52 protein-coding genes and 2 tRNA genes (1 of these 54 only partly in view) are annotated in these 55,283 nt (G+C 68.3%); 24 read left to right on the forward strand and 30 right to left on the reverse strand.

From position 1 onward, the window contains the following. The 4 genes from nagZ to ACQY76_RS19595 all read right to left on the reverse strand — a co-directional run. Positions 1–60 carry the 5' end (the start) of a beta-N-acetylhexosaminidase gene (gene nagZ / locus ACQY76_RS19580; protein WP_428030359.1) on the reverse strand. The gene continues 969 nt to the left of window position 1, outside the view, so 60 of the gene's 1,029 nt are visible here — the first part of the coding sequence; its start codon is at positions 58–60; its stop codon lies beyond the left edge, outside the window. Positions 61–68: 8 nt separating this feature from the next. Beyond that, a complete protein-coding gene (locus ACQY76_RS19585; protein ID WP_428030360.1) occupies positions 69–2,087 on the reverse strand; it encodes an SPOR domain-containing protein in 2,019 nt (672 codons plus the stop codon). 90 nt (positions 2,088–2,177) lie between these two features. Next, entirely contained in the window at positions 2,178–3,944 is a 1,767-nt protein-coding gene (gene argS, locus ACQY76_RS19590; RefSeq protein ID WP_428030361.1) for an arginine--tRNA ligase, read from the reverse strand. Positions 3,945–3,990: 46 nt separating this feature from the next. Next, positions 3,991–5,163: a deoxyguanosinetriphosphate triphosphohydrolase gene (locus ACQY76_RS19595; RefSeq protein ID WP_428030362.1), complete on the reverse strand. Its 1,173-nt coding sequence runs from the start codon at positions 5,161–5,163 to the stop codon at positions 3,991–3,993. Positions 5,164–5,261: 98 nt separating this feature from the next. Between ACQY76_RS19595 and ACQY76_RS19600 the strand changes: the two genes are divergently transcribed. Genes ACQY76_RS19600 through xth form a run of 3 tightly spaced genes read left to right on the forward strand, consistent with a single transcriptional unit; the run spans position 5,262 to position 7,206 of the window. Further along, on the forward strand, positions 5,262–5,621 hold the full coding sequence (locus ACQY76_RS19600) for a HesB/IscA family protein (protein WP_428030363.1): 360 nt from the start codon (positions 5,262–5,264) through the stop codon (positions 5,619–5,621). Beyond that, positions 5,621–6,373, forward strand: coding sequence for a 5'-methylthioadenosine/adenosylhomocysteine nucleosidase (locus ACQY76_RS19605; protein WP_428030364.1), 753 nt, complete (start codon positions 5,621–5,623; stop codon positions 6,371–6,373). The genes ACQY76_RS19600 and ACQY76_RS19605 overlap by 1 nt, the downstream gene beginning before the upstream one ends. Before the next feature lie 50 nt (positions 6,374–6,423). After that, complete coding sequence (gene xth, locus ACQY76_RS19610; RefSeq protein ID WP_428030365.1) at positions 6,424–7,206, forward strand: exodeoxyribonuclease III; 783 nt, start codon at positions 6,424–6,426, stop codon at positions 7,204–7,206. Between the two features lie 138 nt (positions 7,207–7,344). Here xth and ACQY76_RS19615 read toward each other — a convergent pair whose 3' ends face one another. Continuing rightward, on the reverse strand, positions 7,345–8,181 hold the full coding sequence (locus tag ACQY76_RS19615; RefSeq protein WP_428030366.1) for a tetratricopeptide repeat protein: 837 nt from the start codon (positions 8,179–8,181) through the stop codon (positions 7,345–7,347). After that, positions 8,174–9,901 (reverse strand): dihydroxy-acid dehydratase, encoded by a 1,728-nt coding sequence (gene ilvD, locus ACQY76_RS19620; protein ID WP_428030367.1) that lies wholly within the window; start codon positions 9,899–9,901, stop codon positions 8,174–8,176. The genes ACQY76_RS19615 and ilvD overlap by 8 nt, the downstream gene beginning before the upstream one ends. 245 nt (positions 9,902–10,146) lie before the next feature. Between ilvD and ACQY76_RS19625 the strand changes: the two genes are divergently transcribed. After that, positions 10,147–10,344: a hypothetical protein gene (locus ACQY76_RS19625; protein ID WP_428030368.1), complete on the forward strand. Its 198-nt coding sequence runs from the start codon at positions 10,147–10,149 to the stop codon at positions 10,342–10,344. 8 nt (positions 10,345–10,352) lie between these two features. Here ACQY76_RS19625 and ACQY76_RS19630 read toward each other — a convergent pair whose 3' ends face one another. From ACQY76_RS19630 to ACQY76_RS19650, 5 genes are all read right to left on the reverse strand, one after another. Beyond that, entirely contained in the window at positions 10,353–11,069 is a 717-nt protein-coding gene (locus ACQY76_RS19630; RefSeq protein ID WP_428030369.1) for an MgtC/SapB family protein, read from the reverse strand. A 63-nt stretch (positions 11,070–11,132) separates the two neighbouring features. Beyond that, positions 11,133–13,964 (reverse strand): valine--tRNA ligase, encoded by a 2,832-nt coding sequence (locus ACQY76_RS19635; protein WP_428030370.1) that lies wholly within the window; start codon positions 13,962–13,964, stop codon positions 11,133–11,135. 137 nt (positions 13,965–14,101) lie between these two features. Next, positions 14,102–15,676, reverse strand: coding sequence for a DUF2497 domain-containing protein (locus ACQY76_RS19640; RefSeq protein ID WP_428030371.1), 1,575 nt, complete (start codon positions 15,674–15,676; stop codon positions 14,102–14,104). Positions 15,677–15,957: 281 nt separating this feature from the next. Further along, the gene (locus ACQY76_RS19645; RefSeq protein WP_428030372.1) at positions 15,958–17,367 is read right to left on the reverse strand and encodes a TolC family outer membrane protein; all 1,410 of its coding nucleotides are present in this window, start codon (positions 17,365–17,367) and stop codon (positions 15,958–15,960) included. Between the two features lie 180 nt (positions 17,368–17,547). Beyond that, positions 17,548–18,210, reverse strand: a complete 663-nt coding sequence (locus ACQY76_RS19650; protein WP_428030373.1) for a protein-L-isoaspartate O-methyltransferase family protein — start codon at positions 18,208–18,210, stop codon at positions 17,548–17,550. A gap of 397 nt (positions 18,211–18,607) precedes the next feature. On the opposite strand from ACQY76_RS19650, the gene ACQY76_RS19655 reads away from it, so the two are divergent. From ACQY76_RS19655 to ACQY76_RS19675, 5 genes are all read left to right on the forward strand, one after another. Further along, positions 18,608–18,681 (forward strand) — tRNA-Cys (locus tag ACQY76_RS19655). 203 nt (positions 18,682–18,884) lie between these two features. Beyond that, positions 18,885–20,684 carry an ABC transporter ATP-binding protein gene (locus ACQY76_RS19660; protein WP_428030374.1) on the forward strand — a complete coding sequence of 600 codons (1,800 nt, stop codon included), beginning with the start codon at positions 18,885–18,887 and terminating at the stop codon, positions 20,682–20,684. A gap of 88 nt (positions 20,685–20,772) precedes the next feature. Next, positions 20,773–20,848, forward strand: a tRNA-Asn gene (locus ACQY76_RS19665). Positions 20,849–21,255: 407 nt separating this feature from the next. Next, positions 21,256–21,486 carry a hypothetical protein gene (locus ACQY76_RS19670; RefSeq protein ID WP_428030375.1) on the forward strand — a complete coding sequence of 77 codons (231 nt, stop codon included), beginning with the start codon at positions 21,256–21,258 and terminating at the stop codon, positions 21,484–21,486. A gap of 57 nt (positions 21,487–21,543) precedes the next feature. Further along, the gene (locus ACQY76_RS19675) at positions 21,544–21,873 is read left to right on the forward strand and encodes a hypothetical protein (RefSeq protein WP_428030376.1); all 330 of its coding nucleotides are present in this window, start codon (positions 21,544–21,546) and stop codon (positions 21,871–21,873) included. A 151-nt stretch (positions 21,874–22,024) separates the two neighbouring features. Here the strand turns inward: ACQY76_RS19675 and ACQY76_RS19680 are convergent, their stop codons facing one another. The 10 genes from ACQY76_RS19680 to ACQY76_RS19725 are packed head-to-tail and all read right to left on the reverse strand — an operon-like array spanning position 22,025 to position 31,368. After that, the gene (locus ACQY76_RS19680) at positions 22,025–22,837 is read right to left on the reverse strand and encodes an alpha/beta fold hydrolase (RefSeq protein ID WP_428030377.1); all 813 of its coding nucleotides are present in this window, start codon (positions 22,835–22,837) and stop codon (positions 22,025–22,027) included. Positions 22,838–22,846: 9 nt separating this feature from the next. Then, positions 22,847–23,896, reverse strand: a complete 1,050-nt coding sequence (locus ACQY76_RS19685) for a proline racemase family protein (protein ID WP_428030378.1) — start codon at positions 23,894–23,896, stop codon at positions 22,847–22,849. Between the two features lie 10 nt (positions 23,897–23,906). Continuing rightward, complete coding sequence (locus ACQY76_RS19690; protein ID WP_428030379.1) at positions 23,907–24,833, reverse strand: dihydrodipicolinate synthase family protein; 927 nt, start codon at positions 24,831–24,833, stop codon at positions 23,907–23,909. After that, the gene (locus ACQY76_RS19695) at positions 24,830–26,617 is read right to left on the reverse strand and encodes a cobalamin-dependent protein (RefSeq protein ID WP_428030380.1); all 1,788 of its coding nucleotides are present in this window, start codon (positions 26,615–26,617) and stop codon (positions 24,830–24,832) included. Before ACQY76_RS19695 ends, ACQY76_RS19690 begins: the two co-directional genes overlap by 4 nt. Positions 26,618–26,629: 12 nt before the next feature. Next, a complete protein-coding gene (locus ACQY76_RS19700; RefSeq protein ID WP_428030381.1) occupies positions 26,630–26,944 on the reverse strand; it encodes an NIPSNAP family protein in 315 nt (104 codons plus the stop codon). Between the two features lie 33 nt (positions 26,945–26,977). Next, a complete protein-coding gene (locus ACQY76_RS19705) occupies positions 26,978–27,979 on the reverse strand; it encodes a 4-hydroxyproline epimerase (RefSeq protein WP_428030382.1) in 1,002 nt (333 codons plus the stop codon). A gap of 16 nt (positions 27,980–27,995) precedes the next feature. Beyond that, positions 27,996–29,222, reverse strand: a complete 1,227-nt coding sequence (locus ACQY76_RS19710; protein ID WP_428030383.1) for an NAD(P)/FAD-dependent oxidoreductase — start codon at positions 29,220–29,222, stop codon at positions 27,996–27,998. A gap of 14 nt (positions 29,223–29,236) precedes the next feature. Then, entirely contained in the window at positions 29,237–30,022 is a 786-nt protein-coding gene (locus tag ACQY76_RS19715) for an aspartate dehydrogenase (protein WP_428030384.1), read from the reverse strand. Between the two features lie 4 nt (positions 30,023–30,026). After that, complete coding sequence (locus tag ACQY76_RS19720; protein ID WP_428030385.1) at positions 30,027–30,779, reverse strand: SDR family oxidoreductase; 753 nt, start codon at positions 30,777–30,779, stop codon at positions 30,027–30,029. Positions 30,780–30,825: 46 nt separating this feature from the next. Continuing rightward, entirely contained in the window at positions 30,826–31,368 is a 543-nt protein-coding gene (locus ACQY76_RS19725) for a cupin domain-containing protein (protein WP_428030386.1), read from the reverse strand. A 168-nt stretch (positions 31,369–31,536) separates the two neighbouring features. Between ACQY76_RS19725 and ACQY76_RS19730 the strand changes: the two genes are divergently transcribed. The 7 genes from ACQY76_RS19730 to ACQY76_RS19760 all read left to right on the forward strand — a co-directional run bounded on the left by ACQY76_RS19730 (position 31,537) and on the right by ACQY76_RS19760 (position 37,771). Next, positions 31,537–32,211 carry a GntR family transcriptional regulator gene (locus ACQY76_RS19730; protein ID WP_428030387.1) on the forward strand — a complete coding sequence of 225 codons (675 nt, stop codon included), beginning with the start codon at positions 31,537–31,539 and terminating at the stop codon, positions 32,209–32,211. A gap of 73 nt (positions 32,212–32,284) precedes the next feature. Continuing rightward, entirely contained in the window at positions 32,285–33,391 is a 1,107-nt protein-coding gene (locus ACQY76_RS19735) for a branched-chain amino acid ABC transporter substrate-binding protein (protein WP_428030388.1), read from the forward strand. A gap of 146 nt (positions 33,392–33,537) precedes the next feature. Further along, positions 33,538–34,479 carry a branched-chain amino acid ABC transporter permease gene (locus ACQY76_RS19740; protein WP_428030389.1) on the forward strand — a complete coding sequence of 314 codons (942 nt, stop codon included), beginning with the start codon at positions 33,538–33,540 and terminating at the stop codon, positions 34,477–34,479. A gap of 85 nt (positions 34,480–34,564) precedes the next feature. Then, positions 34,565–35,503 carry a branched-chain amino acid ABC transporter permease gene (locus ACQY76_RS19745; RefSeq protein WP_428030390.1) on the forward strand — a complete coding sequence of 313 codons (939 nt, stop codon included), beginning with the start codon at positions 34,565–34,567 and terminating at the stop codon, positions 35,501–35,503. Continuing rightward, a complete protein-coding gene (locus tag ACQY76_RS19750; protein ID WP_428030391.1) occupies positions 35,497–36,336 on the forward strand; it encodes an ABC transporter ATP-binding protein in 840 nt (279 codons plus the stop codon). Before ACQY76_RS19745 ends, ACQY76_RS19750 begins: the two co-directional genes overlap by 7 nt. Next, complete coding sequence (locus tag ACQY76_RS19755) at positions 36,308–36,988, forward strand: ABC transporter ATP-binding protein (RefSeq protein WP_428030392.1); 681 nt, start codon at positions 36,308–36,310, stop codon at positions 36,986–36,988. Before ACQY76_RS19750 ends, ACQY76_RS19755 begins: the two co-directional genes overlap by 29 nt. 12 nt (positions 36,989–37,000) lie before the next feature. Further along, on the forward strand, positions 37,001–37,771 hold the full coding sequence (locus tag ACQY76_RS19760; protein WP_428030393.1) for an SDR family NAD(P)-dependent oxidoreductase: 771 nt from the start codon (positions 37,001–37,003) through the stop codon (positions 37,769–37,771). A 6-nt stretch (positions 37,772–37,777) separates the two neighbouring features. On the opposite strand, the gene ACQY76_RS19765 is transcribed toward ACQY76_RS19760, so the two are convergent. Then, entirely contained in the window at positions 37,778–38,437 is a 660-nt protein-coding gene (locus ACQY76_RS19765) for an HAD family hydrolase (protein WP_428030394.1), read from the reverse strand. A 33-nt stretch (positions 38,438–38,470) separates the two neighbouring features. Continuing rightward, positions 38,471–38,728, reverse strand: coding sequence for a hypothetical protein (locus ACQY76_RS19770; protein ID WP_428030395.1), 258 nt, complete (start codon positions 38,726–38,728; stop codon positions 38,471–38,473). Between the two features lie 306 nt (positions 38,729–39,034). On the opposite strand from ACQY76_RS19770, the gene ACQY76_RS19775 reads away from it, so the two are divergent. The 4 genes from ACQY76_RS19775 (at position 39,035) to ACQY76_RS19790 (ending at position 43,684) form a co-directional block, all read left to right on the forward strand. Further along, positions 39,035–40,837 carry a methanol/ethanol family PQQ-dependent dehydrogenase gene (locus tag ACQY76_RS19775; RefSeq protein ID WP_428033066.1) on the forward strand — a complete coding sequence of 601 codons (1,803 nt, stop codon included), beginning with the start codon at positions 39,035–39,037 and terminating at the stop codon, positions 40,835–40,837. Between the two features lie 180 nt (positions 40,838–41,017). Next, positions 41,018–42,724, forward strand: coding sequence for a uracil-xanthine permease family protein (locus tag ACQY76_RS19780; RefSeq protein WP_428030396.1), 1,707 nt, complete (start codon positions 41,018–41,020; stop codon positions 42,722–42,724). Positions 42,725–42,881: 157 nt separating this feature from the next. Next, positions 42,882–43,214, forward strand: a complete 333-nt coding sequence (locus ACQY76_RS19785; RefSeq protein ID WP_428030397.1) for an STAS domain-containing protein — start codon at positions 42,882–42,884, stop codon at positions 43,212–43,214. 29 nt (positions 43,215–43,243) lie between these two features. Beyond that, positions 43,244–43,684, forward strand: coding sequence for an ATP-binding protein (locus ACQY76_RS19790; protein WP_428030398.1), 441 nt, complete (start codon positions 43,244–43,246; stop codon positions 43,682–43,684). Here the strand turns inward: ACQY76_RS19790 and ACQY76_RS19795 are convergent. The 4 genes from ACQY76_RS19795 to ACQY76_RS19810 form a co-directional block, all read right to left on the reverse strand. After that, positions 43,681–45,276, reverse strand: a complete 1,596-nt coding sequence (locus ACQY76_RS19795; protein ID WP_428030399.1) for a Na+/Picotransporter — start codon at positions 45,274–45,276, stop codon at positions 43,681–43,683. The two genes, ACQY76_RS19790 and ACQY76_RS19795, sit on opposite strands and share 4 nt — an antisense overlap. A 144-nt stretch (positions 45,277–45,420) precedes the next feature. After that, complete coding sequence (locus ACQY76_RS19800; protein ID WP_428030400.1) at positions 45,421–45,792, reverse strand: response regulator; 372 nt, start codon at positions 45,790–45,792, stop codon at positions 45,421–45,423. Between the two features lie 9 nt (positions 45,793–45,801). Next, entirely contained in the window at positions 45,802–48,093 is a 2,292-nt protein-coding gene (locus tag ACQY76_RS19805; RefSeq protein WP_428030401.1) for a response regulator, read from the reverse strand. Positions 48,094–48,109: 16 nt separating this feature from the next. Further along, entirely contained in the window at positions 48,110–49,288 is a 1,179-nt protein-coding gene (locus tag ACQY76_RS19810) for a PP2C family protein-serine/threonine phosphatase (protein ID WP_428030402.1), read from the reverse strand. A gap of 351 nt (positions 49,289–49,639) precedes the next feature. Between ACQY76_RS19810 and ACQY76_RS19815 the strand changes: the two genes are divergently transcribed. Then, positions 49,640–49,834 (forward strand): hypothetical protein, encoded by a 195-nt coding sequence (locus ACQY76_RS19815; protein ID WP_428030403.1) that lies wholly within the window; start codon positions 49,640–49,642, stop codon positions 49,832–49,834. 434 nt (positions 49,835–50,268) lie between these two features. Here ACQY76_RS19815 and thrS read toward each other — a convergent pair whose 3' ends face one another. Together thrS and yidD are read right to left on the reverse strand one after the other, a co-directional pair. Continuing rightward, entirely contained in the window at positions 50,269–52,230 is a 1,962-nt protein-coding gene (gene thrS / locus ACQY76_RS19820; protein ID WP_428030404.1) for a threonine--tRNA ligase, read from the reverse strand. A gap of 51 nt (positions 52,231–52,281) precedes the next feature. Then, on the reverse strand, positions 52,282–52,623 hold the full coding sequence (gene yidD, locus ACQY76_RS19825) for a membrane protein insertion efficiency factor YidD (RefSeq protein WP_428030405.1): 342 nt from the start codon (positions 52,621–52,623) through the stop codon (positions 52,282–52,284). 92 nt (positions 52,624–52,715) lie between these two features. Between yidD and ACQY76_RS19830 the strand changes: the two genes are divergently transcribed. Beyond that, positions 52,716–53,186 (forward strand): hypothetical protein, encoded by a 471-nt coding sequence (locus tag ACQY76_RS19830; protein ID WP_428030406.1) that lies wholly within the window; start codon positions 52,716–52,718, stop codon positions 53,184–53,186. A gap of 118 nt (positions 53,187–53,304) precedes the next feature. On the opposite strand, the gene ACQY76_RS19835 is transcribed toward ACQY76_RS19830, so the two are convergent. After that, positions 53,305–53,751 carry an iron-sulfur cluster assembly scaffold protein gene (locus tag ACQY76_RS19835; protein ID WP_428030407.1) on the reverse strand — a complete coding sequence of 149 codons (447 nt, stop codon included), beginning with the start codon at positions 53,749–53,751 and terminating at the stop codon, positions 53,305–53,307. Positions 53,752–54,005: 254 nt separating this feature from the next. Here ACQY76_RS19835 and folE point away from each other — a divergent pair, with 254 nt between their 5' ends. After that, positions 54,006–54,644 carry a GTP cyclohydrolase I FolE gene (gene folE / locus ACQY76_RS19840; RefSeq protein ID WP_428030408.1) on the forward strand — a complete coding sequence of 213 codons (639 nt, stop codon included), beginning with the start codon at positions 54,006–54,008 and terminating at the stop codon, positions 54,642–54,644. A gap of 25 nt (positions 54,645–54,669) precedes the next feature. After that, the gene (gene hisI / locus ACQY76_RS19845) at positions 54,670–55,170 is read left to right on the forward strand and encodes a phosphoribosyl-AMP cyclohydrolase (protein ID WP_428030409.1); all 501 of its coding nucleotides are present in this window, start codon (positions 54,670–54,672) and stop codon (positions 55,168–55,170) included. Positions 55,171–55,283: the final 113 nt, after the last annotated feature.

Consider the following 55,283-nt stretch of genomic DNA (forward strand, 5'->3'; position numbering starts at 1 on the left):
CGCGAGCGTTGGGCCGGCGCAGCCGGTGATGAAGGCGCGCGGCGCCGTGGCAAGGGTCATGATCGACGTCAGTTCCGGGCGACCATGCAGCTTCCGCCCTGGGCACGCATCGCCTCGCACAGGCCGACGGCGCCATCCCGCGACGAGAACGACCCGACCTGTGCCCGGTAATAGACGCCGCGATCCCCGAGATCCGCCCGCTTCACGCTGAAGGGCTGGTTGCCGAGCAGGGAGGCGAACTTGGACTGGGTGGCCCGCCACGTCGCCTGTGCTTCCGCCTCCGAACGAACCGACGCGATCTGCACCACATAGGCCCCCGCCGGCACCGAAGCCCCGCTCGACTGGGTTGCGGGTGCCGCCGCGACGCGGGCGGGGGCCGGGGTCTGTGCCGGAGCCTGTGCGGGCGCCGGGGCCGGGACGTTGGCCATGTTGTCGACGATGGACGGGGTGGCGGACAGGGGCGCCGGGTCGGTGGGAACCGATCCCCCGGAGCCGAGATTCAACGCGACCGGATTGCCCGCGCCATTCGCCGCGCCGGGCGGCAGCGGCGTGGCCGGAGGCGACGTGTCCTCCACCACCGTGCCGTCGGCGCGCACGGTCAAGGTGCGCACGCGCTTGGGCTCGCCGGAATTCGCCTGCGGCGCTCCCGAGGCTGTAGTGCTGCCGGAAGGAGTCGTCTGGATGACGCGCGGCTGCGGCTGGGCCGCCTGCGAGACGTCGACCGGCTGCTCCTCGCTGGAAACCACCTGCTCATTGCCCGTCGTGGCGCTGCCGCCGACGCGGTCATAGATCAGCTTCTGGCCATCGGCGGCCTGTTCCTGCGTCGGCTGGCTGGGCACGACCTTGTTCGGCCCCTGATCGGCCCGAATGACGGGTGGCTCGCCCGACAGGCTCGACCCCGACGGCCTGGACATGACGACATAGCCGGCAGCGGCGGCGCCGATGAAGATCAGCAGGGCGCCGCCGATCATCAGCAGGCGCTTGCGACCGCGGGCGGGAGCTTCCTCCTCGACCTCGTACTCCTCATAAGCCTGCGCATCGGCCTGAGTATCGGCGGCCGAACGCCCGTAATCATAGGCATCCTCGTCGACATCGAAGGCCGGGGCGACCGGCGGGCTGGGCTGCCGGAGCGGCGGCGCAGCGGGGGCCGGAGCCTGCGCCCGAACGGGAGCGGGGGCCGGAGCGGTAGGGGCCTCCGTGCCGGAGGCTTGCGCGGCCACGGCGGCACGGGTCATCCATGCTGGTATGGCGGCATCGGAGCGCCCTTCCACCGGACGGGAGGTCGGCGGAGCCGGGGGGCGCACCGCCTCACGGCCGGCAGCCTCGCGGCGAACAGCCTCCTGGCGAACCGCTTCCTGACGCAGCGCCTCGCGACGCCCCGCCTCCTGGCGGGCGGCGTGCTGGCGGGCAGCTTCCTGACGCGCCGCCTCCTGCCGAGCGGCCTCCTGACGGGCAGCGTCCTGCCGAGCGGCCTCCTGACGGGCAGCGTCCTGGCGGAGAGCATCCTGACGAAGGGCGTCCTGGCGGGCGAGTTCCTGATGCGCCGCCTCTGGCGACGGTACGGCAGGGCGCGCGGCGGGAGCCCGCGGCGGTTCGGCGCGAAGGGCGTCGGCACGGGGCGGCTCCACGCGGGAAGCGGCCGGCGTGGCGGGTACGGGAGAGGAGGACGGCGCCTCCGGACGGGTCAGCGGTGCCCGGCGCGCGGGCTCGGTGGCCTGCGGGCGCGGCGGCACATAGGGCGCGCGCGGGTCGGGGCGCTCTCCACGGGCCGGCTCGCGATGGGCATCGCGCGCCGCTTCCTCGGCACCGGAACGCGCCATTGGCGCGGCGCGGGGAACGCCCTCGCCATAGACTTCCTGCGCCAGCGCGGCAAAGGAACCGGGGGCCGGCCGCCCCTCTTCCACCGGGCGGCGAGCAGCAACCGGGGACGGCGCGGCCGGGCGCGGTGCCGGGGCTGCCGGGCGCGGCGCGGGTGCGGGCCGTGCCAGCTCGGCGAAATCGTCTTCCATGGCCATCAGGCGAGCAAGTTCGGCAAGCGGATCCTCGGCAGGGTTTTCCGGCCGATCACGCATGTTCTCATTGCCCATCTTCAGTATCCGTTCGACACGATCACAATAGGGGCCACCCGACGGGCGGCATCACGGGAACGCAGGGCCGAAGGAACCGTCGCGACGCGCTCACCGCATTTCTTCGGGAGCATCGACTCCAAGAATGGAAAGTCCTGAAGCGATGATCAACGCGACCGCGTGCACCAAAGCCAGCCGCGCATAAGTCAATTCTCGATCATCTTCGATAATGAAGCGTAAATGAGGCGAATCCTTCCCGCGACTCCACTGTCCGTGCAACGCACTGGCAAGATCGTAGAGATAGAACGTCACCCGGTGGGGCTCGCGCGCCGACGCCGCCTGCTCGACCATGCGCGGATAGTTGGCGATCAGCCGGGCGAGGCCGATTTCCCCTTCGTCGTCCAGCCGCGTCAGCGCGCCATCAGCGAAATCGGCCTGCGTCTGCGGCAGCCCCGGGAAGGCCTCCCGCGCGTTACGCAGGATAGAGCACGCCCGGGCATGGGCGTACTGCACATAGAACACCGGGTTGTCGCGCGACTGCTCGATCACCTTGGCGAGGTCGAAATCGAGCACCGCGTCGTTCTTGCGGTTGATCATCATGAACCGCACCGCGTCGCGGCCGACCTCGTCGACCACGTCGCGTAGCGTGACGAAATCGCCGGCGCGCTTCGACATCTTCACCGGCTCGCCATTGCGCAGCAGCCGCACCAGCTGGCACAGCTCGACATCGAGGCTTGCCTCGCCGCCCGACGCCGCCTTCACCGCCGCCTGCATGCGCTTGACATAGCCGCCATGGTCGGCGCCCCAGACGTCGATCATCCGCTTGAAGCCGCGGTCGAATTTGTCCTTGTGATAGGCGATGTCGGCGGCGAAATAAGTGTAGGCGCCGTCCGACTTCATCAGCGGCCGGTCCACGTCGTCGCCGAACTGGGTGGCGCGGAACAGCGTCTGCTCGCGGTCCTCCCAGTCCTCCACCGGCTGCCCCTTGGGCGGCGGCAGGCGGCCCTCATAGATGAGATCGCGGGCGCGCAGGCTCTCCATCAGCCGGTCGATGATGCTCGGCGCGCCATCGGTCCGTGCGTGCAGCGTGCGCTCGGAGAAGAAGGTGTCGTGACGGATGTTGAGCGCGGCAAGGTCGGTGCGGATCATCGCCATCATCGCGTCGATGGAGACCTCGCGTACCGCCGGCAGCCATTCTTCGTCGGTCTTGTCGAGCAGCGTGCGGCCGTACTTGGTCACCAGCGCCTTACCGACGGGGACGAGATAGTCGCCGGGATAGAGCCCCTCGGGGATGGTGATGGCCTCGCCCAGCGCCTCGCGGTAGCGCAGATAGGCGGAGCGGGCGAGCACGTCGACCTGCGCCCCGGCGTCGTTGATGTAGTATTCGCGCGTCACCTTCCAGCCGGCGAAGTCCAGCAGGCTGGCCAGCGCGTCGCCGAACACCGCGCCACGGCAATGGCCGACATGCATGGGGCCCGTAGGATTGGCGGAAACGTATTCGACATTGATCGGCCGGCCCGCGCCGCTGTCCGAACGTCCGAAGTCGCGCCCTGCCTGCAGCACGGCGGCGATGACGCGCGGCCAGTAGGAGCCGTCCAGCGCCAGGTTGATGAAGCCGGGGCCGGCGACGTCCACCTTCGCCACGCCCGGAATCGCGGCGAGCTTGGCCGCCAGCTTCTCGGCAAGGTCGCGCGGCTTCAGCCCGGCTTCCTTCGCCAGCACCATCGCCGCATTGGTGGCGAGGTCGCCATGGCTGGAATCGCGCGGCGGCTCCACCACCACCCGCGCGGTATCGACGCCGGCGGGCACGACCCCGTCGGCCACGAGCTGGGCGACGGCGTCGCGGAGGTGATCGGCAAAGAGGGCGAAGAGGTTCATGAGGATCAGCTCCCGGCACGGCCAGACCCAGAAGGGGCCGCTGCCGCTACCGCAGTTCAGGTGCCCTGTCAAAGAGCCGGGCGTGCTCGGCCAAGGCGTAGCGATCTGTCTGGCCGGCGAGGAAATCGGCGATGCGCCGCGCCCGCGCCGCTTCCGCCCGTCCCTCCACGCTGGCCCGCCATTCCTCGGGAAGCGCGTGGGTGTCGGCCATGTAGCGCTCGAACAGGTCGCGCACCACCGCCCCGGCCGCTTCCATGGTCTCCATCACCCGGGGATGGCGGTACATGCGCGGAAACAGAAAGGCCTTGATCGCCTTTTCCGCCGCCGCCGTCTCGGCGGAAAAGCCGACCACCGCGTGGCCGAGCCGGCGGATCGCGTCGGCATCCCCGGGCCCGGCCAGCGCGATGCGCCGGCGGCTCTCTTCCACCACATCGCCGATCAGCGCGGTAATCATGCGGCGGCCCAGTTCGTGGAAGACGCGGGCGCGGTCGAGGTCCGGCCACTGCGCGCGGATATCGGCGAGAATGGTGTCGACGAGCGGCAGGCCGGCCAGTTCGTTGAGGTCGAACAGGCCGGCACGCAGGCCGTCGTCGAGGTCATGCACGTCATAGGCGATGTCGTCGGCGATGGCGGCAACCTGCGCCTCGGCGGAGGGCCAGCTCCACAGCCACAGATCCTGCCGCTCGGCATGCACCGCGATAGCGTGGGCCAGCGGGCCGTTCGGCGGCCCATTATGCTTCACGATACCCTCATGCGCCTCCCAGGAGAGGTTCAGCCCATCAAAGGCGGGATAGCGGTTCTCCAGCCGCGTCACCACGCGCAGCGACTGCGCATTGTGATCGAACCCGCCATAGCCGGCCATGCAGGCATCGAGCACCCGTTCGCCGGCATGGGCGAAGGGCGGGTGCCCGAGATCATGCGCCAGCGCCAGCGCCTCGCTCAGATCCTCGTCCAGCCCCAGCGCCCGGGCGACGGAGCGCGCCACCTGCACCACTTCCAGCGTATGGGTCAGCCGCGTGCGGTAATGGTCGCCCTCGTGATAGGCGAAGACCTGCGTCTTGTAGGCGAGGCGGCGGAAGGCGCTGGAATGGATGATGCGGTCGGCGTCGCGGCGAAAGCTGCTGCGCGCATCCCCTTCCGCCTCGGGATGCACCCTTCCCCGGCTCTCTTCGGCCCTCGACGCCCATCGCGCCAGCGGCTGTGCCCCGGCGACCGCCATGCGCGTTCCTCCTGCCAGTCTTTCGTCAAGCCCCTTTGACTCGGGGGCGGCAGCACTTAACTATCCGTACAGGTCATATTCAACGGTAAGTGTGCGACATGAGCGCAGGTCTTTCGCCTGACACGGCCGCTACCCCCTCCGTCGGCGTCACTGCCAGCGCGGTGCGGCGGATTGCGGAGATCCTCAGCGGGGAGCCGCCGCAGACCATGCTGCGCGTCAGCGTGGAGGGCGGCGGCTGCTCCGGGTTCCAGTACAAGTTCGACATCACCCGCGAGCGTGAGGCGGACGACATCGTCATCGCCGAGGGCGGGGCAAGCGTCGTCATCGATCCGGTATCGCTGGAATATATGTCCGGCTCGCATATCGACTTCGTCGACGACCTGATCGGCGCCTCGTTCCGCATCGCCAATCCGCACGCCACCGCGTCCTGCGGCTGCGGCACCAGCTTCGCCCTCTGATGCGGCCGGTCGGCGTGCTCTGCGCCATTCCGCAGGAATTCGCCTTCCTCGCCGACAATCTCACCGGCACCGAGGTCACCGAGCGGGCCGGCATGGTTTTCCATGTCGGCCGCCTCGACGGGCACCGGGTCGTGCTGGCGCGCGCCGGCATGGGCAAGGTCAATGCCAGCATCGCCGCGACGCTGCTGCTGGAGCGGTTCGGCTGCCGCGTCCTGCTGTTTTCCGGCATTGCCGGCGGGCTGGACCCGGAACTGTCGGTGGGCGACGTCGTCATCGCCGACCATGTCGTCCAGCACGACGCCGGCTACTATTCGGCCGACGATCAGTTCATGGTCTATCAGGCGGGGCACCTGCCCTTCTTCAGCCCGCATGAGGGCCTCGGCCATGCCGCCGATGGCGACCTGCTGGAGCGGGCGCGTGCCGCGCTGGCGGATCTGTCGCTGGCGCCGCTTTCCGCAGCCGGGGGCGAGCGCGCGCCCCGCCTGCATTATGGCCGCATCCTCACCGGCGACCAGTTCGTGAATTCGGAGACGCTGCGTGAGCGGCTGTTTCGCGAACTGGGGGGCGCGGCGGTGGAGATGGAAGGGGCCGCCATGGCGCAGGCCGCCAGCGCCTATGACGTACCCTGGCTGGTGGTGCGCACCCTGTCCGATCTCGCCGGCCGCGAGTCGCATTTCGACTTCCGTCTGTTCATCGACGAGGTGGCGCTGTCCTCCGCCCTCATCGTGCGCCGCCTGCTGCCGGTGCTGTAGAGTGGCGGCCTGATTCATCGCCCCGATTATCCGCCTGCCGTGAGAGCCCGATGCGCATCGCCACCTGGAACGTCAACTCGATCAAGCAGCGTCAGGAGCACGCTGTCGCCTGGCTGCAGGAGACGAAGCCGGATGTCGTCTGCCTGCAGGAGCTGAAATGCGTCGACGAGGCCTTTCCGCGCGAGGCGTTCGAGGCGATCGGCTACAATGTCGCGGTGCACGGCCAGAAGGCGTTCAACGGCGTGGCGGTGCTCTCCCGCCTGCCCTTCGACGAGGTGACGCTCGGCCTGCCGGGCGATGAGGCGGACGTGCAGTCGCGCTTCATCGAGGTAATCGTCTCAACGCCGGAAGGCGCGCTGCGCGTGTGCGGCATCTATCTGCCGAACGGCAACCCGGTCGGCACCGAAAAATATCCCTACAAGCTCGGCTGGATGAAGCGGCTGAAGGCCCATATGCAGAACCGGCTGGCCTATGAGGAGCCGCTCGTCGTCTGCGGGGACTACAACGTCATCCCCGAACCGGAGGATGCCGCGCATCCGCAGGCGTGGACCGAGGACGCGCTGTTCCTGCCGCAGACCCGGGCGGCCTTCCGCGAACTGCTCACTCTCGGCATGACCGACGCGCTGCGCGCCACCACCAGCGAGGCCGGGCTGTACACCTTCTGGGACTATCAGGCCGGCGCCTGGCAGCGGAACAACGGCATCCGCATCGATCATCTGCTGCTCTCGCCGCAGGCCACCGACCGGCTGAAGGCGGTGGGCATCGACAAGCATGTGCGCGGCTGGGAAAAGCCGTCGGACCATGTGCCGGTGTGGGCGGAGCTGGCGCTTTAAGAGCTGGCGGATTTAGAATTCCGTCATCCCGGCCGAGGGACGAGAGCCGGGATCGGCTCCACCACCGAGCGATCCCGGATCGGCCTGCGACCGTCCGGGATGATGTTTGCCGATCGGCCGGGCGGCAGCAGCGCCCGCTCAGCGCGCCGCCTTCATGTATTGTTCGAGATAGACTAGGGCCATCGCACGCTCGTCGGAGCTGGCATTGGCGAAGGCGTCCTCATAGAGGTCGACCACCCATTTGTCCTGCGGGCCGGCCGCCCCGTCGCGGGCAAGGGTGAGCCACATCAGCCCGCGCGCGCCCTGCCGCGGAATGCCGTCATCGCCCTTGAACAGCATGCCGCCCAGTGCCGCCTGCGCCAGATACTGGCCCTTATGGGCGGCAAGGCCGAGCCAGCGCGCCGCGAAGCGCGGATCGCGGTCGACACCGTCGCCGTCGATATAGAGGCGTGCCAGATGGTACTGCGCGTCCGGATCGCCGAAATACGAGGCGGCATAAGCGAACATGTCGCGCGCCCGCGTAGCGTCGCGGCGGATCTTGCTGTTGGGAATGCCGACCAGATAATAGGCCCCCAGCGCCACGAAGGCGTCCGCCGCGAAGCGGGCCTCCGGCGTCGCCGGGTTGTCGTCGGCGTGCATGTTGGCGATCTGGCTGAAATATTCGAACGCCTTGATGTCGTTGCGCTCGACCCCCTCGCCTTCCGCATACATGCGGCCGAGCTTCCACTGCGCCCCGGCATGGCCCTGGTCGGCGGCGTAGCGCAGCGAATCGATGCCCTGCTCGGTCTGGCCGGAACGAAGCGCCTGCGCGCCGAAGCGCACGGATTCCTCGATGGTGCGCGGCTTGCCGGCCGGGACGGCGGCGCCGGGCGGCGCATCGGCACCGGGCGTGCCGTCAAAGGCCGAGGCCAGCGACGGCGCCAGCACGAAGGCACATAGCAGGAGGAGCGGGCTCAGGCCCGAACGATTAAACATCCGCATAGCACGCCGTCTCGGCCGCGCCGCCGGGATGGGTGACCGCGCCATCACGGGCGGGACCCACGGCCTGCGCGAACTTCCAGATGGCCCCCGAGCCGACGGGCGACGGACGCGGCTTCCACTCCGCCCGGCGGGCGGCGAGTTCCTCGTCCGAAAGCGCCACGTCAAGCGTGCCCTCGATCGCGTCGATGGTGATGATGTCGCCGTCGCGGATAAGCCCGATCGGGCCGCCGACCGCCGCCTCCGGCCCGACATGGCCGATGCAGAAGCCGCGCGTCGCGCCCGAAAAGCGCCCATCGGTGATCAGCGCCACCTTGTCGCCCGCCCCCTGCCCATAAAGGGCGGCGGTGGTGGACAGCATTTCCCGCATGCCGGGGCCACCCTTGGGGCCCTCATAGCGGATGACCAGCACGTCGCCCTCTTCATAGGCGCGGTGGGTCACCGCTTCGAAGCAGGCTTCCTCGCCATCGAAGCAGCGCGCCGGGCCGGTGAACTTCTGGTTCTTGAGGCCCGCCACCTTCACGATGGCGCCATCGGGCGCGAGATTGCCCTGCAGGCCGACCACGCCACCCGTGACGGTGATCGGGTCATTGGCCGGGCGCACCACGTCCTGGTGCGGGTTCCACTTCACCGAGGCGAGGTTCTCCGCGATGGTGCGGCCGGTCACGGTGAGGCAGTCGCCATGCAGGAAGCCGTGCTCCAGCAGCGTCTTCATCAGCAGCGGAATGCCGCCGGCCTCGAACATGTCCTTGGCGACATAGCGCCCGCCGGGCTTGAGATCGGCGATATAGGGCGTGCGCTTGAAGATCTCGGCGACGTCGAACAGGTCGAACTTGATGCCGACCTCATGCGCCATGGCCGGCAGGTGCAGCGCCGCATTGGTGGAACCGCCGGAAGCGGCGACCACGGTCGCGGCATTTTCCAGCGCCTTCAGGGTGACGATGTCGCGCGGGCGGATGTTGCGGGCGACGAGGTCCATGATCTGCTCGCCGGCCGCCATGCAGAAGCGGTCGCGAATCTCGTAGGGCGCCGGCGCGCCGGCCGAATAAGGCAGCGCGAGGCCGATCGCCTCGGAGACGGTGGCCATGGTGTTGGCGGTGAACTGCGCGCCGCAGGCACCGGCGGAAGGGCATGCCACCTGCTCAAGTTCGTCGAGGTCGTCATCCGACATCAAGCCGACCGAGTGCTTGCCGACCGCTTCGAACATGTCCTGCACCGTCACCGGCTGGCCCCGGAAGGAGCCCGGCAGGATGGAGCCGCCATAGATGAAGATCGACGGCACGTTGAGCCGCAGCATCGCCATCATCATGCCCGGCAGCGACTTGTCGCAGCCGGCAAGGCCGACCAGCGCGTCATAGGCATGGCCGCGAATGGTGAGCTCGACCGAATCGGCGATGACCTCGCGCGAGGCCAGCGATGCCTTCATGCCGTCATGGCCCATGGCGATGCCATCGGTGACCGTGATGGTGCAGAATTCGCGCGGCGTGCCGGCGGCGGCCGAGACGCCCTTCTTCACCGCCTGCGCCTGGCGCATCAGCGAGATGTTGCAGGGCGCGGCCTCGTTCCAGCACGAGGCGACACCCACCAGCGGCTGGTGGATCTGCTCGCGGGTGAGGCCCATCGCATAGAGGTAGGAACGGTGCGGCGCGCGCGACGGGCCTTCCGTCACATGGCGGCTCGGCAGGTTCCGCTTGTCGATGATCGTCCTGACGTCCATTTTATTCACGCATCCCGGTGCGGAGGCTCTTATCGGCGCCGCATCCAGCGCCTTTATCCCCCGTCTATCCGTCGGATTTCGTGCCGGTTTGTGGCGGCATCGCGGCGTCTGCGCGACTGCCTCCGGATATGGTTGCGAATGCGTGACACTGTTGCCGGCCAGTCACAAAAACGCGATAGGCATCAAGGCTCAAAAAGGCGTGGGAAGCGGACCGTCGTCGACGCCGCAAAACGAGGGAGATCAACGTGTCGAGCGGCAATATCGTGGAGCGCCTGCGGGCAATGGCGGCCGGGCTTGACCAGTTCCGCCGCGACAAGATCGAGGACGAGCTGTCGGAAGCCGCCGACGTCATCGAGCGCCTGCGCGCCGAGCTCGACCGGTTGGACAAAGTCCTGGAAACCGCGCGCGCGGCGACGCCCGCCGCACCCCACCAAGAAGGCTGAGCCGCGCCTCAATCCGCCGCCGAGCGTGTCCAGTCCGCCGAGGTCACGCCCGGCAGGTGGCGCAGCCGCGCCACGGCGGCATTGAGCTCGGCTATCCGCACCGAGGTGTTCACCAGCGTCGCGCGCAGCTCCTGCGTTCCATCCGGCCGGTCGTTGATCTCGACCTCCTCGATAGGGAACTTAGCGGCCTCCAGCACGCTGGAAATCTTGCTGCGCAGCTCCGCCGCCGCCGAGGCGCCGGTCAGCACGCTGACGCCATAGGTCGCCTCGGTCGATTCCTCGTCGCGCGGCAGCCGCTCCAGCGCGCCCACCAGCGGGCGCAGCATGGTGTTGCCGGCCAGCACGAAGCCGGTGAGCAGCACCGCCTGGGCGATGAGGTCGGCCCCTGCGCAGGCCCCCACCGCTGCCGAGCACCACAGCGTCGCCGCCGTGTTGAGGCCGCGAATATTGGTGCCCTCCTTCATGATGACGCCGGCCCCGAGGAAGCCGATGCCCGAGACCACATAGGCGACCACCCGCACCGCGCCGTCAGGGCCGGAAAGGTGCATCGCCATGTCGACGAACTGGCACGCGCCGATCGCCACCAGCACGTTCGTGCGCAGGCCGGCGGTACGCTGGCGGTATTGCCGCTCGGCGCCGATCAGCGTCCCCATGGCGAAGGCGACCAGCAGGCTGATGACCGTCGAGACGAAATCAGCCGCCTCGAACGATTCAATGAATGGCATGCCGATCCCCTGCCCCGCCGATCCCCTGCGCCACCGTCGCCCGCCGGCCGACGGCGCGGCCGGTCAGCCCGTCCGGCCCAGCCGCACCAGCGCCTCGCCGATCTTGGCGGCACGCTCGGAAGCCGCCTCGCGGCGCTCGCGCTGCTCCTCGATAACTTCCTCAGGTGCACGTTTGATGAAATCGGCATTGCCGAGCTTGGCGTCGACCTTGGCGATGTCGTCTCGGGCCTTGCCGAGTTCCTTGGCGAGGCGCGCGCCTTCCGCCTCCATGTCGATGACGCCGGCCAGCGGCAGCGCCGCGGTCTCGCCGCGCACGACGATCTGCACCGAGCCCGCCGGGGCCTCCGCCTCGAAGGAGATGGCCGAGAGGCGGGCAAGGCGTGTCAGCGTGTCGAGCCACACCACCACGCGCTCGCGCACCTCTTCCGCCACGCCCACCAGCACGAGCGGGATCTGTGCCCCTGCCGGCACGTTCATCTCGGCGCGGACGGAACGGATTTCGGTGATGAGATCGACCAGCCAGCCGATCTCCGCCTCGGCGTCCGGCGCCTCCAGGCCTTCCAGAGCCGGCCACTCCGCCAGCACCAGCAACGTCTCGCGCGGCGCGCCGGTCTCGGCGGTGCGGGCCCATAGCTCTTCCGTCAGGAAGGGCATGAAGGGGTGCAGCATCTTCAGGATTTCGTCGAGCACGAAGGCGGTGGTCGCCCGCGTCTCGTCCTTCCAACCGCCATTGCCGTTGAAGACCGGCTTGGCGAGTTCGAGATACCAGTCGCAGAAGATGTTCCACACGAAGCGATAGGCCGCGCCGGCCGCCTCGTTGAACTTGTAGGCTTCCAGCGCCTGGGTGATCTCAGCGCCGGCCTTCTGCGTCTCGGAGAGGATCCAGCGGTTGAGGCGGGACTCGGCGTTGCGCGGCACGAAGGCGGGGTCACGCCCGCAGCCATTCATCTCGGCGAAGCGGGCGGCGTTCCACAGCTTGGTGGAGAAGTTGCGATAACCCTCGACGCGCGATGTCGCCAGCTTGATATCGCGCCCCTGCGCCGCCATCGCCGCCAGGGTGAAGCGCAGCGCGTCGGCGCCATACTTCGACACGAGGTCGAGCGGGTCGATGACGTTGCCCTTGGACTTCGACATCTTGGCGCCCTTCTCGTCGCGAACGAGGGCGTGGATGTAAACGTCCTTGAACGGCACCTCGGGCATGAAGTGCAGCCCCATCATCATCATCCGGGCGACCCAGAAGAAGATGATGTCGAAGCCGGTGATCAGCACCGAGGTCGGGTAGAAGCGCGCCACCTCGGCCGTGTCGTCCGGCCAGCCCAGCGTCGAGAACGGCCACAGGGCGGAGGAGAACCAGGTGTCGAGAACGTCCTCGTCGCGGGTGATCAGCGCCGCGCGCTTCTCGGGATCGGCGGCAAGCTCCTGCGCCTCGGCGTCGGTGATGATGCCGTTCTGCACGCAATGGGCGAGCGCGGCCGCGACCGCCGCCTCTTCCGTCTCCTCGACGAAGATCGTGCCGTCCGGCCCGTACCAGGCCGGGATCTGGTGCCCCCACCAGAGCTGGCGCGAGACGCACCAGGGCTGGATGTTCTCCAGCCACTCGAAATAGGTCTTCTCCCAGTTCTTCGGCACGAAGTTCGTCCGCCCCTCGCGCACGGCGGCGAGTGCCGGCTGGGCGAGGGTGTGGGCGTCGACATACCACTGGTCGGTCAGCCAGGGCTCGATCACCACGTTGGAGCGGTCGCCATGCGGCACCATGTGGGTGTGCGGCTCGATCTTATCGAGCACGCCGCGCTCCTCCAGCAGCGCCACGATGGCCTTGCGCGCCGCCTCGCGCGAGAGGCCATCCAGCGCCAGAGCGGCGTCGAGATCGGCGCCCGCCTGCGTGCCGGCGACGAATTCCTCATTGCCGGCCAGCGTGATCCGCGCCTCGGCGTCGAGCACGTTGATCATCGGCACATTGTGCCGGCGGCCGACCTCGAAATCGTTGAAGTCGTGCGCCGGGGTAATCTTCACCGCGCCGGTGCCCTTGGTCGGGTCGGAATACGCGTCCGGGACGATGGGGATCAGCCGGCCGACCAGCGGCAGGCGCACCTTCGCATTGGCCGCGACGAGGCCCTGGTAGCGCGGATCTTCCGGGTGCACCGCGACCGCCGTGTCGCCCAGCATGGTCTCCGGGCGGGTGGTGGCGACGACGATGTAGTCGCGGGTCTCGAACTCGAAAGGAAGGCCATTCTCGTCGAAGGCGATCGGGTGCTCATAAGTCACGCCGTCGGCGAGCGGGTAGCGCAGGTGCCAGAGATGGCCCTTCACCTCCACCTGCAGCACTTCGAGATCGGAAATGGCAGACTGGAACTTCGGGTCCCAGTTGACCAGCCGCTTGTCCTTGTAGATCAGCCCTTCCTTGTAGAGCCGGACGAACACCTTGAGCACGGCCCGGGACAGGCCCTCGTCCATGGTGAAGCGCTCGCGCGACCAGTCGCAGGAAGCGCCCAGCTTCTTGAGCTGGTTGATGATGGTGCCGCCGGATTCCTCCTTCCACTCCCAGATGCGCTCGACGAAGGCGGCGCGGCCCATGTCGCGGCGGCCGGGAAGCTGGCGCTCGGCGAGCTGGCGCTCCACCACCATCTGCGTCGCGATGCCGGCATGGTCGGTGCCGACCTGCCAGAGCACATCCTTGCCGCGCATGCGCTCGAAGCGGCAGAGAATGTCCTGCAGCGTGTTGTTGAGCGCGTGCCCCATATGGAGCGAGCCGGTGACGTTGGGCGGCGGGATGACGATGCAATAGGGCTCGGCCCCTGCCCGCTCGGGACGTCCGCCCTTGAAGGCGCCCGCCTCCACCCAGCTCTGGTAGATGCGGTCTTCGACGGCGGCGGGATCGAACCTGTTGTCGAGCATTTTGGCTCCGGCACCTGAATGGAATGGGTGCGAGAGAAAGCGGAGCCGGCGGCCTGAGTCAACTCATCCCCGGCCAGCGCCGCGCGCAGGCCGGGGCGCCAACGACCCGAAGCGCAACGGATCGCGCCGCGACGGGCCTACTGCCCCTGGCGGGCGACGCGCTCGATTTCCGCCCGCACCAGGCGCTCGACCATGGCCGGCAGGTTCTCGTCGAGCCACGCCTTCAGCATCGGCCGCAGCGCGTCGGTGACGAGATCGTCGATGGTGCGCGGGCTGGCGCTCATCGTTCGGTGCAGCGAGCCGAAGGCGGCCGACACCGCGCTGCTGGCGGGCGGCGACACCAGCCGCTCACGCTCCGGCTCTGCGGATTCCGTGCCGGCGGCAAGCCGGCTGCCGACGACGAGGCGCGATTCGGACAGGCGTGTTTCCGCAAGCCGTGCCTCGGCCGGGCGCGGCTCCCCCATGCGGGCTTCGCTGGAGCGCGTCTCGGCAACCCGAGGCTCGGCAAAGCGGGGTTCGGGCATCCGCGCATCGGCGGCGGGAAAATCGGGCCGCACCCGCACCGCGGCGGTCTGCGGCACGGCGAGCGACGCCTCGTCGGTGGAGGCCGAAAAACCGTGGCTGGCGCGGGCCGCACCTTGCCCGGCGATGGGAGCCGCCGGATGGATGGCACCGGCGGCAGGCTGGGCGGCAAGCGTCTGCCGGGGCAATTCGCCCGCCTCCGCCACCGGGGAGACCTCGACCGGCGCAGCGGCGGCTTGCGGTTCTTCTGTCCTGACCGGATCGGTATCCGCCAGCACTGGCAGGGTGGCCTCGACCTTGACCGCGTCAACGACGCCCGGGCCGGTTGCAGGCGCCTCAGTCGGTGCGGCAGGGGCCGGCGGGGCGACCGGCGTCACGGCAGCGGGCGCAGCCTCGCGGGACGGCGCCTCGGCGACGGGCGGCGACACTGAAATCGTCACATTCGCCAGTTCGGCCTGAACGGCCTGCTCGACCGCCGCGAGGTCCAGCAACGCCGCTGCCAGCGGCTTGTCCAGGTCGCTGTCCAGAGGCGCGGAAGGCTTGGGCGCCTGCGGCCGAGGCATGGCCGCATTGGTCGCCGCCGAATTGGCGAGGGCGGGCCTAGCCGCCAGCGGCCGGACCATGGACGGCGTGGCGGTGAAGGGAGCGGCCGCAGGTCGCGCCTCGGCGGCCGGACGCGGCTCCAGCCGCGCACGCGCTTCCGGCAGGGCGCGCAAATCCGGCAGCGGACGCGGCTCGGGAAGCGGGCGGGAATCGGGGAAAAGCCGCGGCTCGGCGCGACGTGGTTCCGGCGCGCGGGTCTCGATCACCGGACGAGCCGGCGCCGGAGCCTCCAGGGCCCGGGCAGCGGAGCCGCCGGAATACACCGGGGATGATGTCGAAAGGCTGAGCGGGCGTGCCACAAAGGGGTCCGCCGCTGGCGCCCGGCCGCGCGGCGCGTAGTCGACCGGCGCCTCCGACCTCTCGCGGAACGGTGCTGGCGCATAGGCCAGGGCGCCCGAGGACTGCGCATTCGCAGCCGGCCGCAGCGGGGTTGGGGAAGCGGCGCGCGGCGCGGCACCGGGCGCGGGATCGCGGCTTGCGCCATCGCGGGAAGAGCGTGCCGGCGTGTCCGCGCGCGGGGAGGACGAGGGTTCGCTCGCCACCTCGTCGGAGATGATGCGCCGGATGGAGGCGAGGATCTCTTCCATCGACGGCTCACTGCCTCTCGCATTCACCGGCATGCGCGCTTTCCGATTCCCCAAGGACATGCCGCGCGGGCCCTGCGGCCGCAGGCGCGCGACTCGCCCGTTAACACTTCGTAAAGTGTGAACCGCCACCGGCGGAACGCCAAGCTGTAAGCCAGAACGACGAACAGGCATCGGAGGATAAGGTTAACGGCTCCGCGACCGCCAGGCACGCTTCACTATCGCCGCACTGGGCGCCACCGCAAGCAGATCCATGCGGCGGCGCCGGGCATTGCCGGCCGGGCTTACTGCCCGCCCGGCGTGCGCACGCCAATCCACGCGTCACGCACCTGGTTGTAGTGGATCTGCGGGTTGTACACCGGCACCTTGAGGGCGAGCGTAGCCGCGCTGAGCTGGCCGCTGGCCGACAGCACCGCATAGGAGGCGACGACGCGGTCGCGCTGGGCAATGACGAGGCTGGCGCGGGCGTTGAACAGCGCCGTCTGCGCGTTCAGCACGTCCAGCGTGGTGCGCTGGCCGACGCGCCATTCCTCGCGGACGCCGCGCAGAGCGATCTCGTTCGCCGCGACGGAGGCCTGCGCCGACTCGATCGCCGCCTTTGCCGCTTCGAGAGCGCCCCAGTACTGGACGACGTTGGCGCGCACCTGCTCGCGGTTCACATCGACCTCGATCCGCAGCTGGCCGAACGTCTCCTTCGCCTGGCGGATCGTCGCGTATTCGGCGCCGCCCTGATAGATCGGCACAGTGAGGTTCAGCGTCGCCGCGGCGGCGGTCTGCCGCTCGACATTCGTGGTGCTGTTGTAGTCCGACGAGGCCGAACCGTTCAGCGTCAGAGTGGGCGACAGCGCCGCCTCGGCAACCTTCACATTCGACATGCCGGCATCCACGGCGAATTCCGCCGACTTTACCGCCGGGTGCCGCGTAAGGCCGGAGTCGACCGCCAGCTGCTGGGTCTTCGGCAGCAGCCGATCGATCGGCCGGCCGGGGCTCAGCTTGGTCGGGCGCAGCCCGATCACCTGGAAGAACACCGCATTGGCCGTGTTCAGGTTCGATTCGGCGAGCGCCAGCTCGCTCTGCGCGTTGGCGACGCTGGCTTCGGCCTGCGCGACGTCGGTGCGGGTGATCTCGCCGACGGAGAAGCGGTCCCGCGCCGCGCGCAGCTCTTCCCGCAGCGCCTCGAGGTTCTGCTTCTGCAGGTCCACCAGCGCGGCGTTCTGCAGCACGTTCATGTAGGCAGTGGCCGCATCGAGCAGCACGAGCTGCTCGGTGTTGCGCAGCAATTCGCGCTGGCCGCGCACCTGCGATTCGGCGCTGCGGACCGAGTTTGCGGTCTTCAGCCCGTCATAGATCGTCTGGCTGATCGTGACGCCGAAGCCCGAGGGGTAAGTCTTCGTCTGACTGATGGAACCCGTGCCCTGAAGCGCCGCATAGCCGGAATCGATCCGGGTTTCGGCCCACTGGGCACCGACATAGGCGCTGCCGAATATCTGGGGACGATATCCGGACAGCGCGATCGGCACGTACTCATCCGTAGCGCGCGTCGCGGCGCGCTGCGAGTTGAGTGTGGGGTTATTGCGATAGGCCGCCGAAAGGGCCTGTTCGAGGGTCTGTGCTTTCGCCGGCACCGTAATGCCAACAAAAAAAGCGACCGTCGCCCACGCGACGACCTTCCCCCCGGTAGCCGACAGCCACATGTCCAACCTCTGCGAACGCTAACCTGATTGGAAGCCGCCTGCCCCCGGGCGACTCTCTCATTCTCTTATGACGCGAACGCAAGATAGGTGCTCGGAGAGGGGCTGTGAACTGGTCGGTTTGGTCCTGTGGTCGTTTTAACCGCAACGCGGCAGATCAGCCACAGGGGCCCGTCAAAACCCTTAGAAAACAAAGCCTGGACGAGCCTCGAAGCCCGGCAGGGTCGGCACGGCGGCGTCGAACACCACCCGCGAACCCATGCCGCCCGAGGTATGGGTGAACACCGTGGCCCGCCCCGCCCGGCCGCGCCCGACCACGGCAAGAAGGCGCCCGCCCGGCTTGAGCTGGGCGAGAAGCGATTCGGGCACCGAATCGACCGAGCCGTTGACGAGGATCACGTCATAGGGGGCCTCGGCCGGCCAGCCGGCGGGCATCGGCCCCTGAACATAGGCGGCGTTGAGCAGGCCGAGGTCGACCAGCAGCGCCGAGCCCTGCGCGGCGAGCTCGGCATCTTCCTCCAGCGCCACGACCTGCCCCGCCAGCTTGGCCAGAACCGCCGTGGAGTAGCCGCTGGCCGCCCCGATATCGAGCACCAGCGCGTCCGGCCCGATCTCGGCGGCCTGCAGCAGCTTGGCGAGCACCATCGGCTCCATCAGGTAGCGCGAGGGGGCCCCTTCCTTCACCAGCAGGTCGTCGTCGATATAGGCGAAGTTGCGCAGGCTGGCGGGCACGAAGCGCTCGCGCGGCGTCTCCAGCATGGCGGCCACGATGCGCAGGTCGGTGACGTCGTTGGCCCGGACCTGGGCATCCACCATGGCGCGGCGCAGTTCGGCGAAATCGATCATTCGGGGACAACCTCGAAAGCAGACGGGCAAAGCCCGCGCGCGGTGCGCGCGGAAGTCGCGCAGACGAAAAGCGCGAGAGAACGGCAGAGAATTGCGGCACGCGCGCCTGCAATGCAAGCGTTCTCGACGGGCTGCCACGCAGATTTCCAGCCCCCGTCGGCCGCGCGCCGCGCACATGCGGCGCGTCTGGCTCCTGTGGCGACGGCCTGCGGCCCGGTGCCGCGCCCCCGTGCCGCGCGCCACCCCCGCGGCCGGCCACGCGGACGGGCCGCCGGCGCCGGACGCGTGCGGTCATCCACCGTGCTCTCCACCTTCACCCTGCGGACGCGTTGCTCATCGCCGCCACCTCTGTTATGAGCCGCTCCGGCCCATCGGGCGCCTGCGGGCTGCCCCGGTCGGCCACGTGGCGGAGTGGTTACGCAGCGGACTGCAAATCCGTGCACCCCGGTTCGATTCCGGGCGTGGCCTCCAGTTCACGCACCCGCCGCCAGCCTTCCAAAAAGGGCGGGCGGCGGGTGTCGTCACGCCTGCATTTTCCCGCTGGAGTCCCGCCGTCACTGGTTTGACAACGACCTGTGATCGTCGTTGATGATCCCGCGCCCTCCCCCGCCGGTGAAGCGGGCGACGGAGCGACGCCCGACCCGGCCGGGCCCCTGTGCAAAGGATATTCGCTGATGTTGCCACCCAAGATGGCCAACGCGTTCCGCAACATGATCAGCCCCGAGACCCGCGACACGGTGCGACGGCTGTTCGTGATGGAAGGGCGCCGCCACTGGAAGGGGTATGCACTGTCGTTCGTCTTCATGGCCTTCATGGCCGGGACGACTTCGGGCCTCGCCTATCTCATGGGCACGGTCATCAACCGCATTTTCGTCGAGCAGAGTTCGTCGGCGATCTGGATTTTGTCGGGCGCCGTGGTGGCGCTCTCCGTCACCAAGGGCTTCGCCGCCTATGGCCAGGCGGTGACGCTCGCCAAGGTCGGCAACCGCATCGTCGCCGACAACCAGAAGCGCGTGCTGGACCGCCTGCTGACCCAGGACGTCACCTTCTTCTCGGGCAGCCACACCGCCGAGATCATGATGCGCTTCAACACGGGCGCGCAGGCGGCGCGCAACGTGCTGAACCTCATCATTACCAGCCTCGGGCGCGACCTGCTCTCGGTCGTCGGCCTCACGGCGGTGATGATCATCCAGGACCCGTTCATGGCGCTGATCGGCTTCATCGTGATGCCGATCGCGGTGGTCGGGGTGCGCGCACTGATCCGCAAGGTGCAGAAGATCTTCAGCCGCGAGTTCCACACCTCGATCCAGATCATGACCGAGTCGATCGACTCGTTTCAGGGCATCCGCACCATCAAGTCCTTCACCCTGGAAGACAGCCAGCGCGCCAAGATCTACGAGCGCATCGACCGTATGGAGAAGGCCTCCAACCGCATGATGCGGGCGCAGTCGCAGTCCGGCCCGCTGATGGAAGCGCTGGGCGGCGTCTCGATCGGCCTCGTCGTCATGTATGCCGGCTGGGGCGTGCTGCATGCCGGCCGCACCCCGGGCGAGTTCTTCTCGGTCATCACCGCGCTGCTGCTCTGCTACGAGCCGGCCAAGCGCCTTGCCCGGCTGAACATCGACCTCACCACCCATCTGCTCGGCGCGCGCATGCTGTTCGCCCTGCTTGACCGGCCCGCCGTCGAGCAGGACGCGCCCGGCACGCCGGAACTCGCCGTCTCCGGCGGCCGGATCGTGTTCGACGAGGTGGTGTTCAGCTATCGCGAGAGCGAGCCGGTGCTGCGCGGCCTCAGCTTCACCGCCGAGCCCGGCCGCACCACCGCGCTTGTCGGCCCCTCGGGCGGCGGCAAGAGCACGGTGATGAACCTGCTGGAGCGCTTCTACGACGCCGATTCCGGCATCATCACCATTGATGGCCAGCGGATCGACACGGTGACGCGCAAGTCGCTGCGCCAGTCTATCGGCTTCGTCAGCCAGGACGTGTTCCTGTTCACCGGCACGGTGCGCGAGAACATTGCCGCCGGCCGTCCGGGGGCGACCGAGGACGAGATCATCGCCGCCGCCAGGGCGGCGCACGCGCATGACTTCATCATGGGCTTCGAGGGCGGCTATGGAAGCCGCGTCGGCGAGCGGGGCACGCAGCTCTCCGGCGGCCAGCGCCAGCGTATCGCCATCGCCCGCGCCTTCCTGAAGGACGCGCCGATTCTGCTGCTCGACGAAGCCACGGCGGCACTCGACAGCGAATCGGAGGCGGAAGTGCAGAAGGCTCTGCAGGAACTGCAGGCCAACCGCACCACGCTGGTCATCGCCCATCGCCTGCAGACCGTCATCAACGCCGACCGGATCTGCGTGATCGAGAAGGGCCGAGTGGTCGAAAGCGGCCGCCACGAGGAGCTGGTAGCCCAGCGCGGGCGCTATTTCACCTTCCACCAGCTGCAGTTCGCCGGGCAGCAGGAAAGGCTCAGCGCCTGAGGATATCCACATGGGTGCGGGATCAGGGGTTCACAAACCGATCCCGCGTTGCTATATCGCCGCCTCCGAGACGCCACGGCGTCCCCGGTCCCTGATAGCTCAGTTGGTAGAGCGTTCGACTGTTAATCGAATGGTCGCAGGTTCGAGTCCTGCTCAGGGAGCCATCTATTTCCTCCAAGACGTGCATTTTGCTCAGTTTTCAGCAAAACCACCTGGAGCGACCCCACCCTTTTCCCCAATCCGAGCCTGGCGCTTGAGGCGGTGATTTTGCGGCTGCCGCGGCTGAATCGACCCCTCCCCGGCTCATTGGCTCGGAGGCCGCCAGCCGGAAAAGGCCCGCCGCTGCGAATGAGGGGACGGGCATCCGGGTAGGCGCTTCCCTCGCCGGTCTCCGGCCCTCCGGTGGATCGCCTTTGGCCTCGCCAGCTTCTCGCAGGAAACGGGGCCTGTCGAAGCGGTTCGTCCACGGCGCCATTGCCGATCGTCCCGACCCCCCGTGCGGGCGTGGCCTTACGCACGGAACAATCTCGTTCACCAATTGTTAACGATTGTTGCAACGGGAGGTCAGCCCATGCTCGCGCATAAGTTCGACGTCGACTCGTCCAGCATTGCCTTCGATCGGCAGCACGGTCGTTTGGCGATGAAGCTGCAGCCCATCGTCCCGACCTATGATGAAGCCGCCGCCATTATTTATGGCTGGGGCGTCATGGCCGGCTGCCCGGACATCCGCCGATTGGTCGTCGACATCGAGGTCGACGCCGAAGACGTGCCTCGGCCGGCCGCACACCTGCGGCACGCCTGAAAACGGAACCCGGTCGCCAGCACGGCGTTACCCATTACCAAACGCAGGAGTAACACCATGGCCAGCACACCCGATCTCGCCGTCCTCTCCAAGGATCTCGACGTCCTCCGTCGCGATGTTGCCAAGCTCGCCAGCGCGCTGGCCAGCCAGGGCGGCGCCAGCGTCGGCCGGTATGCTCGCCATTACGCCCGCCACGGCGCGGCGCGCGCTGGCGCGGCGCTCGACTACGCTGCCGCCGGTGGCGCCGATCTGCTTGAGGAGGCCGGCAGCCACGCCCGGTATGCCGCCGATGAGGTCGCGACGCAGGTGCGGCGGCATCCCGGCATCGCACTCGCGGGGCTGCTGACCGTGGGAATGATCGCCTATCTGGCCGCCAGCCGCCGCTAGGGTCTTGCGCCCACTGCCGATGTGCTCGCAGCGCGAGCACAGGCACAGCCATCAGCCTTGATCAACACCATGAGGCGCGGAGCCGTAGGCTTCGCGCCTTTTACGTCAATAACCAGTCAGGGCAGGTTGTCCCTGACGGTCGTCACATGCGTCATGGGGCAGAAGGCGCGCTATGCGGCATGAGAAAATCCCCCACATGCCGGGCGAACAGGTCGGCACGCGTGCGGGGGTAGAAATGCCCTCCGTCGAACGCCGCTAGCGTGGCGCCGGGAATGCCGTGGGCGATTCGCTCTGACTGGGCGAAGAGGATCATCTCGTCGTCGCGCGCGCCAAGGATCAGCGCGGGCGCCCGGATACTGCCGAGTTCCGCCGCCCGGTCGAAGGCCAGCAGCATGCGGATGCGATCCATCGCCACCGAGAGCGGGGCGAGAGACTGGGCCGCCCGCCCGACCGCCGCATCGAGCTCAGCCTCGTGGCTGGCGATCCACTCCGCATCATAGCCGAGCACATGGGTGAAGGCCTGGTAGATGTCCGGCCGGCCAGCTTCGAGAAGCGCTAGCCGCGCCTCGAACAAAGCCCGGAAGCGCGCATCCGGGCCCGGCCAGCTGCCCGAGATGATCAGGCGGTCCACCCTGTCGGGATTGTCGAGGGCGATCGTCTGCACCACCGTGCCGCCGGTGGAATGGCCAACGAGATGGGCCCGGGCGCACCCGGCCTCGTCCATGATCTCCAGGACGTCGGCCGCGATGCGCGCGATCGTGTAGGGGCCCTCCGGCCGGTCGCTGCGCCCGGCGCCGCGATGATCGACGATCAGCAGCCGGAAGCGCGACGCCAGGCGCTCCGCCACCGGCTCCCAGAAGCGCCCGTCACCGCCGAGGCCGGGGATGAGCCCCACGGCAGGGCCAGCGGCGCCCCGCACGTCGTAATGCACGCGGCAGCCATCGGACATCATCGTCAAGGGCATGGCGGAACCTCAGATCGGCTGTTCGCCCGTATATCCCGGCCAGGTGTCGCCCAGCCGGAAGCCGTCCGGGAACGGGTCGGTGGGGTCGAGCACATATTGGTGGAAGGCGGTGATCCAGCCCGGCCCGGTGATGGTCGGCAGCACGGCCGGCAGGCCGGCCAGTTCGGCCGTGCCGCGCAGCCGGCCGATGAACTCGGTGCCGATGAGCGAGCGATGCAGAAAACGCTCGCCCACCTGCAACTGCCCCTTGGCGTGCAGTACCGCCATGCGCGCGCAGGTTCCCGTGCCGCAGGGCGAGCGATCATGCCGACCCGGCGAGACGATGACGGTGTTCGTCGAGACCAGTCCCTGCTCGTCGCGCTCCAGCGGCCCGGCGAACAGGGTCTGGTTAATGGTGTGGATTTCCGGGTTTTCCGGATGCACGCAGGGGATTTGCTCGGCCGCCGCCGCCTTGATGCGCTCGCCCACTTCCACCAGCTGCGCGGCCTCCTTCAGCTCCAGCCGGAAGCCGAGCGATGCCGCATCGACGATGGCGTAGATCATCCCGCCATAGCCGACATCCACGGTGACGCGACCGAGGCCCGGCACCTCGACCGCGCGGTCCAGCGCGAAGGCGAAGCCGGGAACATTGTCGAAGGTCACGTTCACGCACTTGCCGTCCCGGCACTCGGCCGAGACTTTCACCAGTCCCGCGGGCGCTTCCAGCACCAGATGGGTCACCGGCTCCTGCATCGGGATGATACCCGTCTCCAGCAGCACGGTGACGGTGCAGATCGTGTTGGTGCCCGACATCGGCACGTAGTAGTCGGACTCGATGATGACGAAGCCGGCGTCGGCTTCCGGCGTCGTCGGCGGCAGCACCAGATTGACGCATTGCGAGACCCGCCCGCGCGGCTCGTTCAGCAGAAAACGACGCAGCTCGTCGCGATGCGTCTGCACATATTGCATCTTCTCGAACATGGTCTTGCCGGGCACGTCGCGCACGCCCCCGGTGATGACCTCGTTGAGCTCGCCGGCAGCGTGCGCCCCGACAACAGTGATCATCCGGCTGAAGCGCATCGGTCTCTCCTCAAGCTGCCGAACGCGGGGTGGCGGCGAGCACGCTGACCGTCGCCTCGAGTACGCCGAGCACCCGCTCGCGCTCTGTGCCGATCAGCGGCAGGCGCGGCGCGCGCACCCACTCCGGCGCGCCATAGACGACCTTCTCCGCCAGCTTGATGTACTGCACCAGCTTGACGTCGGTATCGAGATGGAAGGCGGGGGTGAGGATGCGGTAGAGCCTGCGCGCCTCGTCATAGCGGCCGGCCATGCACAGGTTGAACAGCTCGACGCACTCCGCCGGCCAGGCATTGGTCATGCCCGATACCCAGCCGGTGACGCCCAGCGCCGCGCTTTCCAGGAGCAGGTCATCGACGCCGCAGAACACCGAGAAGCGGTCGCCGCATTCATTGTAGAGATCGGTGACGCGGCGGATGTTGCCGGTCTCCTCCTTCACGCAGACGATGTTCTTCACATCGGCAAGGTCGTTGAGGATGGCCGGGGTGACGTCGACGCCATAGGCGATCGGGTTGTTGTAGATCATGATCGGAAGGCCGCAGCCGGTGCCGAGCGTGCGATACCAGGCGGCCGTCTCGCGCGGGTCGCTCTTGTAGGCGATCGACGGAAAGGCCATCAGCCCCTGCGCGCCCAGCTTCTCATAATGGCGGGCGGAGGCCAGCGCCTCGGTCATGCCGACATGGGCGAGGCCCGAGAGCAACGGCACGCGCCCGGCCACGACCTCCTTTGCGGCGAGGATGACGCTCTCGCGCTCGGCCGCGGTCAGCGAAGCGTTCTCGCCCAGCATCGGCAGCACGATGACGCCCGAGACGCCGTTCGTGATCAGCCGGTCGATGCTCGCCTGGGTGGCGGGGAGATCCAGGCTTTCGTCTTCCTTGAGCTTGGTGGTGACGGCGGGAAATACACCTGTCCAGCGGACCGTATCGGCGGAAAGAGTCATGGCGTTTCCTGGGGTGGGGTTGAAGCGGCGGCGAGCGCGGCGAGCTTGCGGGTCAGGTCTTCCGGGGTGTCGCAAGGCATGATGCCGAGCGCGCGAATATCCGCGCGCACATCGACGGGCAGACCCGAATTGGAATCGTCCGGCACCTGGTTGAGACGGCCGCCAATGCAAACCGGCAAGTCGGCACCGGCGCGGGCGAGAGCGTCCTTCACCTCGCGGGCATAACGCAGCGCGACGCCATTATAGGTGCTGATGGCGATGAGGTCGGCCTTGGCCGCGAGCGCGGTGGCGACGAGGTCGTCGGCATCGACCGAGGTGCCGCCGTCGACCGTCGCCACGCCGAGATGGCCGAGGGTGCGCTCGATCAGGTTCTTGCCGTGCTCATGCACATCGCTGGAGGCGACGCAGGCGACGAGCTTGCGGCCAGCGATGCGTGTGGCGGCTTCCAGGGGCACGCGCGCGGCCCAGTCGCGGGCGGCGTGCTCCAGTTCGTCCACCCATTCGGCCTGCGCCACCGCGCGGCGCCCGCTCCACGCTTTCGCCTCCGGCGCGCCGGCGCCGAACGCTGCTTCCAGGCGCTTGGGGCCGATGCGGCGCAAAGCGAGCATCGTCTGGGCGGGATCGGCGGTGTCGATGCCCTCTTGCTCCAGCCCGGCCAGCGTACGCGCCGCAAACAGATGGCCGCCCTGAACCAGCCGCTCGGCCAGCGCGTCGACGGGCGCGGTGTCGATCAGCCCGGAGGAGCCGGCGGCATGTTCGGCGAGGCGGTGGGCGAAGAGCTGGGCGTCGATGATCTCGTCGATATCGGGAATGCGCTCGTTCTCGGTCACCGGCACGGGATTGACCGCATGACCCGTGTGCCGGCGGCCCAGCGCCCAAATATCCGCCTGCAGGTAGCTCGCCAGGCTGGCATAGTTGCCGGCGGGGGTGGATTTGTAGCTCACCGTGTTGCCGAAGATCATCGTCCCCGGCGTGTCGGTGACCTGCGCCAACGCGGCGTGGAACGCCATGCGCACCAGCGGCGCGGTGAAATGGTGGCCGAAGCAGTGCGACAGCCGGGCGCCGATGAGCGTCTCGACGATGTGCTTTTCCACCAGCACCATACCGAGCGCCGAGCTCATGTCGGCGAACAGGCCGGCAAAGCCGTCATCGAGATTGGAATGCACCAGCACCTCGACCGGCTGCGCGGCGATGAGGCCGAGCGCGGTCACGGTGGCATGGGTGGTGGCGACATCGTCGTCCCAGTCCGGCAGGCGGAAGGTGAAATACTGGCCGAGATTGCCGATGGCGGTGGCGCCGGCCGCGAGCGCGCCCTTGGTGTTCTCCAGCGCCCCCGGCAGGCCCAGCATGAAGTCGCCGAAATGCGCGGCGGCGGGCGCCGCATTGGTGATACGGGCGAAGCTCTCCGCCCCTTCCAGCACGATGCCGGTGCCGCGCCGGCTACCCTTCCGCATGTCCGGCGGGTAGCCCATCGACATATCGAGCGTGATTCCGAAGCGATCCACCCTGGCGCCGTGGCGGGCACAGGCGGCGTGGACCTCGGCGATGGCGGCGACCGTGCGCTCGACGCTGCGGAAGCCGATATGCGCGTGCTGCATGACGCGCCCGGCGAGCGCCTCGCGCCGCTTGTACGCCGCCTCGCTCGCCACACCCTGAGCGTCGAGGAAGGCGTTGCGGCCGACCGTCCAGCCCCGCACCAGCGCCCGCCCCGCGCCCACGAGTTCCCCGCCCGGCTGCAGCGTCGGGGGAATCAGCTGGTCGCGGGAAGGGAGCGGCGCGGTCATCGGCAGGCTCCGTCAGCGCATCGGTGAGAGCGCGGTGGGGGCGAGTATGCGCGTCTGCTGGCTCTGGATCATGCCCTTGATCGCGGCGAGATAATCCTGCCACGGCGCATAAGCGAGCATCTCGGCCCGGCGGGCCTCGCGATCGGCCATGCTGTCATAGCGCCACAGCGCGACGACATGGTTCAGCTCGCCGATCTCGGCGACGAAGTGGCCGACGAACGTGCCGAGAAAGCGCTTCTGGATGTCGAGGCCGAGCGTCTCATAGGCATGGAGAAAATCGCCCATTCGGCCGGGCACGATGTGGTAGTCGCGCTCTTCGAGGATCATCGCCCCCTCCGATGTTCGAGCATCATCGCCGCCTCACGCCAGCTGGAAGCCGAGGGCGAGCGGGTCGCGCTCGTCGACGGTGATGGTGTTGTGGCCATAGACACGGGCCCAGCCGCCGATGCTCGGGCGGATGGCCGGACGGCCGGCCACCTCGGCGGCGCTCTCCACCCGGCCGTGGAACAGCGTACCGATGATGCTTTCATGCACATAGGTGTCGCCGACCTTCAAAAGCCCCTTCGCCACGCGCTGGGCCATGCGGGAGGAGGTGCCGGTGCCGCAGGGCGAGCGGTCGATACCCTTGTCGCCATAGAACACCGCGTTGCGGCCATCGGCCTCCGGGTGCTTCGGGCCATCCGCCCACATCACATGGCTGACGCCGTTGATGCGCGGGTCCTCCGGATGCACCGGGGCGACCGCCGCCTGCACCGCCGCGCGCACCGCCGGGCTGAGCCTCAGAATGTCCTCGGCCTTCATGCCGTCGAGGCCGGCCCAGTTCTTCTGCGGCTCGACGATGGCGTAGTAATTGCCGCCATAGGACACATCGACGACGAGTTCCCCGATGCCGGGGACGTCGACCGTCACCCCCTCGGCATGCAGGTAGCTGGCAATGTTGAACAGCCGCACCTGGTCGACGAAGCGGCCATTGCGCGTGTACTCGATCTCCACCCGCCCGGCGGGCACTTCCAGCGCCAGACGGCCCTCCACCTTCGGCACCACGAAGCCCTGTTCGAGCGCCACGGTGACGGTGCCAATGGTGCCATGGCCGCACATGGGCAGGCAGCCGGAAACCTCGATGAACAGCACGCCCAGCTCGCAATCCTCCCGCGAGGGCGGGTAGAGGATCGAGCCGGACATCACGTCGTGGCCGCGCGGCTCGAACATAAGCGCCTTGCGCACCCAGTCATGGTCGCGCAGGAAGATCTGCCGTTTCTCCGCCATCGACACATTGGGCAGCAGCGGCGCGCCGCCGGCGACCACGCGCACCGGGTTGCCGCAGGTGTGGGCGTCGACACAGAGGAAGGTGTGCGGGTTCATGACGGGCTCCGCCTGACTAGTTGAAGCGTTGGATGGCGAATGGGGTGATGTCGACGGAGGTCTGACGGCCGGCGACCAGTTCGGCGATCAGGCGGCCCGTGGTCGGGCCGAAGGTCAGCCCGGTATGGCCGTGGCCGAAGGCGTAGAACACGTCGCCGCGCCGGGGCGAGCGGCCGATGACGGGGAGTGAATCCGCCGTGGTCGGGCGATGGCCCATCCAGCGCGTGCCGCCCTCAATGTTCAGCCCCGGCAGAAAGCGGCGGCCCAATTGGGCGAGCGCGTCGGAGCGGGCATAGTTCGGGGCGGCCTCCAGCCCGGCGAATTCCGCCGCCCCGCCAATGCGCAACCCCGCCTCGATGGGCGTGGCGACGAAGGCGCGCTCGGCAAAGATCACCTCACGCGTGAGCGAAACGCCCGGCGCCGGAAGCGTGGTGTTGTAGCCGCGCTCGCTCTCGATCAGCGCCCGGTCGCCGATCTGCCGGCCGAGCTGGCCGGACCAGGCGCCGGCGGCAACCACCAGCCGCTCGAAGACGATGCGCCGTCCGTCCCGTGTCACCACCTCGTTGCCGGCGATGCCCGCGACCTCGCCCGTCACCATCGCCACGCCGCGCGCCTCGAGATGGCTGCGCAGGCGATCGACGATGCGCTTGGGATCGGAGACGTGCGACCATTGCGGGGTCATGATGGCGTGGCGGATCGTGTTCGCCAGCGCCGGCTCCAGAGCCCGCGCGGCGGCGCCGTCCATCTCCTCGCAGACCAGGCCGTGCCGGCGGCGCACATCGTGGAAGCGCCGGTCCGCCTCGAAGCCGGAGCGCGTCTCATAGACCCACAGCGCGCCGACGCGGTGCAGGTCGCCCATCAGGTCGAGTTCGGCGAGCAGCGGCAGCAAATCGTCATAGGTGCGGGCCGACAGCGTGGCGAGCGAGGCGGCGATCGCCTCCACCCGGTCCCAGCGCCCCTCCTTCAGGAAGCGCAGTAGCCACGGCACCAGTTTGGGGAAATGGCCGAGGCGCAGCGACAGTGGGCCCAGCGGATCGGCCAGCCAGCCCGGCACCTTCCAGGCAAGACCGGGCACGGAGGCGGGGATGATCTCGGTGACGCCGATTCCTGCAGCGTTGCCGAAGGAGCACTTGTCGCCCGCCGGATCGCGGTCCAGCACCGTTACCTCGTGCCCTTCCGCACGCAGCGCCCGGGCACAGGAGAGGCCGACAATGCCGGCGCCGATGACGAGGATGCGCGACATGTCGGGCGGCTCTCTCAGATGACCAGGGAAGCGAAATGGCGCCGCACCGCCTGGGCGAGGCTGAGCGCGGTAACCGCCGACGTCTTGGGGTTGTCGGGCGAAGGCAGATTGGCAAAGCGCAGCGTAGCGGTACCCGCCGGGCTCTCGACCTCGATCTCGTGCGTGTTGCCGCCGACCGCCGGGTCGGCAATCACCTGCACGCTGAGCCGCGCCTGGCCGGCGGCCAGCGCCACCGCGAGCCCGGCATTGAGGTTGCGCGGGTAGCGACGGGCCGCCTCGGCCGCGCTGCCCTCGAACAAGACGACCGCCGAGGCAAGGCGATCCGGCGCGTGGCCGAGCGCCGCCAGCTCGGCGCTCCACGCGGCGGGCGGCTTGCGGGAAATATAGCGCACCGTGGCGCCCTCCATTCCCGCGACGGCGGCGAGATAGTCGAGCCCGCCAATGGCGCCGGCCGGCACGATGAGCCGGGCGCCGCTCGCCTGCGCGGCCCCGGTGAGCCGCTGCAGCAGGTCATCATCCGCCAGCGCCCCTGTGGAGGCGATGACGAGGCTGATGCCGGCGTTCAGCAGCAAAGGTCCGTAATGGGCGACGGCGCTCTGGCCGGCGGCCTCGACGACCAGCGCCGGCCGGGCGGCAATCAGCGCCTCCACATCGGGCAAGGCGCGGAGCGTCGAGGGAAGCTGCGCCGCATCGTGCGTCAGCACGGCAAGGCGATAGGCGGGATCGCGGCCGAGATCGGCGGCCAGCGCCTGGCCGATGGCGCCGAAACCGATGAGAGCGATGTCCCGCGCGGCGCCCATCACCTCACCAGGCCGACATGCCGCCATCGACGGTGAACATGGCACCGGTGGCGAAGGAGGCTTCATCCGAGGCCAGCCAGAGGATGGCGTTGGCAATCTCCACCGGCTGCGCCCAGCGATTGATCGGCGAGCGCGCCTTGAGCTTGGCCTTGAAGGTCTCGGGGTCGGGATGGCCGGCGACCATCCTGTCGAAATAGCTCGACCAGGTGACGCCCGGCGCGACGCAGTTCACCCGGATGTTCTGCTCGGCATGGTCGAGCGCCATCGCCTTGGTCAGCGCCGCGACACCACCCTTGGAGGCGACATAGGCGGCGCGGTCGAAGATGCCGACGGACGCCACGTTGGAGGCCGTATTGACGATGGTGCCGCCGCCCTGCGCCGCCATGACCGGGATCGCGTGCTTGCAGCACAGGAAGACGCCCTTGAGATTGACCGCCATCAGCGCATCCCACGCCTCCTCCTCGGTATTTACAACCGTGCCGGGGATGCCGTAGCCAGCATTGTTGGCGAGGATGTCGAGCCGGCCGAAGCGCTCAACCGCAGTTTCCACCATGCGCTTCACGTCGTCGCTGCGGCTGACGTCGACGGCTATGGCGGCGGCATTCGGGCCGAGGCGTTCAGCGACCTGCGCGGCCCCCTCGCCGTTACGGTCCGCCAGAAGGACGCGGGCACCTTCCCGCACGAACAGTTCGGCCGCCGATTCACCGATGCCGGCGGCAGAGCCAGTGATGATGGCGACCTTGTCTTTGAGACGCATGGATTCCTCGATCGTCGGGAAGGGCACGAACGCACGGGGCGCCGGCTCAGGGCTGGCGCTGGTCGTCCGGCTGCGCCGCAAATACGGTGTCGCGTTCGATCTGCAGCACGTTCTCGGGCCGCGGGAACGGCTCGGGCGTGGGCTCGCCGGGATGGCGGGGACGGCCGATCAGGCGGAAGAAATCCTCCAGCCCGTTCGGCACGATCAACCAGGTCCAGAGGATGTCCTCGGTGCCCTCGTTGATGAACATGTGGCGGCGGTTGCGGCCGATGAAGAAGGCGGAGCCGGGCTGCATCTCGTGGCTGACGCCGTCGACCACGGCACGTCCCTTGCCACGGATCACGAAGATGACTTCCTCGTTCCGGTCATGGGCATGCTCGCGCACATAGCCACCCGGCGGCACGGTCTGGGTTCCGAAGCCGATGGGGAACTCCATCGGCACCAGATGCGGAGCGAAGATCACGTCGATATGGCCATTGGCCGGCACCGGCTGCCAGTAGCTGACCTCCTCGCCGGGCTGTTTCACGAGCACATCGCCGAGATGGGAGGCGGCGTGCGTCTGGGCCGATGGGCCCGCCTGTTCCGACATGAGTCTGCTCCGCTCGTCAGAGAGAGGATTGAATACAATATTCAGCCTAGCCACACAGAAAGGAGAATTAAAGATGAAAAAATAGGCATATATACCGCACACATGCCTAATAAATGTTCTTGTTGATCCTCATCAATTGAATATCGTATTCAATATGGAGCTAATGGAATGGTCGTGAAAATCGGTCGCCAGTCGCTGACGGACCAAATCGTCACGGAATTGCGGCGCCAGATCATCATGGGTCAGTTGCCCGAGGGCGCGCCGCTGCGCCAGGAGAAGCTGGCCGCCGAGCTGGGGGTATCCCGCGTCCCGTTGCGCGAGGCGATCCGCCAGTTGGAGGCAGAGGGCCTCGTCGTCTCGGAGCTGCACAAAGGCACGGTGGTGTCCTCGCTGTCGCTGGAGGAGATCGAGGAACTGTTCGAGATCCGTGCGCGCATGGAGACCTGGCTGTTCGAGGTGGCCATCCCGCGCCTCACGGAAGAGGATTTTGCCCTTGCCGAGGCCGTCACCGACGAGGCGATGGCGAGCGGCAGCGTGGAGAACTGGGGCGAACTGAACTGGCGTTTCCACGAGACGCTCTATCGCCCCAGCGGTCATCTGATCGCGCTCAAGCTGCTGCGCACGGTGCATGACAACGCCAATCGCTACGTGAACCTGCAGATCGCGGTCGCGGAAGACGTGGACCGCGAGCTTGCCGACCACCGCGCGCTTATCGCCTTCGCCCGGCTCGGCGACATCCGCCGGGCCGTAGACACGCTGCGGGCGCACATCCAGCGCGTCTCGCGCAACCTCATCGCGTCGCTGGCCGAGGGTCGGCTCGGAAAGGCGCGCGACATCGCTTGACGACCAGGCTGCCGGCGCGTGTTGGCACCCTGCGAAACGGTCCGGAACGGACCCCAGAGAGAAGGGAACTGACATGCGTATCAAGAGCATACTCTACGCTGCCGTGGCCGTGGCCGCGCTGACGGGTGCGGCGCGGGCCGACATTCTCATCGGAACGGCCGGTCCCACCACCAATGCCGAGGCGCTGTTCGGCACCACCTGGCAGAACGGCATGGAACTCGCCGTGCGCCAGGCCAATGCGGCCGGCGGCGTTCACGGCCAGAAGCTGGTTCTGGTGCGCGACGATGATGGCGGCGACCCCAAGCAGGGCACGCTGATCGCGCAGAAGCATTGCGACGAGACCGGCATGCTCGCCGTCGTCGCCAATTTCAACAGCGGCGTGACCATCCCCTCCTCGGACGTCTACAACCGCTGCGGCATGCCGCAGGTGACCAACGCCTCGAACCCGAAGGTCACCAAGGCCGGCTACAAGAACCTGTTCCGGCCCATCGCCAACGATCTCTCGCAGGGCTCGGCCCCGGCCGATTACGCGCTCGCCAAGCTCGGCGCCAAGAAGGCCGCCGTCGTGCACGACAAGCAGGCCTTCGGCCAGGGCGTCGCCGAAGTGTTCCGCGAGAACTTCACCAAGGGCGGCGGCACCATCACCTCCTTCTCCGGCATCGCCCAGACCGACGTCGATTTCAGCGCCCTGCTCTCCACCATTCGCGCCGAAAATCCGGACGTGATCTATTTCGGCGGCGTCATGCCGGCGGTCGGCCTGTTCGTGAAGCAGGCCCGCGAGCTCGGCATCAAGGCGACCTTCTTCGCCGCCGACAGCGCCTTCACCCCGGACTTCATCGCCGGTGCGGGCGCCGCGTCGGAGGGTTCGGTCGTCTCCTTCCAGGCCCCGCCCTACGATTCCTCGCCGGCCCTGCAGAAGTTCGCGACCGACTACAAGGCGGCGTTCGGTGAAGATCCCGGCCCGTACTCGGCCTATGGCTTCGTCGAAGCCAGCATCATCATCAAGGCGATGGAGAAGGCGCCGACCCCGCTCACCCGCGCCGGCATCGCCTCCGAGATCGCCAAGAGCGACTTTGACGGCCTCGTCGGCCATGTCGCCTTCACCCCGGCAGGCGAGTTGCAGAAGCCCTTCCTGTTCCTCTACGCGGTCAAGGACGGCAAGTTCGCGCTCGTCCAGTAAGGACGCGCCGGCCCGTCAAGCCGTTTTGCTTCACCGGACGGCCCCCCTCCCGTCGTGAAGCCTCCTGGTCCGGCGCTGGCGCGCCCCTCGCGTCGCGCCGGACCCTTTTCCGCCCGCCACCGCAAGCATCGGAATGAAAGTCTCACATGGGCGCCCTCATTCTCCAGCAGGCGATCAACGCCCTCACCGTCGGGTCGATCTACGCGCTCATCGCGCTCGGCTACACGATGGTCTACGGCGTGCTTCGGCTCATCAATTTCGCCCATAGCGAGCTGTTCACGGCCGGCGCCTTCATCGGCCTCGCCCTCGCCGGCGCGCTCGGCATTGCCGGCCATCCCACGGGCGGGTTGCTCGTGGGCCTGATTACCTTCGTGCTCGTCGGCCTCGCCGGCGTGAGCGTGGAGATTGTCGCCTACCGCCCGCTGCGCGGCACCTCGCGCCTTGCGCCGATGCTCTCGGCGCTCGGCATGGCGGTGGTGATCCAGAACGCCGTGATGCTGATCGGCGGCCGCCGGCCGATGATCTACCCCTCCTTCCTGCCGTCGGGCGCCATCGACGTTTTCGGCGCCGTCGTCAGCTACAAGCAGATCACCATCTTCGTCGTCGCCGTGGTGCTGATGATCGCGCTCGAACTGTTCGTGAACCGCACCAATCTGGGCGTGCGCATCCGCGCCGTGGCCGAGAATGCCGAGACCGCCTCGCTCGTCGGCATCAACCCGAACATGGCGATCTCGCTCATCTTCTTCATCGGGCCCGGTCTCGGCGCTGTCGCCGGCATCCTCTATTCATCCTTCTACGGCGTGGCGACCTTCACCATGGGCTTCGTCATCGGCATGAAGGCGTTCACCGCCGCCATTCTCGGCGGCATCGGTTCGATCCCCGGCGCGGTGCTCGGCGGGTTCCTGCTCGGCGCCATCGAAACCTTCGGCACGGCCTGGATGCCGGTGCTCACCGGCGGCGTCATCGGCACGGAATATCGCGACATCTTCGCCTTCTCCGTCCTCGTCCTGATCCTGCTGTTCCGCCCCGCCGGCCTGCTCGGCGAGCATGTCAGCGAAGAAACCAGGGTGTACAAGAGTGACTTCTGACGCACCGAAGACAGGGGGCGCGACGGCCGGCGCGCAACGCGCCGCCCCTGCCCGCGCGATGCGGGTCTGGCCGGGAGCGCTGGCCATGGCACTGGTGCCGGTGCTCGCGCTGATTGCCGGGCAGTTCCTGCCGGCCTATCCGCTTCGCATCCTCGACATGATCCTGCTCTACGCCATTCTCGGCCTGGGGCTGAACATCATCGTCGGCTATGCCGGGCTGCTCGACCTCGGCTATGTCGCCTTCTACGCCATCGGCGCCTATTCCTGGGCGCTGCTCGCCTCCGGCCAGTTCGATATCCACCTGCCCTTCGCGCTGGTGCTGCTGATCGGCGCGAGCCTGGCGGGCATCGCCGGCATCCTGCTGGGCATCCCGGTGCTGCGGCTGCGCGGCGACTATCTCGCCATCGTCACGCTCGGCTTCGGCGAGATCATCCGCGTGCTGATGAACAATCTCGATGGCGTGACCAACGGTCCGCAGGGCATCGCCCGCATCGACGAGGCGCACCTGTTCGGCTGGACGCTGAGTACGCCGCAGGATTTCCTCTATCTGCTCGTGGCCATGCTGGTCGTCGTCTTCCTGTTCGTCTGGCGTATCCAGGAGAGCGCGCTCGGCACCGCCTTGTCGGCGGTGCGCGAGGACCAGGACGCGGCGCGCGGCTGCGGCATCGACACCACGCGGGTGAAGCTCGTCGCCTTCGCCTTCAGCGCTTTCGTCGGCGGCGGGTGCGGCGTGGTTTTCGCCGCCATGCAGCGTTTCGTCAGCCCGGAGAGCTTCACCTTCTGGGAGTCGCTGATCATCGTGCTGGTGATCGTCATCGGCGGCCTCGGCAACCCGTTCGGCGCGCTGCTCGGCGCAACGCTGCTGATCCTCATTCCCGAGCTGCTGCGCGCCTATGCCGACTATCGGCTGCTGCTCTACGGGATGGCGCTGGTCATCATCATCCTCGCCCGTCCGCGCGGCATCATCAGCCGCTCGTTCGGCCCGACTTGGCTCATGCGACGGCTGGGAGGCGGCAAATGCTGACCTTCGACCGCGTCACCAAGCAGTTCGGTGCGCTGAAGGCGATCGACGACGTCTCCTTCGAGGTGAAGCCCGGCATCATCACTGCGGTGATCGGGCCCAACGGCGCCGGCAAGTCCACCCTCGTCAACATGGCGGCCGGCTCCTATGGCGTCAGTTCCGGCCGGATAATGGTCGATGGCGTGGAGCTGCAGCGGCTGCCCAAGCACCGCATCGCCCATGCCGGGCTGGCGCGGACCTACCAGAACATCCGCCTGTTCGACGCCATGAGCGTGCTGAAGAACCTTGAGGTGGCGCTCGTCCCGCCACGCATCGGCCGGCTGGTCGCCGATACGTTCGGCCTTACGCCCCGGGCGGCGGCCGAGGAACGGCGCGCCCGCTGCCACGCGGTGCTTGAGCGCCTCGGCCTCGCCGGCCATGCGGAGCGGCCGGCGGGAAGCCTTGCCTATGGCCAGCAGAAGCTGGTCGAACTGGCGCGCGCCGTTGTCGCCGGGCCGCGCGTGCTGCTGCTCGACGAGCCCGCCGCCGGGCTCAACCATGGCGAGACCGAGCAGCTCAAGCAGCACATTCTCGACCTGCGCGCGCCCGACCTCGCCATGGTGCTGATCGAGCACGACATGAAGCTCATCATGTCCATCTCCGACACCATCGTGGTGATGAATCGCGGGCACGTGCTCGCGCAGGGCACCGCCGCCGAAATCCGGGCCAACATCGAAGTGCAGGAGGCGTATCTTGGCCAGCCAGGAGCCATCAAGGACATCGAGGCCGCTGCTCGCGGTCGACGCAATCGAGTCCGGATACGGGAGGGTGAAGGTCTTACATGGCATCAGCCTTGAGGTCCTGCCCGGCGAGATCGTCTGCCTGATCGGCCCCAATGGCGCCGGCAAGACCACGCTGCTGCGCACCATCAGCGGGCTGAACCGCGCCACGCGCGGCACCATCCGCTTCAAGGGCGAGGACGTCGTCGGGCTGAAGCCGCACCAGATGGTCCGGCGCGGCATCGGCCATTGCCCGGAAGGGCGGCGGGTGTTCCAGCTCTCGGTCGAGGAGAACCTGATCACCGGCTACATTGCCGGCCGCGGCAAGAGCTTCGCCGAGCTGCGCGACGAGGTGTACGCGCTGTTCCCCATCCTCGGCGAGCGGCGCCACCAGTCGGCAGGCCGGCTCTCGGGCGGCCAGCAGCAGATGGTGGCCATCGGTCGCGCGCTGATGGGAAGCCCCGAGCTTCTCCTGCTCGACGAGCCCTCGCTCGGCCTCGCGCCGATCATCATCCACCAGATCTTCGAAATCGTGCTGAAGCTCGCCGAGAGCGGCGTGTCGATCATCCTCGTCGAGCAGAACATCGACCTGTCCTTCGAGGTGGCCGATTTCGTCTACGCGCTGGAGCACGGCGCGCTGCAATGCTCGGGACCCGCCGCGAAGATGGCGGCCGATCCCCGCATCAAGGACATCTATCTGCCGGGCCTCGACAGCCACGGCGCGCACTGAGGCGGGAAGCACATGTACAATCTCGACGGGCGCGTCGCCCTCGTCACCGGCGGGGCGGTCGGCATCGGCCGCGGCATCGCCACCCGCCTCGCGCAGGAGGGCTGCGACGTGGCCATTCTCGATCTCGATCTCGCCGGCGCGCAGGAGACCGCCGCTCTGGTGCAGGCGTCCGGCCGCCGCGCGCTGGCCCTCGCCGTCGACGTCGCCGACCACGCCTCGGTGACGGCAGCGGTGGCGCAGGTGAAGGCCACGCTCGGGCCGATCGACATCGCCGTGAACAATGCCGCCATCACCGCGGTCGGCAAGGTGGTGGACATCGATGTGGAGGCGTGGCGGCGGGTGTTCGCCATCAACACCGACAGCGTGTTTCACGTGGCCAAGGCGGTGCTGCCGGACATGATCGCGCGCGGCGCCGGGCGCATCGTCAACATCGCCTCGTGGTTCGGCAAGATCGGCAAACCGAACTACGCCGCCTACTCCGCCTCGAAGGCGGCGGTGATCGTGTTCACCCAGTCGCTCGCCGCCGAAGTTGCCCCGCTCGGCATTACTGTCAACGCCGTCTGCCCCGGCTCGATCGTCGGCACAAGGATGCGTGAGGACGCCGACCGGATGTCGCGCGAGCAGGGCCTGCCCACCGCCAAGGAGCGCGAGCACCTCATCCCGATCGGCCGCGTCGGCGGGCCCGACGACATCGCCCGCGTTGTCGCCTTCCTCGCCTCCGACGAGTCCTCCTACATGACCGGGCAGGCGATCAACGTCACCGGCGGCCTGTGGATGAACTGACCGCGCTTATCGCGCGAGGAGAGCGGGAAAGCCCGACAGATCGGCGAGCCGCGGCACGTCGGGCGGAAAGAAATCCGGTGCGCCCTCCGCCACGATGGCGATGAAGGGGATGCCGAGGTCGCGCGCCGCCTCGAACTCGGTGGTGGAATCGCCCACCGCCAGCGCTTCTTCCGGCGCGAGGCCCTCGACATCGAGGATGCGGCGGAATTCCTCCCGCTTGTGCTTGGGCGCGCCGGCGACCGACGCGAAGAACGGTGTGAGATCGCGTTGCGCCACCACCGCGATCAGTTCGTCTTCCGGCATGCCGGATACGAGATGCAGCGCATGCCCGCCGTGCAGAGCCCGCAGGGCCTCCCGCGCGCCCGGGATGAAAGGCACCTCCCGCATGGCAGTCTCGATGAAGGCGGCGAAACGTCCGCACAGCTTATCGAGCGACGCCGCGTCGGCCGGCCGGCCGAAAAGACTGCGCTCGAAAATGGCGAACTTGTCGCGGCGCCCGATGCCGCCATGCCGCTGCTGGTAATCGACGACGGCGGCAATCTTGCCGGCGTCCTCACCCGCATAGCAGTGGGCGAAGGCCTGCGTCTTCACGCCGGCGGAATCGAGGATGACGCCGTCAAAGTCGAAGATGACCGCTTTGATCGGCGTTTCGGGAAGTGCTGCCATCACGTCCACCGCGGCCTGGCTGCGCCCATCGCCTCAGCGCGGGGTCTGGATAACCGGCGGGGCGTTGCAGGGGGCGGTGACGCAGCTGGGGAACGGGTTGTTCTCCCGGGTGACCGGCGGCGGCTGCGGCGCGGGCTGGTAGGTCGCGGGCGGAGGGCCGGCGCGCTTGGGGATCGGGGTCGTCGCCCCGGGATTGGCAAGCGCGGGATTGCCCGAATACTGCGCGAAGGCGGCGCCCGGCGCGAGGGCGAGTCCCAGTGCGAGAAAAATGGCGAACCGTGTGACGGGCATGGTCAACTCCACTATCGGGCAAGGCACGCCCCCACTGCATAACGCCGCCGGCGCCGCATGGATCGCTCCCGAGCAATATTTTGATTTAGACGAAAAGATCGGACATCTGCCAGCAATTCTCGGCTACCGGAAAGGATGGCCCGAGGCCACCGGCGGCCTCCGCTGCTCCGCACCGCTTGCGCTTCCGCTGCGGCCGCGTGGTATCGGTCGCGGATGCCGCGCCGCCTCACACCGGACCGAAACCTCGCCTGCGAGATGAATGTGACCGCCACCTCCCCGTTCCCGGCGCGGCTTCGGGCCGCCGCACTGCTGGTCGCCGCCCTTATCGCCACCCTAAGCGGCGGCACGCCGGCCGCCCGCGCCCAGGACGACCTGCCCGCCCGCCTCGCCGATCCCGCCCAGCAGGCCATCCAGACGCTGGACTACGCCAATACGCGCTACTCCCGGCTCGACCAGATCGACACCGGCAATGTCGGCCAGCTGCAGGTGGCGTGGACCTTCTCCACCGGCGTGCTGCGCGGCCATGAGGGCAGCCCGCTGGTGATCGATGGGGTGATGTATGTGCACACCCCCTTCCCCAATGTCGTCTACGCGCTCGATCTCGACCATGACGGGCGCATCCTGTGGAAATACGAGCCCCGGCAGGCGGCCGACACGGCGGCCATCATGTGCTGCGACCTCGTCAATCGCGGCCTCGCCTATGCCGACGGCCTGGTGTTCCTCGCCCAGGCCGACACGAATGTCGTCGCCCTCGACGCCAAGACCGGAGCTGTGCGCTGGAAAGTGGCGAATGGCGATCCGCGCAAGGGCGAATCCAACACCGCCACGGTGATGCCGGTGAAGGACAAGCTGCTCGTCGGCATCGCCGGGGCGGAATTCGGCGTGCGCGGGCATATCAGCGCCTACCGCATCGCGGACGGCACGCTGGCCTGGCGGGCCTATTCCACCGGTCCGGACGCCGACATGCGTATCGACCCGGCCACGACCACCGAGCTGGGACGTCCCGTCGGCGCCGATTCCTCGCTGAAAAGCTGGGAGGGCGCGCAGTGGCAGGTCGGCGGCGGCGCACCCTGGGGCTGGTTTGCCTACGACCCCGCGCTGAACCTCGTCTATTACGGCACCGCCAACCCCGGCACCTGGAACCCCTCCCAGCGGCCGGGCGACAATAAATGGTCCAACGCCATCTTCGCCCGCGACGTCGACACCGGCCTCGCCCGCTGGGTCTACCAGATGACCCCGCATGACGAATGGGACTATGACGGCGTCAACGAGATGATCCTCACCGACCAGCGCGTCGACGGCCGCACCCGCCCTCTCCTCACCCATTTCGACCGCAACGGCTTCGCCTACACGCTGGACCGTGCAACGGGCGACCTGCTGGTGGCGGAAAAATTCGCGCCCGGCGTGAACTGGGCCACCGGCATCGACATGGACAGGGCGAGCCCCGACTTCGGCCGCCCGGTGCGAGATCCGAAATATGGCACGCAGGCCGAGGGCGAGGACGTCACCTATGCCGGCATCTGCCCCGCTGCCATCGGCGCCAAGAACCAGCAGCCGGCGGCGTTCTCCCCCCAGACGCAGCTCTTCTATGTGCCGGTGAGCACGTTGTGCATGGATTATGAGCCGTTCCACGTCGACTACGCGGTCGGCCAGCCCTATGTCGGCGCGACGCTGAACATGTACCCCGCTCCCGGCGGCGACGGGCGCACCGGGCGCTTCATCGCCTGGGATAATCTCGCGGGGCGCACGGCCTGGTCGCTGCCGGAGACCTTTTCGGTCTGGTCCGGGGCACTGGCCACCGCGGGCGGCGTCGTGTTCTACGGCACGCTGGAAGGCTGGCTGAAGGCGGTGGACGCCCGCACGGCCAAGGAACTGTACCGCTTCAAGACGCCCTCCGGCATCGTCGGCAATGTGATGACCTACGCCCATCGCGGCCGGCAATATGTCGCCGTGCTGTCCGGCGTTGGCGGCTGGGCCGGCATCGGCCTTGCCGCCGGCCTTGCCGATCCCAATGCCGGCTCAGGCGCCGGCGACGCCTATGCGGCGCTCTCAAGCTACACCGCGCTCGGCGGCCAGCTCACCGTCTTCGCGCTGCCGGAAACACCGTGAGCGCGTGGCGCCGCGCTCCACGATGAGAGCGGCCAAAAGATAAACTCTCGGTGATCTTGCCCGGCCTTGAGCGAAATTCCATAGTCGCGCGACGGATTCTCCCTCGGCGACCACGCCGGGCGGCGGCGTCGTTCTCTTCCCCGACGGCGCAGCCGCCGCCGCTTCTCCAAGGCCCCGCCCATGCCGCGCAAGCCGTCGAACATCCTGTACTCGGCAGATGAGAAGCCGCCCCTCGTCACGACGATCATTCTCGGCCTCCAGCACGCGACGCTGGCCCTGCTGTTCATCGTCTACCCGCTGGTAGCCGCTACCGAGGCGGGCCTGTCCTTCGACGACACGCAGATCTTCATCACCAGTTGCATCATCTTCATGGGCATCGCGACGCTGCTGGAGTGCCTGCCCAAGCCCGGCGCGGGCATGCTGCTGGTGCAGATTCCCAACATGGCGCACCTGCCGCTGGCGGTGCAGTCGCTCGCGGCGGGCGGGCCGGCGCTCTATGCCGGCATGAGCCTGATTGCGGCCATCTCCCAGCTCACCCTGGCCCGCTTCATCGGCGTGCTGCGGGCGGTGTTTCCGCCCGAGATCTGCGGCGTCGCCGTCACCATGCTGGGCGTGGCGCTGGCAGAGCCGGCGCTGCGGCGAGCCTTCGGCCTGGCGGCGGAAATCGGCCCGGAAATCGACGGTCGCTTTCCGATGGTCAGCCTGCTGACGCTGCTCATCATCATTTCGCTGGCGATCTTCTCGCGCGGCATGCTGCGCCTGTTCGCGGTCGCCATCGGCGCCGGCGCCGGCTGGTGCCTCGCCGCCTATGTCGGGGTGGCGCCGCAGCCGGCCGCGAGCTTCGCTATCCTGCCCTATGTCGACCTGCCGCGCCTCGGCTTTCCCGGGCTCAGCTTCTTTTCCTGGGCGCTGATCCCCGCCGCCATCATCACCGGCGTCGTCTCGGCGGTGGACATGCTGAGCACGGTGGTGTCGATGCAGCGCATGGACGACGCCGACTGGCGCCGCGCCGACCTCGAACAGTCCGGGCGGGCGATTCGCGCCAACACCTTTGCCGACATGGGCGCCGCCGTCACCGGCGGCTTCGCCAGCGCCTCCTCCTCGGCCGCCATCGGCGTCGCCTTCGCCACCGGCAACACGGCGTGGCGCGTCGGCGCCATCTCCGGCATCATCATGGTGCTCGCCGCCTTCTCGCCCCGGCTTATCGGCGCGCTCACCATCATCCCCTCACCGGTGATCGGCGCCATCCTCATCTACGCCGCCGCCTTCCTCATCGTCGCCGGCATGGAGCTCATCCTCTCCCGCCGCCTCAGCGACCGGCGCATCTTCACGGTCGGCCTGGCGATCCTTACCGGCCTCGCCGTGGCGATCCTGCCGGAGCTGGTCCACACGACGCCGGACTGGATGCAGCCGATCCTCGAATCACCGCTCTCCGTTTCGACGGCGGTCGCCATCGTGCTGAACCTCATTTTCCGCATCGGCATCCGCCAGGAAGCCTCGCGAATCGTTACCAACGAGGAGAACCCGTTCGCGGTGTCGACCGAGTTCCTCGAACTTCAGGGCGATCTGTGGGGCGCGCGGCGCGACGTCGTTGCCGTCGCCATCCCGGTGGTCGCGGAGGGCGTGGAAATGCTGCTCGACACGGAAGTGGCGCAGCAGCAGCTCGAAATACGGGCGCATTTCGACGAGAACAATTTCGACGTCAGCCTGATCTACGAGGGCGAGCCGATCACCATCCCCACGCAGCGCCCCTCGCCGGAGGACCTTCTGGGCGACCAGCATGCGGTGGCGCGCTTCGTCGGCTACATGCTGAGCAAGCGGGCCGACCGGCTCGTCCTCGGCCAGGACGGCACGCGGCAGAAGCTCACCCTGCGCTTCGAGCACTGATGCGGCCCCGCGCGGCCGGGGCGGCGAAGCCTTGCGCGTGCTTGCACGCCCCCGGCTTTGCCGATAATCCTGCTGCACCTTTGCGCGTGTGGGCTGGCGGGCGCCCGGGAGCGCGGCCACCCGATGCCGCACCTAAACCGATGTCTGGAGCCAGGCCTTGATACATATTGACCGCATCGTCGAGGGCACGATCGTCGTCACCGCCGTCAAGGGGCGGCTCGACAGCAGCTCCTCGCCGAAGCTGGAGGAGTTCCTCGCCGGAGCACCGAACGAGGGTTCCATCCTGCTCGACTTCGCCGAACTGACCTATATCAGCTCCGCCGGGCTGCGCGTGGTGCTCAAGGCCACCAAGCTGGTCCGCAGCTCGGGCGGCACGCTGGCGGTGTGCGGGCTCATTCCGCAGGTGCACGAAGTGTTCGACGTCAGCGGCTTCTCGTCGCTCATCCCCATCCACCCCACCCGCCAGGCCGCCCTCGCCACCATGGCCTGACGTTACGACCTCCTCGACGGAGCGGGCGGATGACCGACATTGAGCTCGACCTCCGCCTGCCCAATGATCTGGCGCGGCTGGACGACCTCTCCGCGCGGATCGAGGCGTTCGTCGAGGAAGCCGGGATCGCCCCGACCCCGGCCTACCGGCTCCAGCTTGCCGTGGACGAGTTCTTCAACAACGCAGTGGATTACGGCTATCCCGACGGGCGGGCCGGCGAGATCGCCGTCCAGGTGCGGCGGTTGGGAAAACGGCTTGAGCTGATCTTCGCCGACGATGGCGATCCGTTCGACCCCCTGGCCGCCCCGGCGCCCGACCTCGACGGCTCCGTGGAGGAGCGGCGCATCGGCGGGCTCGGCGTCTATCTCGTGCGTACCCTGTGCGACAGCTTCGCCTATGTGCGCGAGGAGGGCCGAAACGTGAAGCGCCTGACCTTCTCGCTGGAAGCCCCTAACCCCTCCGGAACCTAGCCGGCGTTCTGCGCCCGGCGCGCCTGCGTCAGGCCGTTCACCAGCCGGCGCGCCAGCCAGACGATGCGCTCGAACAGCACCGTCATGCGGAACAGCGCGTTCTGTTCCGCCGGCGACAGGTCGTTCTGCGACGACAGGCGCTGGCGCAGATCCTCCATCAGCCGGTCGCGATGGCCGAGCAGAGCGAGAACGAGTTCCGGCTCCTCCGCCGCGAGGCTCTCCGCGTGGTCGGCGACGGCGCCGAGCAGCAGGTGCAGCGCCTCGTTCAGCCGCTGGGCGGTGGGAACGGTGCGGGCGGCCGCCGCTTCATGGGCGTAATCGGCCAATGCCTCATGTAGCGCGCCGGTGTTGTTCGCCGCATCGTCGAGCAACAGCGCGATCGCCACCTGGTCGCGGGCCGGGTGCGCGTCGAGCAGCGAGGCGAGATATCCGCGCACGGTTTCCGTCAGCGTGGCGCCGGCGGTGCGCAGAACCAGCGCCGAGGGGGCGCTGGCGTCACCCTCCTCGCGCACATGTTCCAGCATCAGCGGCAGGCGGGCGCTGAGGCGCGCCACCTCGCGCATCGACAGGTCCAGCGCCGCCTCGGTGTCGCTCAGGGCCTCGCGCATCAGGAAAGCGGGCTGGGAGAGGGTCTCCGCCGCATTCATCGGCATCAGGTGGGCGACGATGCGCCGGGTGGGCCCTTCCAGCAGGGCGGAGATGAGCGCGCCGCCGATCTGCGCCGCCAGGAAGATCAGCGCCAGTTCGGCACCGACATCATGATTCTGCGGTTCCAGCAGCCACGCCAGCAGGTCGGGCCGCCAGGCGGCGAAGACGGCCAGCGCCATGAGCAGCAGCGAGCCGCCGCCCTTCTGCACCACCTGCAGGGCGAAGACGACCCGGCCCGGACGCGTTTCGCCAGGGATCAGCACGGCGTTGTTGATCATCGCCGCCGCATTGGCACCGGCGACCAGAGGCAGCGCCGCGCCAAAATCCAGCAGCCCGCCGCCCACCGCCGCCACCGCCAGCGCCGCCGCGACCGAGGAGGACTGTGCCGCCACCGAGAAGCCGGCGCCGATCAGCGCCAGCAGCCAGGGATTGTCGACCGCCATCTCCCACCAGGGATCGCCCAGCAGCGCGGCCCGCATCGGCTCCACCGCCACGGAGACCAGATGCATGCCGAACAGCAGCAGCCCCGCCCCGAGCGCCGCCTCCAGCACGTGGCGCATGCGGTCGCCGCGGGCGAGGCGAAAATACGTCATGAAGCCGACCACGCCGATGACGAGGCCGGCTACGGTCGAGGTGTCGATGGCGACGATCAGCGGCAGCAGCGAGGTGCCGACATTCGACCAGTTCGGCGCCATCAGCGCCGGCCCGTCGGTGAGGACGCCGCCGCGCACGAAGGACACGACGATCCACGACACCGCCGTCGAGCTCTGGGTGATCATGCCGGCCAGCGTGCCGCTGATGGCGGCGCTCACATTGCCGCGCAGCGCCCGGGCGAAGGCGGCGCGCGCCCGCCGCCCGACCAGCGGCACGAGATTGGCGGACAGCCCGCGTACGCCGATGAAAAAGAGCCCCAGCCCGCAGAACATGAGCGCGATGGTCGCCATACGCCGATTACTCTCTTGTCCGGAACATCATGAAACGAGCGGTCGCGGCAGCCGCCGAAGGGCCGGGCCGCCCGCGGCGCGCCATGCGGGTCGCGCGCCGTTATGGAACCGTCGCATGACGAAGGGGTGACGGCCGGCAGCGCCTCATTCCGGCAGGCCGAGCCGCGCCTTGATCTTGCCGAGCAGACGCGGCAGCTCGACCGGCTTGGTGTCGAAATCGTCGCATCCCGCCGCCATGGCCTGCTCGCGGTCGCTCGCCATGGCATGGGCGGTGAGCGCGATGACCGGGATGGAGGCCGTCTCGGGGTGCGCTTTCACCTGCCGCGTGGCCTCCCAGCCGTCCAGCACGGGCAGGCTCATATCCATCAGGATCAGCGCCGGCTTCTCGGAGAGGGCGAGGTCCACGCCCTCCTGCCCGTTCACCGCGATCACCACCTCGAAGCCGTTGCGCGACAGGCGGCGCGAGAGCATGTCGCGGTTCATCTCATTGTCCTCGACGAGAAGAATCTTCGTCATCGCGCCCTCTCAATGGCCGTGGCTGGCGACATGGGCGAGTGCCGCCCCGAGCGAACCGATCGGCTGCGCGCCCTTGCTCAGGATCAGCAGCGTGTTGCGCGCCAGGAAGTCGCGCTCCTCCTCGGTCAGTTCCTTGGCGGTGAGCACGACGATGGGCAGATCGGCAAATTTCGGCAGCGCCCGCACCTTGGTGAGAAAGGCGAAGCCGTCCATCTTCGGCATCATCAGGTCGAGCAGCACGAGCGCCGGCAGGGGGTGAGCCTCCAGCCAGTCCAGCGCGTCCTCGCCGTTTTCCGCCTCGGCCACCGAGAGGCCGGCGCCTTCGATGGTGGCGCGCATGATGGTGCGCACCTCCGGGTCGTCGTCGATGACGAACACCACTCCATCCTCATTGCCCGGCGCGAATTTATGGATCAGCGCGATCAGGCGCTGCCGGTCGATCGGCTTGGTCATGTATTCCGAGGCGCCGAGCGAAAAGCCGAGATTCCGGTCGTCGACGATGGTGAGCATGATGACGGGAATATGCGCCAGCGCCGGCTCAGACTTCATGATGCCGAGCACCGACCAGCCGTCGATCTTCGGCATCATCACGTCCAGCGTGACGATATCGGGCGGCTCCTTGCGCATGATGTTGAGCGCCTCGACGCCGTCGCGGGCGTGGCGCAGCACGTAGCCCTCCTTGCCGAGCGTCGCCGACAGCACGTCGTGCACCGCCGGGTCGTCGTCCACGACCAGCACGGTGATGGCGCCCGGCTGGGCCGGCGCGCCGGGATCGAGGATCTCGATGTCGTCGGGATCCGTGCTTGCCACCCGCGCCTCGACGGGCAGCTCGATGGTGAAGGTCGAGCCCTTGCCCGGCTCGCTGGCCACCGCGATGGTGCCGCCCAGCATCGCGGCGAAGTGCTTGGTGATGGTGAGGCCGAGCCCGGTGCCGCCGAAATTGCGCGTGGTCGAGGAATCCGCCTGGGTGAACGCCTGGAACAGGCGGCCCATCTGTTCCTCGCTCATGCCGATGCCGCTGTCGCAGACATCGAAGCGCACCGCCTCGCTGCCATCGGGCAACTCGTCGCGGGCGATGCGCAGCGTCACCGTGCCGTCCTTGGTGAACTTTGCAGCGTTGCTCAGCAGGTTGATCAGGCTCTGCTTCAGCTTGGTGACGTCGGTGCGCAGCGTGCCGATCTCGATGGGGCAGTCGATGACGAATTGGTTGCCATTCTTCTGCATCATCGGGCCGACAATGGTCTTCACCTCGTCAACCATACGGTTGAGGAACACCTGCTCCAGATACACGTCCATGCGGCCGGCCTCGATCTTGGACAAATCGAGGATGTCGTTGATCAGCCCCAGCAGGTGCTTGCCCGCCGCCTGGATCTTGTCGAGGTCGCCCACCAGCCCAGTGTCGCCGGCGTCGGCGGCGTCTTCGGAAAGGATCTCGCTGTAGCCGATGATGGCGTTGAGCGGCGTGCGCAGCTCATGGCTCATATTGGCGAGGAACGCCGATTTCACCCGGCTGGCGGATTCCGCCGCCTCCTTGGCCTCGCGCAGCTGCTGCTCCATGCGCACCCGGTCGCTGATGTCGACAAAGGTGGCGATCACCGCCGGCTGGCCGCGAAAGTCCATCCGCTCGTGCGAGACCATGGTGCAGATGGTCGAGCCGTTGACATGCGGCAGGTTGAATTCCTGCCGCTCGCTAGAAGGCGTGGCGAGGATGTCCGCCAGTTCCTGCCCGCGCGCCGGATCGGCGAACAGGTCGCGCAGCGCGCAGCCCACCAGCGAGCCGGCATCCCGCCCGATCAGCCGCCCGAAGCAGCCATTGGAATGGCGCAATACATGGCCTGCCACATCCATGATGACGAGGCCGATCGGCGAGGCGGTATCGATCGCCCGGAGCTGCTCCTCGTCCTCGCGCAGCTTCATCTCGGCCAGCTTGCGCTCGGTGATGTCGGTGTAGATGGCAATGAAGCCGCCGCCCGGCACCGGATCGCGCCGCACTTCGAGGATGGTGCCGTCGGGCCGGGTGCGCTCGAAGCGGTGCGGCGTCTCCAGCTGGGCGAGGCGCTGGGCCAGCGCGGTCTCGACATCGACCTCGCCGAACTCGCCGCGCGCACCGAGATAGCGGATGTAGTCGGAGAACGTGTGCTCGGTGCCGAGGAACTCCTCCGGCATGTCGAGATAATCGCGGAACAGCTGGTTCCACGTCACGAGACGATGCTTTGCGTCGTACATGGCGACGCCTTGCGACATGTTCTCCAGCGTCGCGCGCAGCAATGTCGCCTCGCTCACCCACTCGTCCTCGGTCATCCGTTTCCTCGTCCCCTCAGGCCGCGCCGGGCGGATCCAGCGTCAGCAGCAGCGCCGCCATGTCGTCAAAGGCCGGCAGGCCGGCCTCGAAAGCCCGCACCCCGGCCGCGAGGCGGGGCAGCGGCACCTTTTCCTCGCCGAGCGCGGCGAGGAAGTCGCCGACCCTCTCCTCGCCATAGAGGTCGCCGGCCTGATCATGCGCCTCGGTCAGCCCGTCGGTCACCACCAGCAGCCGCTCGCCGGGGGCGAGGGTGATCGAGGCGGCGCGATAGACGAAATCCTCCACCACGCCCAGCGCCGGCCCGCCGGCGGCGGTGAGCCGCGACACGGTGCCGTCGACGGCGCGCAGATAGGGCGGCACATGGCCGGCGCGGACATAGGCGAGCGTGCCGGTGGGCACGTCGAGCACCGCCAGCAGCAGCGTCACGAACATGCAGGAGGTGTTGCCGCGCGCCAGCGCGTCGTTCACCAGCCCCGCCGCCCGCGCCGGATCGCCGAACAGCTCGGCCGCGTCCGGCCGGGTGCCGAGCGAGCGGAACATGGAATGGGTGCGCGCCATCATCAGCGCCGCGCCCGCCCCCTTGTCGGAGACGTCGCCGATCACCGCCACCATCCTGGCGTCGCCGACGGGGAAATAGTCCACCAGGTCGCCGCCGACCTCCTTGGCCGGCTCCAGCAGCACGTCGATTGTGAGGCCGCGTCCACCGAACACGCCGGCGAAGGGCGGCGGCACCAGCGCGAGCTGCAGGGTGCGCGCCTCCGCCAGCTCCGCCTGCTTGCGCTTCAGCTCGTCCCTTGTGCGATCGCGCAGGCCCTTCTTCTCCAGCGTTGCGAGCACGCGGGCGCGCAGCAGCGTCGGGTTGAACGGCTTGAAGATGAAATCATCGGCGCCGAGCTCGATACAGCGCACCACCGGCTCGATCTCGTTGAGTGCCGAGACCACGATGACCGGCAGATCGTTGATCCGCCCGTCGGCGCGCAGCCGGTCGAGCACGCCGAATCCGTCCAGCTCCGGCATCATGATGTCGAGCAGCACGAGGTCGTAGGGTTTCTGGTCGATGGCCGCGAGCGCCTCTATGCCGTTGGCCGCCTCGTCGATATGGCTGAAGCCCAGACGCTTCAGCCGGCGCATCAGCAGGTCGCGGTTCTCGGCGACATCGTCGACCACCAGAATCGCCGCGTTCTGGTCCGTCATGATCGCGCTTCCACCGAATTGCTCGCCGATATTCGCCCGACGCGGGCACGCGCGGACTATCCACACATTGACCGCCCTTAGCAACGCCGTGCAGGGCGGCCTTCCGCGTCAATCATTGCGTCCTTTTCCATGTCCTGCGGCGCCCCCTATTCGGGTAGGGTGGCATCGGCCACCCGCTGGACGATGAAGGTGAAACGCTCATGGCGGAGACGTCGCGGGCGCCCTACATAGGTGGCATGGGAGGCGCGACGTTCAGTGATGCAGACATTCCGAGCGGTGCTTCTCGCGGCGGCAACGGTCCTCTCCGCCGGCGTCGCCCTGGCCCAGGTCACAACGAGGCCGAGTCCCTACATGCCGCAGCGACCTAATTCGGTTCGACCCAACAGCCAGAACCTCATGCAGGGCCCGTCCTACTGGACGCCCCAGCAGCGCCGGCTCAACGTGCCGGGCGCCACCACCAATCCCAGCCAGCGCCGCGAGACCGCGCCCTACCCGCCACCGCCTCTCCCGCCCCCGGTCCGGCCGGCCGAGACGCCGGAGGAATGAGGGACGCCGGGCCCGTTCGTGCCCCGTCAGCCTGAGGTGCGGCGAGAAACCGGCGGCCTCAAAGCACGTAGGCCCCGGCGGCAACCTTATGCGTCCTTCGAGGCCCGGCTGCGCCGGGCACCTCAGGATGAGGTTGCTTCAGAGTATCTCTGGGAGCGCGGCAATCCGCCCTTCGCGCCGTCATTCCCGGGCCCGGCTCGGGATGCATCTTAGCCTCATCCTTGCCTGCATGGCCCGACCAAGCCCGCGGCCTTCCCGCTGCCCCCGTCATGCTGAGGCGCCGGCCTAAGGCCGGCCTCGAAGCACGCAGGCCCGACAGAGGCCGTCGGCGTCCGTCAAGGCCCAACTGCGCGGGGCAGCTCAGGATGATGTTCCCTCCGCTGGGGCGTCGGGAGCGGTCATCCCCCGCTCCCGACGCCCCTGCCTGACGCGCCTCAATCGCGCAGCGTGTCCGGCGGGCTGGCTTCCGCCACCAGCGACGCCAGCGCCTCGTCCAGCGTCAGCGCGGTCTGGTTGGGCGAGCCGAGGCGGCGGATCGAGACGGTGCGCTCCGCCGCTTCCTTGCGCCCGACGACGATCAGCGCCGGCACCTTGGCCAGCGAGTGCTCGCGCACCTTGTAGTTGATCTTCTCGTTGCGGATATCGAGTTCCACCCGCAGGCCGCGCTTCTTCGCCAGCGCGACGATCTCCTGCGCGTAGTCGTCGCCCTCGGAGGTGATGGTCGCCACCACCGCCTGCACCGGCGCCAGCCAGAGCGGGAAGTGACCGGCATGGTGCTCGATCAATATGCCGGTGAAGCGCTCCATCGAGCCGCAAATGGCGCGGTGGATCATGACCGGCGTCTTCTTGGTGCCGTCGGCGTCGACATAGAAGGCGCCGAAGCGCTCCGGCAGGTTGAAGTCGACCTGCGTGGTGCCGCACTGCCATTCGCGGCCGATCGCGTCGCGCAGCGTGTACTCGAATTTCGGGCCGTAGAAGGCGCCCTCGCCCGGCAGGATGCCGGTCTTGATCTTGCCGCCGGATTCCGCCTCGATCTGGATCAGCACCCGGCCCATCACTTCCTCGGCGTGGTCCCACACGGCGTCGGAGCCGACGCGCTTATCCGGCCGGGTGGAGAGCTTGACCACGATCTCCTCGAAGCCGAAATCGGCATAGGTGGAGAGGATCAGCTCGTTGATCTTCAGGCACTCCGCCGCCATCTGCTCCTCGGTGCAGAAGATGTGGGCGTCGTCCTGGGTAAAGCCGCGCACCCGCATCAGGCCGTGCAGCGCGCCCGAGGGCTCGTAGCGATGCACATTGCCGAACTCGGCGAGGCGCATGGGCAGGTCGCGATAGCTCTTCAGCCCGTGCTTGAAGATCTGCACATGGCCGGGGCAGTTCATCGGCTTCAGGGCATAGACGCGGTCATTGTCCTCGGTGTCGCCGGCCGGCTGCACCTTGAACATGTTCTCCTTGTACCAGCCCCAATGGCCGGAGGTTTCCCACAGCCCCTTGTCGAGCACCTGCGGGGCGTTCACCTCGGCATAGTCGGCCGCCAGCCGCCGGCGCATATAGGAGACGAGGTTCTGGAACAGGTTCCAGCCCTTGGGGTGCCAGAACACGACGCCCGGCCCCTCCTCCTGGAAGTGGAACAGGTCCATCTCCCGGCCCAGCCGGCGATGGTCGCGCTTCTCGGCCTCCTCAAGCTGGAAGAGATAGGCGTCGAGCTCCTCGCGGGTGCGCCACGCCGTGCCATAGATGCGGGTCAGCATCGGGTTGTTGCTGTCGCCGCGCCAATAGGCTCCGGCCACCTTCATCAGCTTGAAGGCATCGCCCACCTTGCCGACGCTCGGCATGTGCGGGCCGCGGCACAGGTCGAACCACGTGCCCTGGCGGTAGATCTTCAGCGACTGGTCGGCGGGAATGGCGTCCACCAGCTCGACCTTGAACGCCTCGCCCTTCTCCCGGAAGACGCGCTTGGTCTCCTCGCGCTCCCACACCTCCTTGGTGAAGGGCGCGTCGCGGGCGATGATCTCGCGCATCTTCTTCTCGATGGCGGCGAAATCGTCGGGGGTGAAGGGCTCGTTGCGGAAGAAGTCGTAATAGAAGCCGTTCTCGATCACCGGGCCGATGGTCACCTGCGTGCCCGGCCACAGCGCCTGCACGGCCTCCGCCAGCACGTGGGCGGCATCGTGACGGATCAGTTCCAGCGCCTCCGGGCTTTCCCGGGTGACGAGCTCGAACTTGGCATCGGCGGAGATGGGGTCGGAAAGATCGCTCAGCACGCCGTCGAGCTTCATGGCCAGCGACTTCTTGGCGAGCGACTTGGCGATGGAGGCGGCGACCTCGGTGCCGGTGGTGCCGGAGGTATAGGCTCGGACGGCGCCATCGGGGAAGGTGAGATTGATCTCGGACATGTCGTTTTCTCCTGCCCACTCCTGCGAACCACGCAGGTAGGCTCATTGTGGTCACGTGTCGCGCGCGCCCTCCGCCTTGGGGGCCCGCGCATAGCGCCACGGCATATACCACGCGGCTTTTGGCGGCAATTCGGCCGGCACCGGCTCTAATCCCGATCCGCCCCAGGGGTGGCAGCGGCAAACGCGCCCGGCCGCCATCCAGCCGCCGGCCCAGGCGCCGTGCGTCTCGATCGCCTCTTCGGCGAATTCCGAGCAGGTGGGGAGATAGCGGCACTGCCGGCCCATGAAGGCGGAGAAGGTATAGCGATAGAACAGGATAGGCACCCGCAGCATCAGCCGGGGCAGCCGTGCCACCAGGGCGGCGAGGCTGGTCCGGTGCCGCGTCCCGCTCATTGCCCGCCCCTAACCGGGAACCGGTGGGACTCGGCCGCGTTGCCCCCATGGAGGGCCGGCACGGATGCCGGTCTCCACCCGGGGAAAGCGCGATGACGGCAATCAGGTTCTGGACGATGGCGGCACTGGCCGGTGGCCTTCTCGCGGCAAGCCCCGCGCTCTCTCAGGAAACGCCCGCCAAGAAGCCGGCCGCCCAGGCGGCGCCGGCTCAGGAACCGCCGGCCGCCGGCCACGTCCCGCCCGGCCCGGCGGGCGGCACCCAGCCCGAGCCTTCCGCCGCTACCTCGCCCGAGGTCGACCCGGACATGCAGCGCGTCGCCGCCTGCAAGGCCGATGCGCTGGCCAAGCTCAAGAAGGCGTCGCCCTCCATCGAGGACATTTATATCGACGTCGACGGGCTCACCATCGCGCAGGCCGAGAGCAAGCTCGGCGACACGGCGGTGAAGGGCATCATCATGGGCGAGGCCTATATCCAACGCGACCGCTCCGACACGGCGAACCGATTCCTCTGCCTGACCGGCGCCAAGGACGAAGTGCTGTTCACCTTCTTCACCGAGCGCTGAGCCTTTCACCGCCCCGTCATCCCGGACGGCCGCAGGCCGAGCCGGGATCGTGAACCGGACGGAGAGCGATCCCGGCTCTCCGCTTCGCTTCGGCCGCGATAACGGCTGGCGAAAGCCCCTACTCCGCCGCATGCGCCTTGCGCGCCTCGATCTGACTGAGCGCATCGACGACGGCGTCGAAGGTCAGCAGGGTCGAGGCGTGGCGCGCCTTGTAGTCGCGCACCGGCTCAAGCACGGCGAGTTCGGCCCAGCGGCCTTCGGGCGGCGGGCCGTTCTCCTTCAGCATGCGGCGCATTGCCTCGCGCACCGCGCGCAGTTCGGCCGGCGTCGACCCGACCACAAGCGCGCCCATCACCGAGGACGACGCCTGCCCGAGCGCGCAGGCACGCACCTCATGGGCAAAATCCGCTACCACGCCGTCTCTCAGCGCCAGATCGATCGTCACGGTAGAACCGCAAAGCCTGGAATGCGCCGTTGCCGAGGCATCGGGCGCGGCCAGGCGGCCGAGCCGCGGTATATCGGCGGCAAGTTCAAGGATGCGGCGGTTATAGACATCGTTCAGCATGCCAGATTGTCCGTCCGTCGGAGGCGTTCATCCACGCAAAGGTCGCCATCGCCCGCATTGCAGCCCGCCCGCACTGGCTTATATAGGTGCGGTGGCCGCCCAGCGGAAGCCAGCCGGAACCTCCCTTCCGGTGCGCACGCGCAGCGGTTAGTGTCGGAATGCGTGCTGATCCGTGGCGGGTGGCAGCGCGTATGACGAGAGGGAACGGTGACACGTCGGCGCCGTTGATCCTGCGCCGTCGAACGGAGTTCGTCATGGATGCCGTGCTTAAATCACTGATGCGCAGCGCCCAGAGTGAGATGGAGGCGTCCGCCGCACGCCGCCCCTCCCGGGAAGAGGCGGAAGCCGCCGTCCGCACGCTCATCGCGTGGGCGGGCGACGACCCGGAGCGCGAAGGCCTGCTCGATACGCCGAAGCGTGTCGCGCGCGCCTATGAGGAGCTGTACAGCGGCTACCGCGCCGGGCCGGAGGCCATTCTCGACCGCACCTTCGGCGAGATCGGCAATTTCGACGACATGGTGATGGTGCGCGACATCGAGTTCCACTCGCATTGCGAACACCACATGGTGCCCTTCGTCGGAAAGGCGCATATCGCCTATTTCCCGGTGGAGCGCGTGGTCGGCCTGTCCAAGATCGCCCGCATCGTCGACATCTACGCCCGGCGCCTGCAGACGCAGGAGCACCTCACCTCGCAAATCATCACCGCGATGGACGAGATCCTGAAGCCGCGCGGCGTCGCCGTGATGATCGAGGCCGAGCATATGTGCATGGCCATGCGCGGCGTGCGTAAGCATGGTGCCTCCACCGTCACCTCCCAGTTCACCGGCGTGTTTCGCGACGACCCGCAGGAGCAGGTTCGCTTCATGAGCCTGCTGCGCGGCATGCGTCCGTGAGCGCCCCGCGCCTCGGCAGGCTCTCGTGACCGATATCGCGTTCGCCCCCCGGGGCACCAAGGCGGAGATTGAGGAGGGGGATCGCCTCTCCCCGAAATTCGACGCCGACGGGCTGGTCACCGCCGTGACCGTCGATGCCGATGATGGCACCGTCCTCATGGTCGCGCATATGGACGCCCAGGCGCTCGCGCTGACCATCGAGACCGGCGTCGCCCATTATTACAGCCGCTCGCGTGGCAAGCTGTGGAAGAAGGGCGAGGAGAGCGGCCACTTCCAGACGCTGGTCGAGCTGCGCGTCGACTGCGACCAGGACGCGGTGGTGCTGCGCGTGCGCATGCCGGCCCTCGGCCCCGGCGTCCCCGGCGCCGCCTGCCACACCGGTCACCGCTCTTGTTTCTTCCGCTCCGTGCCGCTCGGCAGCGCGCCGTCGCCGGAGACGACGCTCGCGGTCAACGATGCCGGCAAGCTCTTCGACCCCGCCGCCGTCTACGGCACGGCAGAGAAGACCGATACCCCGCGATTCTAGCGCCGGCGTTTCAGCGTCACCTTTCCGCCGTCCTCCCGGCCGGACGCGGCGCCGTGGAGCCGGTCTCGCCTCCAGCCTGCGCGCGATCCCGGATCGGCCTGCGGCCGTCCGGG

Source organism: Ancylobacter sp. (assembly GCF_965279025.1).
Taxonomy (GTDB): Bacteria; Pseudomonadota; Alphaproteobacteria; order Rhizobiales; family Xanthobacteraceae; genus Ancylobacter.

Excerpts from the sequence above, each read along its gene's own strand:
- ACQY76_RS19585 (WP_428030360.1), bottom strand. The coding sequence starts at position 2,087 with ATGGGCAATGAGAACATGCGTGATCGGCCGGAAAACCCTGCCGAGGAT.
- argS (WP_428030361.1), bottom strand. The coding sequence starts at position 3,944 with ATGAACCTCTTCGCCCTCTTTGCCGATCACCTCCGCGACGCCGTCGCC.
- ACQY76_RS19595 (WP_428030362.1), bottom strand. The coding sequence starts at position 5,163 with ATGGCGGTCGCCGGGGCACAGCCGCTGGCGCGATGGGCGTCGAGGGCC.
- ACQY76_RS19600 (WP_428030363.1), top strand. The coding sequence starts at position 5,262 with ATGAGCGCAGGTCTTTCGCCTGACACGGCCGCTACCCCCTCCGTCGGC.
- ACQY76_RS19605 (WP_428030364.1), top strand. The coding sequence starts at position 5,621 with ATGCGGCCGGTCGGCGTGCTCTGCGCCATTCCGCAGGAATTCGCCTTC.
- xth (WP_428030365.1), top strand. The coding sequence starts at position 6,424 with ATGCGCATCGCCACCTGGAACGTCAACTCGATCAAGCAGCGTCAGGAG.
- ACQY76_RS19615 (WP_428030366.1), bottom strand. The coding sequence starts at position 8,181 with ATGTTTAATCGTTCGGGCCTGAGCCCGCTCCTCCTGCTATGTGCCTTC.
- ilvD (WP_428030367.1), bottom strand. The coding sequence starts at position 9,901 with ATGGACGTCAGGACGATCATCGACAAGCGGAACCTGCCGAGCCGCCAT.
- ACQY76_RS19630 (WP_428030369.1), bottom strand. The coding sequence starts at position 11,069 with ATGCCATTCATTGAATCGTTCGAGGCGGCTGATTTCGTCTCGACGGTC.
- ACQY76_RS19635 (WP_428030370.1), bottom strand. The coding sequence starts at position 13,964 with ATGCTCGACAACAGGTTCGATCCCGCCGCCGTCGAAGACCGCATCTAC.
- ACQY76_RS19640 (WP_428030371.1), bottom strand. The coding sequence starts at position 15,676 with ATGGAAGAGATCCTCGCCTCCATCCGGCGCATCATCTCCGACGAGGTG.
- ACQY76_RS19645 (WP_428030372.1), bottom strand. The coding sequence starts at position 17,367 with ATGTGGCTGTCGGCTACCGGGGGGAAGGTCGTCGCGTGGGCGACGGTC.
- ACQY76_RS19650 (WP_428030373.1), bottom strand. The coding sequence starts at position 18,210 with ATGATCGATTTCGCCGAACTGCGCCGCGCCATGGTGGATGCCCAGGTC.
- ACQY76_RS19660 (WP_428030374.1), top strand. The coding sequence starts at position 18,885 with ATGTTGCCACCCAAGATGGCCAACGCGTTCCGCAACATGATCAGCCCC.
- ACQY76_RS19670 (WP_428030375.1), top strand. The coding sequence starts at position 21,256 with ATGCTCGCGCATAAGTTCGACGTCGACTCGTCCAGCATTGCCTTCGAT.
- ACQY76_RS19675 (WP_428030376.1), top strand. The coding sequence starts at position 21,544 with ATGGCCAGCACACCCGATCTCGCCGTCCTCTCCAAGGATCTCGACGTC.
- ACQY76_RS19680 (WP_428030377.1), bottom strand. The coding sequence starts at position 22,837 with ATGCCCTTGACGATGATGTCCGATGGCTGCCGCGTGCATTACGACGTG.
- ACQY76_RS19685 (WP_428030378.1), bottom strand. The coding sequence starts at position 23,896 with ATGCGCTTCAGCCGGATGATCACTGTTGTCGGGGCGCACGCTGCCGGC.
- ACQY76_RS19690 (WP_428030379.1), bottom strand. The coding sequence starts at position 24,833 with ATGACTCTTTCCGCCGATACGGTCCGCTGGACAGGTGTATTTCCCGCC.
- ACQY76_RS19695 (WP_428030380.1), bottom strand. The coding sequence starts at position 26,617 with ATGACCGCGCCGCTCCCTTCCCGCGACCAGCTGATTCCCCCGACGCTG.
- ACQY76_RS19700 (WP_428030381.1), bottom strand. The coding sequence starts at position 26,944 with ATGATCCTCGAAGAGCGCGACTACCACATCGTGCCCGGCCGAATGGGC.
- ACQY76_RS19705 (WP_428030382.1), bottom strand. The coding sequence starts at position 27,979 with ATGAACCCGCACACCTTCCTCTGTGTCGACGCCCACACCTGCGGCAAC.
- ACQY76_RS19710 (WP_428030383.1), bottom strand. The coding sequence starts at position 29,222 with ATGTCGCGCATCCTCGTCATCGGCGCCGGCATTGTCGGCCTCTCCTGT.
- ACQY76_RS19715 (WP_428030384.1), bottom strand. The coding sequence starts at position 30,022 with ATGGGCGCCGCGCGGGACATCGCTCTCATCGGTTTCGGCGCCATCGGC.
- ACQY76_RS19720 (WP_428030385.1), bottom strand. The coding sequence starts at position 30,779 with ATGCGTCTCAAAGACAAGGTCGCCATCATCACTGGCTCTGCCGCCGGC.
- ACQY76_RS19725 (WP_428030386.1), bottom strand. The coding sequence starts at position 31,368 with ATGTCGGAACAGGCGGGCCCATCGGCCCAGACGCACGCCGCCTCCCAT.
- ACQY76_RS19730 (WP_428030387.1), top strand. The coding sequence starts at position 31,537 with ATGGTCGTGAAAATCGGTCGCCAGTCGCTGACGGACCAAATCGTCACG.
- ACQY76_RS19735 (WP_428030388.1), top strand. The coding sequence starts at position 32,285 with ATGCGTATCAAGAGCATACTCTACGCTGCCGTGGCCGTGGCCGCGCTG.
- ACQY76_RS19740 (WP_428030389.1), top strand. The coding sequence starts at position 33,538 with ATGGGCGCCCTCATTCTCCAGCAGGCGATCAACGCCCTCACCGTCGGG.
- ACQY76_RS19745 (WP_428030390.1), top strand. The coding sequence starts at position 34,565 with ATGGCACTGGTGCCGGTGCTCGCGCTGATTGCCGGGCAGTTCCTGCCG.
- ACQY76_RS19750 (WP_428030391.1), top strand. The coding sequence starts at position 35,497 with ATGCTGACCTTCGACCGCGTCACCAAGCAGTTCGGTGCGCTGAAGGCG.
- ACQY76_RS19760 (WP_428030393.1), top strand. The coding sequence starts at position 37,001 with ATGTACAATCTCGACGGGCGCGTCGCCCTCGTCACCGGCGGGGCGGTC.
- ACQY76_RS19765 (WP_428030394.1), bottom strand. The coding sequence starts at position 38,437 with ATGGCAGCACTTCCCGAAACGCCGATCAAAGCGGTCATCTTCGACTTT.
- ACQY76_RS19770 (WP_428030395.1), bottom strand. The coding sequence starts at position 38,728 with ATGCCCGTCACACGGTTCGCCATTTTTCTCGCACTGGGACTCGCCCTC.
- ACQY76_RS19780 (WP_428030396.1), top strand. The coding sequence starts at position 41,018 with ATGCCGCGCAAGCCGTCGAACATCCTGTACTCGGCAGATGAGAAGCCG.
- ACQY76_RS19790 (WP_428030398.1), top strand. The coding sequence starts at position 43,244 with ATGACCGACATTGAGCTCGACCTCCGCCTGCCCAATGATCTGGCGCGG.
- ACQY76_RS19795 (WP_428030399.1), bottom strand. The coding sequence starts at position 45,276 with ATGGCGACCATCGCGCTCATGTTCTGCGGGCTGGGGCTCTTTTTCATC.
- ACQY76_RS19800 (WP_428030400.1), bottom strand. The coding sequence starts at position 45,792 with ATGACGAAGATTCTTCTCGTCGAGGACAATGAGATGAACCGCGACATG.
- ACQY76_RS19805 (WP_428030401.1), bottom strand. The coding sequence starts at position 48,093 with ATGACCGAGGACGAGTGGGTGAGCGAGGCGACATTGCTGCGCGCGACG.
- ACQY76_RS19810 (WP_428030402.1), bottom strand. The coding sequence starts at position 49,288 with ATGACGGACCAGAACGCGGCGATTCTGGTGGTCGACGATGTCGCCGAG.
- ACQY76_RS19815 (WP_428030403.1), top strand. The coding sequence starts at position 49,640 with ATGCCGCAGCGACCTAATTCGGTTCGACCCAACAGCCAGAACCTCATG.
- thrS (WP_428030404.1), bottom strand. The coding sequence starts at position 52,230 with ATGTCCGAGATCAATCTCACCTTCCCCGATGGCGCCGTCCGAGCCTAT.
- yidD (WP_428030405.1), bottom strand. The coding sequence starts at position 52,623 with ATGAGCGGGACGCGGCACCGGACCAGCCTCGCCGCCCTGGTGGCACGG.
- ACQY76_RS19830 (WP_428030406.1), top strand. The coding sequence starts at position 52,716 with ATGACGGCAATCAGGTTCTGGACGATGGCGGCACTGGCCGGTGGCCTT.
- ACQY76_RS19835 (WP_428030407.1), bottom strand. The coding sequence starts at position 53,751 with ATGCTGAACGATGTCTATAACCGCCGCATCCTTGAACTTGCCGCCGAT.
- folE (WP_428030408.1), top strand. The coding sequence starts at position 54,006 with ATGGATGCCGTGCTTAAATCACTGATGCGCAGCGCCCAGAGTGAGATG.